The organism is Klebsiella ornithinolytica NBRC 105727 = ATCC 31898, from assembly GCF_001598295.1.
In the GTDB taxonomy this organism is placed as follows: domain Bacteria; phylum Pseudomonadota; class Gammaproteobacteria; order Enterobacterales; family Enterobacteriaceae; genus Klebsiella; species Klebsiella ornithinolytica.
The window spans coordinates 115,344-172,233 of record NZ_BCYR01000004.1 but is presented as its reverse complement, the minus strand read 5'-3'; the positions used below and the strand labels follow the sequence as shown (position 1 = coordinate 172,233).

At 55.7% G+C, this 56,890-nt stretch carries 53 protein-coding genes, 4 tRNA genes and 2 pseudogenes (1 of these 59 running past the window's edge); 31 read left to right on the top strand and 28 right to left on the bottom strand.

The window, feature by feature from the left end:
- Window positions 1-189: 189 nt before the first annotated feature.
- The 6 genes from hfq to nnr form a co-directional block, all read right to left on the bottom strand.
- Window positions 190-498, bottom strand: a complete 309-nt coding sequence (hfq, locus tag ROR01S_RS10670; RefSeq protein ID WP_004857035.1) for an RNA chaperone Hfq — start codon at window positions 496-498, stop codon at window positions 190-192.
- Window positions 499-590: 92 nt separating this feature from the next.
- Window positions 591-1,541: a tRNA (adenosine(37)-N6)-dimethylallyltransferase MiaA gene (miaA, locus tag ROR01S_RS10665; RefSeq protein ID WP_004857032.1), complete on the bottom strand. Its 951-nt coding sequence runs from the start codon at window positions 1,539-1,541 to the stop codon at window positions 591-593.
- Window positions 1,534-3,399, bottom strand: a complete 1,866-nt coding sequence (gene mutL, locus ROR01S_RS10660) for a DNA mismatch repair endonuclease MutL (RefSeq protein ID WP_015585327.1) — start codon at window positions 3,397-3,399, stop codon at window positions 1,534-1,536. The genes miaA and mutL overlap by 8 nt, the downstream gene beginning before the upstream one ends.
- A 10-nt stretch (window positions 3,400-3,409) precedes the next feature.
- The gene (gene amiB, locus ROR01S_RS10655; protein WP_004857023.1) at window positions 3,410-4,744 is read right to left on the bottom strand and encodes an N-acetylmuramoyl-L-alanine amidase AmiB; all 1,335 of its coding nucleotides are present in this window, start codon (window positions 4,742-4,744) and stop codon (window positions 3,410-3,412) included.
- 11 nt (window positions 4,745-4,755) lie between these two features.
- Complete coding sequence (gene tsaE, locus ROR01S_RS10650; RefSeq protein WP_004857020.1) at window positions 4,756-5,214, bottom strand: tRNA (adenosine(37)-N6)-threonylcarbamoyltransferase complex ATPase subunit type 1 TsaE; 459 nt, start codon at window positions 5,212-5,214, stop codon at window positions 4,756-4,758.
- Complete coding sequence (gene nnr, locus ROR01S_RS10645; protein ID WP_160873630.1) at window positions 5,183-6,718, bottom strand: bifunctional ADP-dependent NAD(P)H-hydrate dehydratase/NAD(P)H-hydrate epimerase; 1,536 nt, start codon at window positions 6,716-6,718, stop codon at window positions 5,183-5,185. The genes tsaE and nnr overlap by 32 nt, the downstream gene beginning before the upstream one ends.
- A 13-nt stretch (window positions 6,719-6,731) precedes the next feature.
- On the opposite strand from nnr, the gene queG reads away from it, so the two are divergent.
- Window positions 6,732-7,871 carry a tRNA epoxyqueuosine(34) reductase QueG gene (queG, locus tag ROR01S_RS10640; RefSeq protein ID WP_064359453.1) on the top strand — a complete coding sequence of 380 codons (1,140 nt, stop codon included), beginning with the start codon at window positions 6,732-6,734 and terminating at the stop codon, window positions 7,869-7,871.
- Between the two features lie 271 nt (window positions 7,872-8,142).
- On the opposite strand, the gene ROR01S_RS10635 is transcribed toward queG, so the two are convergent.
- The 3 genes from ROR01S_RS10635 to ROR01S_RS10625 all read right to left on the bottom strand — a co-directional run bounded on the left by ROR01S_RS10635 (window position 8,143) and on the right by ROR01S_RS10625 (window position 8,417).
- Window positions 8,143-8,218, bottom strand: a tRNA-Gly gene (locus ROR01S_RS10635).
- Window positions 8,219-8,242: 24 nt separating this feature from the next.
- Window positions 8,243-8,318 (bottom strand) — tRNA-Gly (locus tag ROR01S_RS10630).
- Between the two features lie 23 nt (window positions 8,319-8,341).
- Window positions 8,342-8,417 (bottom strand) — tRNA-Gly (locus ROR01S_RS10625).
- Between the two features lie 286 nt (window positions 8,418-8,703).
- Here ROR01S_RS10625 and ROR01S_RS10620 point away from each other — a divergent pair.
- Complete coding sequence (locus ROR01S_RS10620; protein WP_004857012.1) at window positions 8,704-9,438, top strand: arginine ABC transporter substrate-binding protein; 735 nt, start codon at window positions 8,704-8,706, stop codon at window positions 9,436-9,438.
- A gap of 38 nt (window positions 9,439-9,476) precedes the next feature.
- Here ROR01S_RS10620 and orn read toward each other — a convergent pair whose 3' ends face one another.
- Window positions 9,477-10,022, bottom strand: a complete 546-nt coding sequence (orn, locus tag ROR01S_RS10615) for an oligoribonuclease (protein WP_004857009.1) — start codon at window positions 10,020-10,022, stop codon at window positions 9,477-9,479.
- A gap of 160 nt (window positions 10,023-10,182) precedes the next feature.
- On the opposite strand from orn, the gene rsgA reads away from it, so the two are divergent.
- The 3 genes from rsgA (at window position 10,183) to mscM (ending at window position 15,616) form a co-directional block, all read left to right on the top strand.
- Window positions 10,183-11,244 (top strand): small ribosomal subunit biogenesis GTPase RsgA, encoded by a 1,062-nt coding sequence (gene rsgA, locus ROR01S_RS10610; RefSeq protein WP_004857004.1) that lies wholly within the window; start codon window positions 10,183-10,185, stop codon window positions 11,242-11,244.
- A 94-nt stretch (window positions 11,245-11,338) separates the two neighbouring features.
- On the top strand, window positions 11,339-12,265 hold the full coding sequence (asd, locus tag ROR01S_RS10605; RefSeq protein ID WP_015585331.1) for an archaetidylserine decarboxylase: 927 nt from the start codon (window positions 11,339-11,341) through the stop codon (window positions 12,263-12,265).
- Window positions 12,266-12,289: 24 nt separating this feature from the next.
- A complete protein-coding gene (gene mscM, locus ROR01S_RS10600) occupies window positions 12,290-15,616 on the top strand; it encodes a miniconductance mechanosensitive channel MscM (protein WP_015585332.1) in 3,327 nt (1,108 codons plus the stop codon).
- Window positions 15,617-15,703: 87 nt separating this feature from the next.
- Here mscM and epmA read toward each other — a convergent pair whose 3' ends face one another.
- The gene (epmA, locus tag ROR01S_RS10595; RefSeq protein WP_004856995.1) at window positions 15,704-16,681 is read right to left on the bottom strand and encodes an elongation factor P--(R)-beta-lysine ligase; all 978 of its coding nucleotides are present in this window, start codon (window positions 16,679-16,681) and stop codon (window positions 15,704-15,706) included.
- A 276-nt stretch (window positions 16,682-16,957) separates the two neighbouring features.
- Between epmA and frdA the strand changes: the two genes are divergently transcribed.
- The 5 genes from frdA (at window position 16,958) to ROR01S_RS10570 (ending at window position 20,894) form a co-directional block, all read left to right on the top strand.
- Window positions 16,958-18,748, top strand: a complete 1,791-nt coding sequence (frdA, locus tag ROR01S_RS10590) for a fumarate reductase (quinol) flavoprotein subunit (protein WP_004856991.1) — start codon at window positions 16,958-16,960, stop codon at window positions 18,746-18,748.
- Window positions 18,741-19,475 carry a fumarate reductase iron-sulfur protein gene (frdB, locus tag ROR01S_RS10585; protein ID WP_004856988.1) on the top strand — a complete coding sequence of 245 codons (735 nt, stop codon included), beginning with the start codon at window positions 18,741-18,743 and terminating at the stop codon, window positions 19,473-19,475. The genes frdA and frdB overlap by 8 nt, the downstream gene beginning before the upstream one ends.
- A 10-nt stretch (window positions 19,476-19,485) precedes the next feature.
- Window positions 19,486-19,881, top strand: a complete 396-nt coding sequence (gene frdC / locus ROR01S_RS10580; RefSeq protein WP_004856985.1) for a fumarate reductase subunit FrdC — start codon at window positions 19,486-19,488, stop codon at window positions 19,879-19,881.
- A gap of 10 nt (window positions 19,882-19,891) precedes the next feature.
- The gene (gene frdD, locus ROR01S_RS10575; RefSeq protein WP_004856982.1) at window positions 19,892-20,251 is read left to right on the top strand and encodes a fumarate reductase subunit FrdD; all 360 of its coding nucleotides are present in this window, start codon (window positions 19,892-19,894) and stop codon (window positions 20,249-20,251) included.
- A gap of 112 nt (window positions 20,252-20,363) precedes the next feature.
- The gene (locus ROR01S_RS10570) at window positions 20,364-20,894 is read left to right on the top strand and encodes a lipocalin family protein (RefSeq protein WP_004856979.1); all 531 of its coding nucleotides are present in this window, start codon (window positions 20,364-20,366) and stop codon (window positions 20,892-20,894) included.
- On the opposite strand, the gene sugE is transcribed toward ROR01S_RS10570, so the two are convergent.
- The 4 genes from sugE to efp all read right to left on the bottom strand — a co-directional run bounded on the left by sugE (window position 20,895) and on the right by efp (window position 22,474).
- Window positions 20,895-21,212 (bottom strand): quaternary ammonium compound efflux SMR transporter SugE, encoded by a 318-nt coding sequence (sugE, locus tag ROR01S_RS10565; RefSeq protein ID WP_004856976.1) that lies wholly within the window; start codon window positions 21,210-21,212, stop codon window positions 20,895-20,897. It abuts the gene before it with no gap.
- Between the two features lie 140 nt (window positions 21,213-21,352).
- Entirely contained in the window at window positions 21,353-21,499 is a 147-nt protein-coding gene (gene ecnB, locus ROR01S_RS10560) for a lipoprotein toxin entericidin B (RefSeq protein WP_004097935.1), read from the bottom strand.
- 173 nt (window positions 21,500-21,672) lie between these two features.
- Window positions 21,673-21,804, bottom strand: a complete 132-nt coding sequence (locus ROR01S_RS10555; RefSeq protein ID WP_004856972.1) for an entericidin A/B family lipoprotein — start codon at window positions 21,802-21,804, stop codon at window positions 21,673-21,675.
- Window positions 21,805-21,907: 103 nt separating this feature from the next.
- A complete protein-coding gene (gene efp, locus ROR01S_RS10550; RefSeq protein WP_004856970.1) occupies window positions 21,908-22,474 on the bottom strand; it encodes an elongation factor P in 567 nt (188 codons plus the stop codon).
- Window positions 22,475-22,514: 40 nt separating this feature from the next.
- Here efp and epmB point away from each other — a divergent pair, with 40 nt between their 5' ends.
- Window positions 22,515-23,546: an EF-P beta-lysylation protein EpmB gene (gene epmB / locus ROR01S_RS10545; RefSeq protein ID WP_064359452.1), complete on the top strand. Its 1,032-nt coding sequence runs from the start codon at window positions 22,515-22,517 to the stop codon at window positions 23,544-23,546.
- 108 nt (window positions 23,547-23,654) lie between these two features.
- Here the strand turns inward: epmB and ROR01S_RS10540 are convergent, their stop codons facing one another.
- The 3 genes from ROR01S_RS10540 to ROR01S_RS10530 all read right to left on the bottom strand — a co-directional run bounded on the left by ROR01S_RS10540 (window position 23,655) and on the right by ROR01S_RS10530 (window position 26,121).
- Entirely contained in the window at window positions 23,655-24,008 is a 354-nt protein-coding gene (locus ROR01S_RS10540) for a DUF4156 domain-containing protein (protein ID WP_004856962.1), read from the bottom strand.
- A 133-nt stretch (window positions 24,009-24,141) separates the two neighbouring features.
- Window positions 24,142-25,788 (bottom strand): chaperonin GroEL, encoded by a 1,647-nt coding sequence (gene groL / locus ROR01S_RS10535; protein ID WP_004856960.1) that lies wholly within the window; start codon window positions 25,786-25,788, stop codon window positions 24,142-24,144.
- A 39-nt stretch (window positions 25,789-25,827) separates the two neighbouring features.
- Entirely contained in the window at window positions 25,828-26,121 is a 294-nt protein-coding gene (locus ROR01S_RS10530; protein ID WP_003855929.1) for a co-chaperone GroES, read from the bottom strand.
- A 229-nt stretch (window positions 26,122-26,350) separates the two neighbouring features.
- On the opposite strand from ROR01S_RS10530, the gene yjeH reads away from it, so the two are divergent.
- Window positions 26,351-27,613: an L-methionine/branched-chain amino acid transporter gene (gene yjeH, locus ROR01S_RS10525; protein ID WP_004856950.1), complete on the top strand. Its 1,263-nt coding sequence runs from the start codon at window positions 26,351-26,353 to the stop codon at window positions 27,611-27,613.
- Between the two features lie 91 nt (window positions 27,614-27,704).
- On the opposite strand, the gene ROR01S_RS10520 is transcribed toward yjeH, so the two are convergent.
- A complete protein-coding gene (locus ROR01S_RS10520) occupies window positions 27,705-28,175 on the bottom strand; it encodes an FxsA family protein (protein ID WP_004856948.1) in 471 nt (156 codons plus the stop codon).
- 339 nt (window positions 28,176-28,514) lie between these two features.
- Between ROR01S_RS10520 and aspA the strand changes: the two genes are divergently transcribed.
- The 7 genes from aspA (at window position 28,515) to ROR01S_RS10485 (ending at window position 36,615) form a co-directional block, all read left to right on the top strand.
- Entirely contained in the window at window positions 28,515-29,951 is a 1,437-nt protein-coding gene (gene aspA / locus ROR01S_RS10515) for an aspartate ammonia-lyase (RefSeq protein ID WP_004856946.1), read from the top strand.
- A gap of 117 nt (window positions 29,952-30,068) precedes the next feature.
- Entirely contained in the window at window positions 30,069-31,352 is a 1,284-nt protein-coding gene (locus ROR01S_RS10510) for an anaerobic C4-dicarboxylate transporter (RefSeq protein ID WP_064359451.1), read from the top strand.
- 94 nt (window positions 31,353-31,446) lie between these two features.
- Window positions 31,447-31,770 carry a divalent cation tolerance protein CutA gene (gene cutA / locus ROR01S_RS10505; protein WP_004856939.1) on the top strand — a complete coding sequence of 108 codons (324 nt, stop codon included), beginning with the start codon at window positions 31,447-31,449 and terminating at the stop codon, window positions 31,768-31,770.
- The gene (locus ROR01S_RS10500; protein ID WP_064359450.1) at window positions 31,746-33,548 is read left to right on the top strand and encodes a protein-disulfide reductase DsbD; all 1,803 of its coding nucleotides are present in this window, start codon (window positions 31,746-31,748) and stop codon (window positions 33,546-33,548) included. Before cutA ends, ROR01S_RS10500 begins: the two co-directional genes overlap by 25 nt.
- A gap of 35 nt (window positions 33,549-33,583) precedes the next feature.
- A complete protein-coding gene (locus ROR01S_RS10495) occupies window positions 33,584-34,159 on the top strand; it encodes a transcriptional regulator (protein WP_015585335.1) in 576 nt (191 codons plus the stop codon).
- A gap of 177 nt (window positions 34,160-34,336) precedes the next feature.
- On the top strand, window positions 34,337-36,424 hold the full coding sequence (locus ROR01S_RS10490; RefSeq protein ID WP_064359449.1) for a DUF1176 domain-containing protein: 2,088 nt from the start codon (window positions 34,337-34,339) through the stop codon (window positions 36,422-36,424).
- Window positions 36,425-36,539: 115 nt separating this feature from the next.
- Window positions 36,540-36,615: transfer RNA gene (locus ROR01S_RS10485), tRNA-Phe, on the top strand.
- Window positions 36,616-37,330: 715 nt separating this feature from the next.
- Here the strand turns inward: ROR01S_RS10485 and ROR01S_RS27520 are convergent.
- Window positions 37,331-37,508, bottom strand: a pseudogene (locus ROR01S_RS27520) (IS1 family transposase); the annotation flags it as partial.
- A gap of 444 nt (window positions 37,509-37,952) precedes the next feature.
- On the opposite strand from ROR01S_RS27520, the gene ROR01S_RS10480 reads away from it, so the two are divergent.
- Window positions 37,953-39,263, top strand: coding sequence for an L-cysteine desulfidase family protein (locus ROR01S_RS10480; protein ID WP_064359448.1), 1,311 nt, complete (start codon window positions 37,953-37,955; stop codon window positions 39,261-39,263).
- Between the two features lie 168 nt (window positions 39,264-39,431).
- On the opposite strand, the gene ROR01S_RS10475 is transcribed toward ROR01S_RS10480, so the two are convergent.
- The 6 genes and pseudogenes from ROR01S_RS10475 to ROR01S_RS10450 form a co-directional block, all read right to left on the bottom strand.
- The gene (locus ROR01S_RS10475) at window positions 39,432-40,424 is read right to left on the bottom strand and encodes a D-cysteine desulfhydrase (RefSeq protein ID WP_015585338.1); all 993 of its coding nucleotides are present in this window, start codon (window positions 40,422-40,424) and stop codon (window positions 39,432-39,434) included.
- 63 nt (window positions 40,425-40,487) lie between these two features.
- On the bottom strand, window positions 40,488-40,874 hold the full coding sequence (locus ROR01S_RS10470) for a RidA family protein (protein WP_015585339.1): 387 nt from the start codon (window positions 40,872-40,874) through the stop codon (window positions 40,488-40,490).
- Window positions 40,875-40,899: 25 nt separating this feature from the next.
- Window positions 40,900-42,318 (bottom strand): Na+/H+ antiporter NhaC family protein, encoded by a 1,419-nt coding sequence (locus ROR01S_RS10465; RefSeq protein ID WP_015585340.1) that lies wholly within the window; start codon window positions 42,316-42,318, stop codon window positions 40,900-40,902.
- Entirely contained in the window at window positions 42,311-43,498 is a 1,188-nt protein-coding gene (locus tag ROR01S_RS10460) for a trans-sulfuration enzyme family protein (RefSeq protein WP_048025256.1), read from the bottom strand. Before ROR01S_RS10460 ends, ROR01S_RS10465 begins: the two co-directional genes overlap by 8 nt.
- Window positions 43,499-43,955: 457 nt before the next feature.
- Window positions 43,956-44,402: pseudogene (locus tag ROR01S_RS26050) on the bottom strand (transposase); the annotation flags it as partial.
- Between the two features lie 481 nt (window positions 44,403-44,883).
- Window positions 44,884-45,675, bottom strand: coding sequence for a DsbA family protein (locus ROR01S_RS10450; RefSeq protein WP_064359446.1), 792 nt, complete (start codon window positions 45,673-45,675; stop codon window positions 44,884-44,886).
- Window positions 45,676-45,909: 234 nt separating this feature from the next.
- Here ROR01S_RS10450 and ROR01S_RS10445 point away from each other — a divergent pair, with 234 nt between their 5' ends.
- From ROR01S_RS10445 to cbpM, 3 genes are all read left to right on the top strand, one after another.
- Window positions 45,910-46,593 (top strand): TerC family protein, encoded by a 684-nt coding sequence (locus tag ROR01S_RS10445; protein ID WP_004856611.1) that lies wholly within the window; start codon window positions 45,910-45,912, stop codon window positions 46,591-46,593.
- Window positions 46,594-46,729: 136 nt separating this feature from the next.
- Window positions 46,730-47,647 (top strand): curved DNA-binding protein, encoded by a 918-nt coding sequence (gene cbpA / locus ROR01S_RS10440; protein ID WP_004856609.1) that lies wholly within the window; start codon window positions 46,730-46,732, stop codon window positions 47,645-47,647.
- Entirely contained in the window at window positions 47,647-47,952 is a 306-nt protein-coding gene (gene cbpM / locus ROR01S_RS10435; protein WP_004856606.1) for a chaperone modulator CbpM, read from the top strand. The genes cbpA and cbpM overlap by 1 nt, the downstream gene beginning before the upstream one ends.
- A 159-nt stretch (window positions 47,953-48,111) precedes the next feature.
- Here the strand turns inward: cbpM and ROR01S_RS10430 are convergent, their stop codons facing one another.
- A complete protein-coding gene (locus ROR01S_RS10430; RefSeq protein WP_064359445.1) occupies window positions 48,112-49,458 on the bottom strand; it encodes an alpha-glucosidase/alpha-galactosidase in 1,347 nt (448 codons plus the stop codon).
- Between the two features lie 241 nt (window positions 49,459-49,699).
- Here ROR01S_RS10430 and melR point away from each other — a divergent pair, with 241 nt between their 5' ends.
- Entirely contained in the window at window positions 49,700-50,647 is a 948-nt protein-coding gene (melR, locus tag ROR01S_RS10425; protein WP_064359444.1) for a transcriptional regulator MelR, read from the top strand.
- Between the two features lie 17 nt (window positions 50,648-50,664).
- Here melR and proP read toward each other — a convergent pair whose 3' ends face one another.
- Window positions 50,665-52,167, bottom strand: coding sequence for a glycine betaine/L-proline transporter ProP (gene proP / locus ROR01S_RS10420; protein ID WP_004856599.1), 1,503 nt, complete (start codon window positions 52,165-52,167; stop codon window positions 50,665-50,667).
- Between the two features lie 540 nt (window positions 52,168-52,707).
- On the opposite strand from proP, the gene ROR01S_RS10415 reads away from it, so the two are divergent.
- The 7 genes from ROR01S_RS10415 to ROR01S_RS10385 all read left to right on the top strand — a co-directional run.
- Complete coding sequence (locus ROR01S_RS10415; protein WP_004856597.1) at window positions 52,708-53,043, top strand: zinc ribbon domain-containing protein YjdM; 336 nt, start codon at window positions 52,708-52,710, stop codon at window positions 53,041-53,043.
- Window positions 53,044-53,238: 195 nt separating this feature from the next.
- The gene (gene yjdN / locus ROR01S_RS10410) at window positions 53,239-53,673 is read left to right on the top strand and encodes a VOC family metalloprotein YjdN (protein ID WP_004856595.1); all 435 of its coding nucleotides are present in this window, start codon (window positions 53,239-53,241) and stop codon (window positions 53,671-53,673) included.
- A gap of 161 nt (window positions 53,674-53,834) precedes the next feature.
- Window positions 53,835-54,560: a phosphonate metabolism transcriptional regulator PhnF gene (gene phnF, locus ROR01S_RS10405; protein ID WP_032718558.1), complete on the top strand. Its 726-nt coding sequence runs from the start codon at window positions 53,835-53,837 to the stop codon at window positions 54,558-54,560.
- A complete protein-coding gene (gene phnG, locus ROR01S_RS10400; RefSeq protein WP_064359443.1) occupies window positions 54,561-55,013 on the top strand; it encodes a phosphonate C-P lyase system protein PhnG in 453 nt (150 codons plus the stop codon).
- Window positions 55,010-55,594 carry a phosphonate C-P lyase system protein PhnH gene (gene phnH / locus ROR01S_RS10395; RefSeq protein ID WP_004856589.1) on the top strand — a complete coding sequence of 195 codons (585 nt, stop codon included), beginning with the start codon at window positions 55,010-55,012 and terminating at the stop codon, window positions 55,592-55,594. The genes phnG and phnH overlap by 4 nt, the downstream gene beginning before the upstream one ends.
- Complete coding sequence (locus ROR01S_RS10390; protein WP_064357654.1) at window positions 55,594-56,658, top strand: carbon-phosphorus lyase complex subunit; 1,065 nt, start codon at window positions 55,594-55,596, stop codon at window positions 56,656-56,658. The genes phnH and ROR01S_RS10390 overlap by 1 nt, the downstream gene beginning before the upstream one ends.
- Window positions 56,651-56,890, top strand: the 5' portion of a protein-coding gene (locus ROR01S_RS10385) for an alpha-D-ribose 1-methylphosphonate 5-phosphate C-P-lyase PhnJ (RefSeq protein WP_004856584.1). Its footprint extends 609 nt past the window's final position; the window shows 240 of its 849 coding nt (coding positions 1-240); it begins with the start codon at window positions 56,651-56,653; its stop codon lies beyond the right edge, outside the window. The genes ROR01S_RS10390 and ROR01S_RS10385 overlap by 8 nt, the downstream gene beginning before the upstream one ends.

Genomic DNA, 56,890 nt, shown 5'->3' with positions numbered 1-56,890 from the left:
CGTTGGCTTTCTTGCCCGACTCTGGCCGGGCCGCCACACGCGTCGTTCAAATCTGCCCCTGGCAAATTTGTTATTCACCCCAGTCATCTACTTACGCAAATGGCTGGGGAGTCACTACGCGCCGCCTTTCTGCAACCTGAAACGCATCGAATAAACCTGGCTCCCCGGCATGGAAAAACAGCATCAACCTTATTCGGTGTCTTCGCTGTCTTGCTGCGGCGCAGATGAACCCTGCGCGCTACCACCGTGGTGATAGTTGCTTGTACCGCCGCCAGCATTATTGCTGTGGTGAGACACCGGGCGAGACGGGACAACAGTAGAAATTGCGTGCTTGTAGACCATCTGGCTGACCGTGTTTTTCAACAGGATCACGAACTGATCGAAAGACTCAATTTGCCCTTGCAGCTTAATACCATTCACCAAATAAATAGAAACCGGAACGCGTTCCCGACGCAAAGCGTTCAGGAACGGATCTTGTAAAGATTGCCCCTTAGCCATTCTCTCTTTTCCTTATATGTATGCTTGTTTTGTACTCAGAACCTTACGATTCTTAAAAAAAATTACGCACGATACCGTTTAATTGTACACGTTCAGTCCTGGCTCGCACCAACTACCTGTAATACTTTGTTGAGCGCCTGTTCAGGATGTTCACTATCTAACCAGTGAATATCTTCCCAGCCACGTAACCAGGTCATCTGACGTTTCGCTAACTGTCTCGTGGCGCAAACACCTCGATAAACCATTTCATCATACGGGATCTCGCCATCAAGATATGACCACATCTGGCGGTATCCGACACAACGAATGGAAGGCATATCCGTATGCAAATCTCCGCGGGCAAAAAGCGCCCGTACTTCTGCTTCAAAACCCGAAGCTAACATCTGATGAAAACGCTGCTCTATGCGTTGATGGAGCAGTTCACGGCTCGCCGGGGCGATGGCGAACTGATGCACCTGGTACGGCAGAGCGTCTCCTGACGTTTGCGTCAGTTCCGTTAAAGTTTTACCCGAAATGAAAAAAACTTCCAGTGCCCGGGAAAGTCTTTGCGGATCATTTGGATGAATACGCGCGGCGGCAACGGGATCGATCTCCTGTAGCTGCCGGTGCAACGCGTGCCACCCCTGCTCTGCTGCCTGCTGCTCAATTTTAGCCCTGACCTGTGGATCCGCCGACGGTAACGGCGACAATCCTTCCAGCAACGCTTTGAAATACAACATTGTTCCGCCAACCAGTAGCGGAATACGCCCGGCTGCGACGATCTCCGCCATTTCAGCCAGCGCATCGCGGCGAAAATCCGCCGCGGAATAAGCCTCTGCCGGATCGCGAATATCCAGCAGCCGATGCGGCGCAGCGCTCAGCTCCGCGGCATCTGGCTTGGCAGTGCCAATGTCCATTCCTCGATAGATAAGGGCGGAATCAACACTAATCAACTCTACCGGTAAAATTTTACGCAAAGCAATCGCTAAGGCGGTTTTACCGGAGGCCGTCGGGCCCATTAAAAATATTGCCTTAGGCAGGCTCGCCGTGGTGGTATCACTCATCTTTCAGGGCAGTCATCGCCGAATGTAAATCAACAGGTTGTAACAGACCACCCGGCGGCGCTTTTACCAGCTGCGGGCACAAACGTTCAACGTCGGCCAGCACGGTAATCGCCTGCGCCATATTCCACTGCGCATGTTCGCTCGCCAGATTACGCGCAATCCACTGCGCGATGTTGCCGACGTCGAATGCCTTTTGCTGCGCCAGGTAGCCTATCAGTTCAGGAATCAAGATTTGTAAATTTTGTTGTCTTAAGGGTAAAGGCACGGCGCGAACCGTCAAATGTTGCGCGTCAGACTGCAGATCGATACCCAGTAACGCCAGCGCCGACTGCGCTTTATCCAGCGCCGCTTTCTCCGCGGCGGACGCTTTCAGCCGCAGCGGGATCAGCAGCGGCTGAGCGCACACCGGCTCAACCTCCGGCGTCAGCTGCGCCTGCCGTAGCCAGCGTTCAGCAACCGGCAACGACAGCAGCGCCAGCTTGCCGTCTCGCTCCAGCAGGGCGCAATCACCAGCCACGATAGTCAGTACGCGGCCAAAGCTTTGGCTGTGCCCGGAGAGGCCGTCCGCTGCAGGCGCCGGCGCGCTGCTTTTGCGTTCCACCGCCGGTGTTTCCAGCAGCTGGCGATAGAGCGCCCCCTGCTGTTTCTGATAGCCGGGCTGCGCATGCGGCCAGCTGGCTGCGCCCGCAGCCGCGGCTCCCGGCGACGGGCGCGGCGCCTCGCTGCTATAGCGTGGTGCGGCGGGCTCACGAGCCGCCGCCGGCTGGGCAAAGTGGTTGCCGCCCGCCGCCACCCGGTTTTCCGGGACCGTCGGGCGCACCGGCTCAGCTTCGTGTTCTTCTGCCAGCGGGGCGTTAAGCTGCTGCTGGAGCACGCTCAATACGCCCTGATAGATAAAATCATGCACCAGACGCGACTGGTGGAAACGGACTTCATGCTTCGCCGGGTGGACGTTAACATCCACCTGGTGCGGATCGATCTCCAGGTAAAGCACAAATGCCGGCTGCTGGTCGGCCCCCAGCTTATCTTCGCAGGCCTGACGAATCGCATGATTGATTAAACGATCGCGCATCATGCGGCCATTGACGTAGCAATACTGAATTTCCGCCAGCGTCGGGTTGGTATGTAAAGGATCGGCCACCCAGCCGCGCAGAGTCAGATCGCCATGCTGCCACTCGATCGCCAGGGCATGTTCGAGAAACGGCATGCCGCAGATCGCGCCCAGCCGCCGTTCGCGCTGGCCGCCCTCAGGCACCGCACGATACTGGCGCACCGCTTTGCCGTTATGGCTGAGGTTAATGGTGACGTCAAAACGCGCCAGCGCAATGCGTCTGACAATTTCATCGATGTGACCAAACTCGGTCTTTTCGGTGCGCATAAACTTGCGTCGCGCCGGGGTATTGTAAAACAGATCCAGCACTTCCAGCGTGGTACCAACCGGATGCGCCGCCGGTTTGACGGTCACCTCCTGATCGCGCCCCTCGGCGTAGGCCTGCCAGGCCTCCTGCTGCTCCGCTGTGCGGGAAGTCAGCGTCAGTCGGGCAACCGAGCTGATGCTGGCCAGCGCCTCGCCGCGAAAACCGAGGCTGATAATCGCTTCCAGGTCATCGAGCGTGGCAATTTTACTGGTGGCATGACGGGCCAGCGCCAGCGCCAGCTCGTCCTTTTTGATCCCGCAGCCGTTATCGCGAATGCGGATAAGCTTTGCGCCACCGCGCTCAATATCAATATCAATGCGCGTCGCGCCAGCGTCGAGACTGTTTTCGACCAGCTCCTTCACCACCGACGCCGGACGTTCCACCACCTCACCTGCGGCAATCTGGTTGGCGAGCTGCGGCGGTAGAACCTGAATCGGCATGACTGACTCCTTAATTGATCAACGTCCTGCCAGGCGAAGTGGCGCTGGCGGTTTGGGCTGTCTCTCCGCGCGGTGCCGACTGAAGCGGATGTTGCATAAAGTAGTTACGCAGGCCGTTATAAATGGCTTCGGCAATCTGCTGCTGATAATTGTCGCTGCCCAACAGGCGCTCTTCCCCGGTGTTGCTGATAAAACCGGTTTCCACCAGGATCGACGGGATATCCGGCGAGCGCAATACGCCAAGGCTGGCATGCTCAGGACGGCGTTTATGCAGATCGCCTACCCGCTGCAGCTGGCTTAATACGTTGGTTGCCACATCATAGCCAACGCGCTGGGAATGGCCGAACTGTAAATCCAGTACCGCCTGGCTGAGGTAGGGATCGGACTGGCTGTTCGCCAGCACATCGCCCGCCCCGCCAAGCAGTTCAGACTGCTTCTCATGCTGCTCGAGCCAGCCGGCCATCTCGCTGTTCGCGCGACGGTTGGAGAGCACCCATACCGACGCGCCGGTAGCATCGCGATTCGGTGCCGCATCGGCATGAATGGATACCAGGAAGTTAGCGTTCTGCTTACGCGCCACGTCCGAACGCCCCATCACCGAAATAAAGTAATCCCCATCGCGGGTCAATACGGGCTTAAAGAGTGGATCGGCATTTAACAGCGCGCGCAGTTTGCGGGCAATAGCAATCGTGACATTCTTCTCTTTGGTGCCGTTCGGTCCAATCGCACCGGGATCCTGCCCACCGTGACCGGCATCAATGGCGATAATCACCTTATCATCCGACGCCACCGCACGGCTCACCGGGCGCGTCACGCTCTGGCTGCTGGTCATCGCCGTTTGTCGCTCGCTGCCCGACGATTTGAACGGATTCCGTGCGGGCTCGGCCGGGCGTACAGGCTGCAGCGGGGCTTCGACCCGTTTAGCTACTACCGGCGGCGGCGGAGGTGGCGGAGGCGGCGCATCGGCATTAATCGTGAAAACCACGGTGTAGTTTGAGCCATTCTGCTGCTTCACCGCGCGGGTTTTACCATCTTCCGTCAGGTCCACCAGCAGGCGCAGAGTCTGAGTATCCTGCGGCGTTCCCGCCCGAATGCTTTTCACCAGGTTGTTGCCGCTAAACTGCAGCGGTAGCCCCTGAAGCACACCGCTCTGCTTAATATCCAGCGCCACGGTACGCTTGCCCTGTGGACTGAACGAATATTCTGGATCGCCGATAAAGCTAATCGTAATACGGGCCTGCTGATCTCCATTTGCGACCTGGATATCGGATAAACTTGCCGCAGTGGCCTGAATGCTAAACAGCATCAGCGTCGCGGCCAGCCAACTGGTTATGCGATAGATCATCCCGTTATCCTTCAGGCTAAACGCGTCAATATAGACTCACCCAATGCAGAGACCGCCGTTACGCGCGCCTCACGCCCTTGTGCCTGATAGGCAAGATGGATTTCGACATCCGGCTCAGGCAATACACCCGCACCTTGTTGGGGCCACTCCACCAGGCAGATGGCATCGTTAGCAAAATAATCACGGATCCCCATAAATTCGAGTTCTTCAGGGTCCGCCAGACGATACAGGTCAAAGTGGTACACCATCAGATTGTCGAGCGTGTAGGGCTCCACCAGCGTATAGGTCGGGCTTTTGACATTCCCGCGATGGCCGAGCGCGTGTAAAAAGCCGCGGCTGAAGGTCGTTTTCCCCGCCCCTAAATCGCCATACAGATAGATAACCGTCGCGCCAGTACAGGCCTGCGCAATACGGTCACCAAGGTCTAAAGTTGCCTGCTCATCGGCTAAAGGAATCACTCGGTTCATCATGGTTCAGGTCAATCACATCCGGGTTAACAACACGCCTGAGCGTGGAAAAGAGATCGGTCGCCAGCATCCCGCGGCTGCCATAGCGGGCAGCCAGTCGGTCAGCGGCTTCGCCATGCGCCACGCAGCCGGCGCAGGCAGCATCATACGGCGTCAGCCGTTGTCCTGACAGTGCGGCGATAATACCGGTCAGTACATCGCCCATTCCGCCGCTGGCCATCCCGGCGTTGCCGGCATCGATAATAGCCATCTCGCCTGCTTCGCTGGCCACCACCGTGCCCGCGCCTTTCAGCACCACCACGCCTCCGTAACGTTTTACCAGACGTTGCGCAGAAAGTAAGCGATCGCTTTCAATTTCTGCTACGTTACAGTTCAGCATACGGGCGGCTTCACCGGGGTGCGGCGTCAACACACGATTGTGACGTTTATCGGGATTGATTGCCAGCAGGTTCAACGCATCCGCATCCCATACCATCGGCTTGCGGCAATCCCACACCTGGCGCAGGGCCTGGGCTCCCCATTCGTTTTGCCCAAGGCCGGGGCCAATCGCCACCACATCGGCCCATTGCAGGCTGTCATCAATACTTTGCGTGGTCAGCTCGTGGACCATTAATTCAGGCCTGGCGGCGACGACAGGGGCAATGTTTTCTTTGTGAGTGAGCACTCGCACCAAACCCGCCCCCGCCCGTAACGCCGCTTCACCGGCCATGCGGATAGCGCCAGCGGTACCGCGATCGCCACCGATAATCACCAGCTTCCCGTGATCGCCTTTATGCGACGTCGGACGTCTTGGCGGGAGCCAGTCGGCCAGCTGTGACGCATCGAATCGCCGCAGCGGCACCGTCTGCGCAGCCAACCAGCTTTCGAGTCCCAGCGCGTGGTAGTGCAGACGGCCAACCACATCCCGGGCTTTGCCCGTCAGCAGCCCGGGCTTGAGGCCAATAAAGGTGATCGTGCAGGCCGCATCTATCACCGCCCCGGGGGTGGTCCCGGTTTGCGCATTGAGTCCCGAGGGGATATCCAGCGCCACAACCGGCGCAGGATGCGCATTCGCTCGCTGGATTAAGGTCGCGATGTTCTCCCGCGGAGCGCTATGCAGCCCGGTGCCAAGAAGCCCGTCGATAATGAGAGAAATATCCTGTGGCCAGGGAATATCTGCGGCGTGGATGGTTCCACCGGCGTTCAGCCACGCATCACGGGCGGCGCTGGCTTCTTCCGGCAGCGGTTTCTCGCTCTCGAGGGCCAGCAGCGTGACCGCGATGCCGTCGGCCTGCGCCAGGCGCGCCACCACGTAGCCATCACCACCGTTATTGCCATGACCACAGAGGATCAGCCAGTGTTTGCTGGCAGGGTAGTCGGCTCGCGCCCGCTGAAAAGCCGCTTCCCCGGCCCGCATCATCAGCTCAAACAGCGTCAGCCCCAGACTGTCCGCCGCCGCTTTTTCCGCGCGCCGCAGCGCATCTGCAGGCCAGATGAAGTGTGGTATACTCACAGGGTTTTTCGTCATCGTATGGTCCATCATGTCTCAGCCCCTCGATCTCAATAAGTTAGCGCAGCAAATCAAGCAGTGGGGCACTGAACTGGGGTTCCAGCAGGTCGGGATTACCGATACCGATCTCAGCGCCAGCGAACCTAAACTGCAGGCATGGCTGGATAAACAATACCACGGCGAGATGGAATGGATGGCGCGTCACGGAATGATGCGCGCCCGTCCCCATGAGCTTCAGCCCGGTACGTTACGCGTGATCAGCGTGCGGATGAACTATCTTCCCGCCAACGCCGCTTTTGCCCGCACCCTGAAAGATCCCTCGCTGGGTTACGTCAGCCGCTACGCCCTCGGGCGTGATTATCATAAGCTATTGCGTAACCGCCTGAAAAAACTCGGAGAGATGATTCAGGAACAGTGTGCTTCGCTCAATTTTAGACCGTTTGTCGATTCTGCGCCCATTCTGGAGCGCCCTTTGGCGGAAAAAGCCGGGCTTGGCTGGACCGGCAAGCACTCGCTTATTCTCAACCGCGATGCCGGATCGTTCTTTTTTCTCGGCGAACTGCTCGTTGATATTCCGCTCCCTATCGACAGCCCGGTGACGGAAGAGTGCGGCCGTTGCGTGGCCTGCATGACTATCTGCCCCACCGGCGCGATCGTCGAACCCTATACCGTGGATGCCCGTCGCTGTATCTCTTATCTGACCATTGAGCTGGAAGGCGCCATTCCCGAGGCGTTTCGCCCGCTTATCGGCAACCGCATCTACGGCTGCGATGACTGCCAGCTGATTTGCCCGTGGAACCGCTTCTCGCAGTTAACGGACGAAACGGATTTCAGCCCTCGCAAAGCGCTGCATGCGCCGCCGCTGATAGAACTGTTTGCCTGGAGCGAAGCGCATTTTCTGAAGGTGACAGAGGGTTCTGCCATTCGCCGGATTGGCCATCTGCGCTGGCTACGGAATATTGCCGTTGCATTGGGCAATGCGCCCTGGGATGAAGCGCATCTGATGGCACTGGAAAGTCGCCGAGGTGAGCACCCACTACTCGATGAACACATTGAGTGGGCGGTCGCGCAACAAATTGAGAAACGTAATGCCAACGTCATTGAAGTGCAGTTGCCGAAGAAACAGCGTCTGGTCCGGGTGATTGAGAAAGGGTTACCGAGGGATGCCTGATTCATTCACAGGCTGTGAATAAAAACAAAAATACATTGCGTTTCAACACGCAGACGTTCGTCAAGTGATCGGATTAACACTTTGAAATGAAATTTATTTATTAAATATCAGATAGATAGAGAGATATCATTCAAGAAGTGAAGTTTTTCGACGTCAGGCGGCGAGCGTTTAACCTGTGGATAACTCTGTTTACAGTATTTTTCTTGCGACGGCGGAAAGCATCCCCGGTGCGATTTTGCACTGTGGATAAACCGGAGATGAGAAGAAATTTTGGAGCGGGAAACGAGACTCGAACTCGCGACCCCGACCTTGGCAAGGTCGTGCTCTACCAACTGAGCTATTCCCGCTTGGGTATGGTGACTTTCAAATTTTGGAGCGGGAAACGAGACTCGAACTCGCGACCCCGACCTTGGCAAGGTCGTGCTCTACCAACTGAGCTATTCCCGCTTGGGTATGGTGCTTTCAAATTTTGGAGCGGGAAACGAGACTCGAACTCGCGACCCCGACCTTGGCAAGGTCGTGCTCTACCAACTGAGCTATTCCCGCGTACTTCTTGCCATATTTCTATGGCGCCGTGATGTGCATTTCTGCTTCGTCACGGGAGGCGCATTATACGAGAATTCGATTTACCTGCAACCCCCCTGCGAACACTTTTTTGTGTTTTTTGTCTGAATGGACATTTTATCGCCAGGCACACCGCCAAATTGTACAAATAAGCATCGGACAAGGCAAAATAACTTTTTCCAACCGTGCTAAAGGCGCAAAATCGCTCAGATTTCCGGGTCGCGATACCCGCTAACGGTCAACAACCATGACAAACAGGGAAATTCAGATGACAAGAGCGCTTTCCGTCCTGCTGCTGACCACGCTGCTTGCTGCAGGGACAGCATCTGCGACGACGCTGCATTTCGGCACCACGACGGCCAATCCGCCCTTTGAAACCGTGAATGCGAAAAACCAGCCCTCGGGGTTTGATATCGATCTGGCCAAAGCGCTGTGCAAACAGATGCAGGCCGAATGCAAATTTACCCCTCAGGACTTCAATACGCTGATTCCCGCGCTGCGCTTTAAAAAATTCGATGCCATCATTGCCGGTATTGAAGTCATTCCCATGCGCGAAAAGCAGGTTGCCTTTACCCAGCCCTATCGTCAAACGCTCTCCGGCGTGGTGGTGACGACAAAAGGGGCCGCCCACCGCTTCGCCGATCTGAAGGGCAAGAAGCTCGGCGTCGTTAAAGGCACCGTCCACCAGCGTTATTTGCACGATAAACAAAAAGGGGTCAACGTCATCGAGTATGACAATGACGCCAGCGCTCTGGCCGCGCTGAAAGAGGGGAACGTGAATGCCGTGATGGGCGACCAGACAACCCTCGACCCGTGGCTGCAGGAGAATCCTGACTACGCCATGATGGATGAGCGAGCGACCGACCCGAAATATTACGGCAAGCAATATGCCATTGCGCTACGTAAAGACGATCCGGAGCTGCTCAATGCCATGAATGCCGCGCTGGAGGTGGTTAAGGCGTCGCCTGACTTCCAGGCGATGGAACAGAAGTGGTTTAAATAAGATAGCAACGCCGGGGCCAGCTGACCCCGGCGCCGGCATTACAGCTTGATAAAGTTCTCGCGATAGTAAGCCAGTTCCGCTACCGACTCGCGAATATCATCCATCGCCTGATGGGTACCCTGCTTTTTAAAACCATCAAGGATTTCCGGCTTCCAGCGGCGCGCCAGCTCTTTCAGCGTGCTGACGTCGAGGTAGCGGTAGTGGAAATAAGCTTCCAGCTCAGGCATATATTTGAACAGGAAACGGCGATCCTGACCAATGCTGTTGCCGCAGATCGGTGATTTGCCCGCCGGCACCCACTGTTTAAGAAATTCGAGGGTGGCCAGTTCCGCTTCGCGATCGCCCAGGGTGCTGGCCTTAACGCGTTCGACCAGCCCGCTCCCGGTATGGGTGCGCACGTTCCACTCATCCATCAGCGCCAGCTGCGCATCGGACTGGTGAACCGCAATCGTCGGCCCTTCCGCCAGAATATTCAGGTGCGCATCGGTCACCAGAGTGGCGATTTCAATAATGCGATCGCGCTCAGGATCCAGCCCGGTCATTTCGAGATCGATCCAAATCAGGTTGTTTTCATCTGCACTCATGCTATTTTCCACCCATAATTTTACAATTCTGGCCCGTAAAGCTTCAGGATGCAGGCAAAGCAACGTACCAGCATCTTGCAAGATGACGGGTCGATATTCATCTTAGATAGCGTGTATCATAGAGGTTTTGCCCACTTAGGGCGACCAGGAGCCAGTCCGATTGAGTAAAAATAAACTCTCCAAAGGCCAACAGCGCCGCGTGAAGGCCAACCACCAGCGCCGCCTGAAAACGACTTCGGAGAAGGCCGATTACGATGACAACCTGTTTGGTGAAACCTCTGAAGGGATCGTCATCAGCCGCTTTGGCATGCATGCCGATGTCGAATCCGCCGACGGTAGCGTTCACCGCTGCAACATTCGCCGCACAATCCGTTCGCTGGTTACCGGCGATCGCGTCGTCTGGAGACCAGGTAAAGATGCCGCCGACGGCGTCAATGTGAAAGGGATCGTCGAAGCGGTACATGACCGCACCTCCGTCCTGACCCGTCCAGACTTTTACGATGGCGTCAAACCCATCGCCGCCAATATCGATCAAATCGTCATTGTTTCCGCGATCCTGCCCGAACTGTCTCTGAACATTATCGACCGCTATCTGGTCGCCTGCGAGACGCTGGACGTTGAACCGCTGATTGTGCTCAATAAGACCGATCTGCTGGATGCCGACGGCATGGCCTTCGTGAACGAGCAGATGGATATCTACCGCGGCATCGGCTATCGCGTGCTGATGGTTTCCAGCCGTACTCAGGATGGCCTCAAGCCGCTTGAGGAAGCGCTCACTGACCGTATCAGTATCTTTGCCGGGCAGTCCGGGGTAGGGAAATCCAGCCTGCTGAATGCGCTGCTGGGTCTGCATGAGGATCAGATCCTGACCAATGACGTGTCTGACAACTCGGGACTTGGCCAGCACACCACCACCGCCGCGCGCCTCTATCACTTCCCGCACGGCGGCGATGTCATTGACTCCCCCGGCGTTCGCGAATTCGGTCTGTGGCACCTGGAGGCGGAACAAATTACCCACGGCTTTGTCGAATTCCATGATTATTTAGGCCGTTGTAAATATCGCGACTGCAAGCACGATACCGATCCGGGCTGCGCCATTCGTGAAGCGGTAGAAAATGGCCACATCGCCGAGAGCCGTTTTGCAAACTATCACCGCATTCTGGAAAGCATGACTCAGGTACAGGTAAAAACGCGTAAAAGCTTTTCATCATCCGATGACTGACATTTAAGCTGAGCATCGTTAGAATCGTCCCCTTTTTTCAGGACCCCGCACGTTGACGGGGTCAGGAACGACAAATCATGGCCTGGAGGCTACCTTGTTAAACGATCTTAAACTTTCACTGCAATACATTCTGCCTAAACTGTGGCTCACCCGCCTCGCAGGCTGGGGTGCGAGCAAACGAGCGGGTTGGCTGACAAAGCTGGTCATCGATCTGTTCGTGAAATGCTACAAGGTCGATATGAAAGAGGCGCAAAAGCCTGATACCGCCAGCTACCGCACCTTTAACGATTTCTTCGTGCGCCCGCTGCGCGAAGACGCCCGTCCGCTGAATACCGACCCTAACGTGCTGGTCATGCCTGCCGATGGCGTAATCAGCCAGCTGGGCGCCATCGAAGACGACAAAATTTTGCAGGCCAAAGGCCACAACTACACGCTGGAAGCGCTGCTGGCAGGGAACTACCAGATGGCCGATCTGTTCCGCAACGGCACCTTCGCCACCACCTACCTGTCGCCGCGTGACTATCACCGTGTACACATGCCGTGCAACGGTATCCTGCGTGAAATGATCTACGTCCCGGGGGATCTGTTCTCCGTTAACCACCTGACCGCACAGAACGTTCCGAATCTGTTTGCCCGTAACGAGCGCGTTATCTGCCTGTTTGATACTGAATTTGGCCCGATGGTGCAAATTCTGGTGGGGGCCACGATTGTTGGCAGCATTGAAACCGTCTGGTCCGGTACGGTGACCCCGCCACGGGAAGGCGTTATCAAACGCTGGACCTGGCCGGCGGGCGACAGCGAAGGTTCCGTCGCGCTGCTGAAGGGCCAGGAGATGGGCCGCTTTAAGCTCGGTTCTACGGTAATCAACCTGTTTGCTCCGGGTAAAGTAAAGCTGGTTGAACAGCTGCAAAGCCTCTCCGCCACCCGACTCGGCCAGCCGCTGGCGACTGCCGTAGAGACGATGTCCGCGACCGCAGATGGCGTCAGCCCACTGAGCGACGCGACGCAAGACGAAGGTTAATTCCTGACAAAAAAGGGTTATGCCGTGCGCCTGATATATATTTTCCTGCTGGCCTGGAGCCTCAGTCTGGGGGCGTACGCAGCGACAGCCCCCGATGCGAAACAGATCGCTCAGGAACTGGAACAGGCGAAGGCGGCAAAACCCGCTCAGCCTGGTACCGTTGAAGCCTTACAATCTGCACTGAACGCGCTCGAGGAACGCAGCGCCTCCCTTGAGCGCGCGCGCCAGTACCAGCAGGTTATCGATAATTTCCCCAAACTTTTCCAGACGCTGCGTTCGCAGATCGGCAATCTGCCCGATGAGCCGCGCCAGGTCGCAACCAACCTCTCCACGGATGCGCTGAACCAGGAAATCCTGCAGGTCAGCAGTCAGCTGCTCGAAGCCAGTCGCCAGGCCCAGCAGGAGCAGGAACGCGCCCGCGATATCGCCGACTCGCTTAACCAGCTTCCGCAGCAGCAGAGCGACGCGCGTCGCCAGCTCAATGAAGTTGAGCGCCGCGTCGGCACGCAAACCAGCAATACGCCGCTGGCGCAGGCACAGAATCTTGGTCTGCAGGCGGAATCTGCGCGCCTGAAAGCGCTGGTGAACGAACTGGATCTGGCCCAGCTCTCGGCGAACAATCGTCAGGAGCTGTCGCGGATGCGCGGCGATCTGGCGCAGAAACAGGGCAAGCTGCTCGACGGCTATCTGCAGGCGCTGCGTAATCAGCTCAACAGCCAGCGTCAACGTGAAGCGGAGAAAGCGCTGGAAAGCACCGAGCTGCTGGCAGAGAACAGTGAAAACCTGCCGCCGGAGCTCGTGGCCCAGTTTAAAGTCAACCGTGAGCTGTCACAGGCGCTGAACCAGCAGGCCCAGCGTATGGATCTGGTGGCCTCGCAGCAGCGTCAGGCGGCCAACCAGACGCTGCAGGTGCGCCAGGCGCTGAATACCCTGCGCGAACAGTCGCAATGGCTGGGATCCTCCAACCTGCTGGGCGAAGCCCTGCGTGCCCAGGTAGCCCGTCTGCCGGAAACGCCGAAGCCGCAGCAGCTGGATACCGAGATGGCGCAGCTACGGGTGCAGCGTCTGCATTATGAGGATCTGCTCAGCAGCCAGCCGCAGCTGCGTCTGATTCGCCAGGCGGACGGCGAGCCGCTCACCAGCGAACAAAGCCGCATTCTGGAAGCGCAGCTGCGCACGCAGACTGAGTTGCTTAATTCGCTGCTCCAGGGCGGCGATACGCTGATTCTGGAGCTGACCAAGCTGAAAGTCTCCAACGGTCAGCTGGAAGATGCGCTGAAAGAGATCAATGAAGCAACGCACCGCTATCTGTTCTGGACGTCAGACGTCAGCCCGATCGGTTTTTCGTGGCCGCTGGAAATCGTCCACGACCTGCGCCGCCTGGTCTCTCTCGATACCGTCAGCCAGCTTGGCAAAGCCAGCGCCATGATGTTAACCAGCAAGGAGACGCTGCTACCGCTGTTTGGCGCGCTGATCCTGGTGGGCTTCAGCATCAGCTCGCGCCGCCACTTTACCCGTTTCCTCGAACGCTCCAGCGCCCGCGTCGGCAAAGTCACGCAGGATCATTTCTGGCTCACGCTGCGCACGGTGTTCTGGTCGATTCTGGTGGCCTCTCCCCTCCCCGTACTGTGGATGACGCTGGGCTACGGTCTGCAATCGGCATGGCCCTTCCCGCTGGCGGTGGCGATCGGCGAAAGCGTCACTGCCACGGTACCGCTGCTGTGGGTGGTGATGGTTTGCGCCACCTTTGCACGTCCGAACGGCCTGTTTATCGCGCATTTCGGCTGGCCGCGCAGTCGCGTCAGCAAAGCCATGCGCTACTACCTGATGAGCATCGGCCTGATCGTGCCGCTGATTATCGCGCTGATCATGTTTGATAATCTTAACGACCGGGAGTTTTCCGCTTCGCTCGGCCGCCTCTGCTTCCTGCTGATTTGCGGGGCGCTGGCGCTGGTCACCCTGAGCCTGAAGCACGCCGGGATCCCGCTTTATCTCGATAAAGCCGGGAACGGCGATAATATGGTTAACCGCATGCTGTGGAACCTGCTGCTCGGCGCGCCGTTAATCGCCATGCTGGCGGCGGCGATCGGCTATCTGGCCACCGCCCAGGCGCTGCTGGCAAGGCTGGAAACCTCCGTTGCTATCTGGTTCCTGCTGCTGGTGGTCTACCACATCATTCGCCGCTGGATGCTGATCCAGCGCCGCCGGCTGGCCTTCGACCGCGCGAAACATCGACGGGCGGAAATTCTCGCTCAGCGTGCTCGCGGGGAAGATGACGTCGCCCACTCCAGCAGTCCTGAGGGTTCCGCAGAGAACGAAGTGAGTGAAATCGATCTCGATGCGATCAGTACGCAGTCCCTGCGCCTGGTCCGTTCGCTGCTGATGCTGATCGCGCTGGTCTCGGTCATCGTCCTGTGGTCAGAAATTCACTCTGCCTTCGGCTTCCTCGAAAATATCTCGTTGTGGGATGTCACCTCGACGGTGCAGGGCGTTGAAAGTCTGGAGCCGATTACCCTCGGCGCCGTGCTGATTGCCATTCTGGTGCTGATTATCACCACCCAGCTGGTGCGAAACTTACCGGCGCTGCTGGAGCTGGCGATTCTGCAGCACCTCGATCTCACCCCGGGGACGGGGTATGCCATCACCACCATCACCAAATATCTGCTGATGCTGATTGGCGGCCTGATGGGCTTCTCGATGATTGGGATTGAATGGGCCAAGCTGCAGTGGCTGGTCGCCGCCCTCGGCGTGGGGCTGGGCTTTGGTCTCCAGGAGATCTTCGCCAACTTTATCTCCGGCCTGATCATCCTGTTTGAAAAGCCGATACGTATTGGCGATACGGTCACGATCCGCGATCTGACCGGCAGCGTCACCCGCATCAATACCCGCGCAACCACCATCAGCGACTGGGACCGTAAAGAGATTATCGTGCCTAACAAGGCCTTCATCACCGAGCAGTTTATCAACTGGTCGCTCTCTGACTCGGTCACTCGCGTGGTGTTAACCATCCCGGCACCGGCGGATGCCAACACCGAAGAGGTCACGCAGATCCTGATCGCCGCCGCCCACCGCTGTTCGCTGGTAATCGATACGCCGGCACCGGAAGCGTTCCTCGTCGACCTGCAGCAGGGGATTCAGATTTTCGAGCTGCGTATCTACGCCGCCGAAATGGGGCATCGCATGCCGCTGCGTCACGAACTCCACCAGCTAATTCTGGCCGGCTACCGCGAACACGGTATCGATATGCCGTTCCCGCCGTTCCAGATGCGTCTGGAAAGCATTGATGGCAGAAAAAGCAGTCGGGCGCTGACGTCGGCCGGGAAATCCAGCCGCACGGCGGGGAGTCTGTAAGACCCATCGCGCCGGTACGGCGCGATATCCGTTCCCCCATCACCACGCTTCCCTTAGCCCGTTCGGTAAGGGAAGCGGCCGGGCAAATCAGGCGCGATCGACGGTAAAGGCAATCACTTCGCCGATGCTTTCGGCGCCCAGCGCCAGCATCACCACGCGATCGACCCCCAGCGCCACGCCGGAACAGTCCGGCAGTCCGGCGGCCAGCGCATCAAGCAGATTCCGATCGATAGGCTGCTGCGGCAGGCCGCGAGCCGCTCGTTTGCGGTTATCCTGCTCGAAACGCTGCTGCTGTTCACGCGCGTCGGTCAGCTCGTGGAAACCATTCGCCAGCTCAATACCCTTGTAATAGACCTCAAAGCGCTCCGCCACGCGGTGATCTTCGGTGCTGATTTGCGCCAGAGACGCCTGACTGGCCGGGAAGTGATAGACAAAGGTCGGGCGATCTTTACCAATATGCGGCTCGACGCCCATGGTAAACAGCAGCTGCAGCAAGGTATCCCGGTCTTCTTCCGTATCGGCAATGTTGCTCAGATCGAGCTTCGCCGCCGCTTCACGCAGCTGCGTCTTATCGGCCGACAGCGGATCAAGCTCAAGATGACGCAGGAACGCCTGCTGATACGAGAGGCTTTCCGCCGGCTGGCACTCCAGCACCTGCTGAAGCAAGTCATCGACTTCGTTAATCAGCCGATACATGTCATAGCACGGACGATACCACTCCAGCATCGTGAATTCCGGATTGTGGTGACGCCCCATCTCTTCATTGCGGAAGCTACGACACAGCTGGAACACCGGGCCACAGCCCGCGGCCAGCAGGCGCTTCATATGGTATTCCGGGCTGGTCATCAGATAGAGATCCATCCCCTGCGAATAGCCAGGGCCGACGAAACGGGTCTGGAACGGAAACATGTGAATATCCGTCACGGTTGCCTGACTCATGCAAGGCGTCTCCACCTCCAGCACGCCGCGATCGCTAAAGAAACGGCGAATTTCCGCCATTATCGCCGCGCGTTTCAACAGGTTTGGAATGGACGCGCTCGGCTGCCAGGTTGCCGTCTCGCTCATGTTACTTTCTCCGATTTCATACAAGGGCACGAAGTCTACTCGTAACCGTCGGGTGAAACAAATTTTGTGCGAACCGGCCCCCCTGTGACCGACGGGAAAGGTGTTGCCGAAGAGAATTCATCACCAGAACTGATAAACCGGCGCACATATTGACAAAAAAATCGAACACATCAATTTTCCCCATCAACCCTACGGCTATACTCCTTTACCTATAAAGGAGCAGTGATACTTTTTCGCCAGTCCGGCGGCGAAATATACAAAAACTGGAGGAATGTCGTGCAAACTTTTCAAGCCGATCTTGCTGTTATTGGCGCTGGCGGAGCTGGTCTTCGCGCCGCTATTGCCGCGGCGCAGGCAAATCCACATGCCAAAATCGCACTGATTTCAAAAGTCTATCCCATGCGCAGCCATACCGTTGCGGCCGAGGGAGGTTCTGCTGCCGTTGCACAGGATCATGACAGCTTTGAGTACCATTTTCACGACACCGTCGCCGGTGGCGACTGGCTCTGCGAGCAGGATGTCGTCGATTACTTTGTCCACCACTGCCCCACGGAAATGACCCAGCTTGAGCAGTGGGGATGTCCATGGAGCCGCCGTCCGGACGGTAGCGTCAACGTGCGCCGCTTCGGGGGGATGAAAATCGAACGTACGTGGTTTGCCGCCGATAAGACCGGCTTCCATATGCTGCATACCCTGTTCCAGACCTCCCTCCAGTTCCCCCAAATCCAACGCTTCGATGAACACTTCGTCCTCGACATTCTGGTCGACGATGGTCAGGCCCGTGGCCTGGTGGCGATGAATATGATGGAAGGTTCGCTGGTCCAAATCCGCGCAAATGCGGTGGTTATGGCGACCGGCGGCGCGGGACGTGTTTATCGCTACAACACCAACGGCGGCATCGTTACCGGCGACGGGATGGGCATGGCGCTGAGCCACGGCGTACCGCTGCGCGATATGGAGTTTGTTCAGTATCACCCAACCGGCCTGCCCGGCTCCGGTATTCTGATGACGGAAGGCTGTCGCGGTGAAGGCGGTATTCTGGTTAACAAAAATGGCTACCGCTATCTGCAGGATTACGGCATGGGTCCGGAAACGCCGCTGGGTGAGCCTAAAAACAAATATATGGAGCTCGGTCCGCGCGACAAAGTCTCCCAGGCCTTCTGGCACGAATGGCGTAAAGGTAACACCATCCCGACGCCGCGCGGCGACGTGGTCTATCTCGACCTGCGGCATCTCGGTGAGAAAAAGCTGCTTGAACGCCTGCCGTTTATCTGCGAGCTGGCCAAAGCCTATGTCGGCGTTGACCCGGTGAAAGAGCCGATTCCGGTCCGTCCGACCGCCCACTACACGATGGGCGGCATTGAAACCGACCAGCAGTGTGAAACGCGGATTAAAGGCCTGTTCGCGGTTGGCGAATGTTCTTCCGTCGGCCTGCATGGCGCCAACCGCCTCGGCTCCAACTCGCTGGCAGAGCTGGTGGTATTTGGCCGCCTCGCCGGTGAACAAGCGATGAAGCGCGCCGCACAAGCCGGTGAAATGAACGTTGCGGCGCTGGACGCGCAGGCCGCCGATGTAGAAAAACGGCTGAAAGATCTCGTTAATCAGGAAGGTAACGAGAACTGGGCGAAAATTCGCGATGAAATGGGGCTGTCGATGGAAGAAGGCTGCGGTATCTATCGCACGCCGGAACTGATGCAGAAAACCATCGATAAGCTGGCGGAGTTGCAGGAGCGCTTTAAGCGCGTGCGCATTACCGACAACTCCAGCGTCTTCAACACCGACCTGCTCTACACCATCGAACTGGGCCATGGCCTGAACGTTGCCGAATGTATGGCGCACTCCGCTATTGCACGTAAAGAGTCACGCGGCGCGCACCAGCGCCTGGATGAAGGCTGCACCGAACGTGATGATGTCAATTTCCTCAAACATACGCTGGCTTTCCGCGATGCAGATGGCACCACACGCCTGGAGTACGGCGAGGTGAAAATCACCACTCTGCCGCCGGCGAAACGCGTATATGGCGCAGAAGCGGAAGCAGCCGAGAAGAAGGAGACGGCAAATGGCTGAGATGAAGAACCTCAAAATTGAAGTGGTGCGCTACAACCCGGAAGTGGACGCCGCACCGCACAGCGCGTTCTATGAAGTGCCTTATGATGAGCAAACCTCGCTGCTCGACGCGCTGGGTTACATCAAAGATAACCTTGCGCCGGACCTCAGCTATCGCTGGTCCTGCCGCATGGCGATCTGCGGTTCCTGTGGGATGATGGTCAATAAAGTGCCGAAACTGGCCTGTAAAACTTTCCTGCGCGAATACACCAAGGGCATTAAGGTTGAGGCGCTGGCCAACTTCCCGATTGAGCGCGATCTGGTGGTCGATATGACCCACTTTATCGAGAGCCTGGAGGCCATTAAGCCCTATATTATTGGCAACCCGCGCACACCGGATCAGGGGCCAAACAAGCAAACTCCGGCGCAAATGGCCAAATACCATCAGTTCTCCGGCTGTATCAACTGCGGCCTGTGCTACGCCGCCTGCCCGCAGTTTGGTCTTAATCCGGAGTTTATCGGCCCGGCGGCCATCACCCTCGCCCATCGCTACAACGAAGACAGTCGCGACCACGGCAAGAAGGAGCGCATGGCGCAGCTTAACGGTCAGAACGGCGTCTGGACCTGTACCTTCGTGGGCTATTGCTCGGAAGTCTGTCCGAAGCATGTCGATCCGGCAGCCGCCATTCAGCAGGGCAAGGTAGAAAGCTCGAAAGACTTTCTTATCGCGACCCTGAAACCACGCTAAGGAGTGCATGATGACGACTAAACGCAAACCCTACGTGCGGCCGATGACGTCCACCTGGTGGAAAAAACTGCCGTTTTATCGCTTCTATATGGTGCGTGAAGGAACCGCAGTGCCAACGGTATGGTTCAGTATCGTGCTGATTTACGGTCTGTTTGCCCTGAAGCATGGCGCAGAAAGCTGGGCTGGCTATGTGGGCTTCCTGCAAAACCCGGTGGTGGTGGTCCTGAACCTTATCACCCTGTGTGCCGCCCTGCTGCACACAAAAACCTGGTTTGAGCTGGCGCCGAAAGCCGCCAATATCATTATTAAGGGTGAAAAAATGGGGCCAGAGCCGGTGATTAAAGGGCTTTGGGTGGTGACCGCGCTGGTGACCGTGGTGATCCTGTTTGTTGCCCTGTTCTGGTAAGGAGGCTGAAATGATCAATCCCAACCCGAAACGTTCCGATGAACCGGTATTCTGGGGGCTGTTTGGCGCAGGTGGCATGTGGGGCGCGATTGTCGCTCCGGTCATGGTGCTACTGGTCGGTATTCTGCTGCCGCTAGGCCTGGCGCCAGGCGATGCATTCAGCTACGAACGCGTGCTGGGCTTTGCCCAGAGCTTTGTGGGCCGCGCCTTTATCTTCCTGATGATCGTCCTGCCGCTGTGGTGCGGGCTACACCGCATCCATCACGCCATGCACGACCTGAAAATTCACGTTCCGAATGGTAAGTGGGTCTTCTACGGCCTGGCCGCGATCCTGACCGTTGTGACGCTGATTGGCGTGTTATTCATTTAACCTCCCTGAAGCCCGGTAGCATTCTGTTATCGGGCTCTCTTTTGCAGAAAATATCCCCACTTTTCTCCAGACAGAATCTACACTTAGCTAAAAAGCCAGCAAGGAAAATGCTATGCGTGTGCTGCCTGTTATTGCGGTTGTTGCCGCCTCGTTTCTGCTTGTTGCCTGTAGCACGCCAACGCCGCCACCAGGCGTAACGGTGGTCAGTCCATTTGATACCCAGCGCTATCTCGGCACCTGGTATGAAATAGCCCGCTTCGACCATCAGTTTGAAAGTGGTCTTGAAAAAGTGACCGCCACCTACAGCCTGCGCGATGATGGCGGACTAGATGTGGTAAACAAAGGCTATAACCCCGACCGGGGCATGTGGCAGAAAACCGATGGCGTGGCCTACTTCACCGGCCAGCCTACCCGAGCAGCGCTGAAAGTCTCCTTTTTCGGCCCTTTCTACGGCGGCTACAACGTGATCGCCCTGGATAAAGATTATCGCTACGCGCTGGTCTGCGGGCCAGACCGCGATTATCTCTGGCTACTGGCCCGCTCGCCGAAAGTCTCACCGGAAGTGAAACAGCAGATGCTGGACATCGCCACCCGACAGGGCTTCGACGTCAGCAAACTTATCTGGGTTAACCAGCGCTATTAGTCAGTGCGCGCTGATTTTCAGCCCGATAATACCGACAACGATACACGCCAGGCTGGCAATACGCATGGCGCTGGCGGACTCGCCCAGCAGGACGATCCCGGTGATCGCCGCGCCTACTGCGCCAATTCCCGTCCACACCGCATAGGCGGTGCCGACAGGCAGCGTTTTCATCGCCCATGACAGCAGCGCCATGCTAAGTACCATAGCCACAATCGTGATCACGCTTGGCACCAGGCGACTAAAACCGTGGGTGTATTTCAGACCAACCGCCCAGACCACTTCCAGCAGACCGGCGATAAACAAGATAAACCAGGACACAAAACCCCCTTGATGGGGCCGTCCCCGAATGCGATACGCTTACAGGTCGTCCCGTAAGGTGTGGATGAAAGCACGGAGATTATAACCAGCAGCAGGGACGATGGAAAGAACGGTACGGCCAGTCACCGTACCGTCAGGGTCTATTGCTGAGCTTTTGTCGCAGCCCCAGAAATGGCACTGCCGCCTTCTGAAATATCCTGACCCACACCACGTGTTGTATTACATGCGGTCAGCACAGAAGAGAGGGCCAAAACCGTAAAGAACGCTGCAATTGCTTTTTTCACCATAATGTCATCCTTATTACCAGTTTTAGTTATCGTGCCCTATAAGCATAGACAACCTGACCCAGGATGGCGGAATCTCAGCGTTTTTTAAGAGAAAAGGAGAGAATTAGCGGAAGGTGTAAGCGAAACGGTACAGCGAAGCGGTGATCAAAGCAAAAGATCGGCCAAAAAGGCGCTTAGCTGACCGCACGCGAAATCGCATGCCCCAGCCCCTGGATGTCTTCGCCAACGCCGCGGGCGGTATTGCATCCGGTAAGCAACGTTGCGCTCAGAGAGAGCACCAGCAGAAGTTTTATCGCGTTGTTCATCTTCCCTGCCTGCGGTTAATGACCTGCGGTTTCCCTAACGGCTATTTCCTTAACGGCTATAGCAGGCGCAGCACGCTGCTGCGCCAACCCTCTATGGCATGAATTACTTCACGCGGGATACGTATTCGCCAGAGCGGGTATCCACTTTGATGACTTCGCCAATCTGAACGAACAGCGGAACTTTAACCACTGCGCCAGTAGACAGCGTCGCCGGTTTACCGCCGGTACCTGCGGTATCGCCTTTCAGGCCTGGATCGGTTTCCACGATTTCCAGCTCAACGAAGTTCGGCGGGGTGACGGAGATAGGCTGGCCGTTCCACAGGGTCACGATGCACTCAGCCTGATCCAGCAGCCATTTTGCGTTATCGCCTACGGCTTTCGCATCGGCAGCCAGCTGCTCGAAAGTGGAGTTGTTCATGAAGTGATAGAACTCACCGTCGTTGTACAGGTAGGTCAGGTTCATATCAACAACGTCTGCGCCTTCGGCGGAATCGGTAGATTTGAAGGTTTTCTCTACGCGAGTCCCGGTCAGCAGACGGCGCAGCTTAACGCGGGCAAAAGCCTGGCCTTTGCCTGGTTTTACGAATTCACTGGCTTCAACGGCATAAGGTTCGCCGTCCATCATGATTTTAAGACCGGCACGAAAATCGTTGCTATAGTAAGTCGCCATAAGGCCCTCTAAATTTGTTAATTGGTAGCTAAGCCACAAAATGGCGCATATTGTAACCCTAAATACCCCATCCAGAGAAGATTGGTTAACGCAACTTGCAGATGTTGTGACCAGTCCCGATGAACTGCTGCATCTTTTAAATGTAGACGCTGACGCGAACTTGCTGGCGGGACGCGAGGCAAAACGCCTCTTCGCCCTGCGCGTGCCGCGGGCATTTATCGCCCGTATGGAGCAGGGGAATCCCAACGATCCCCTGCTTCGTCAGGTACTTACCTCGCAAGATGAGTTTATTTCAGCACCGGGTTTTTCCACCGATCCGCTGGAAGAACAGCACAGCGTGGTACCCGGTCTGCTGCATAAATACCGCAACCGGGCGCTGCTGCTGGTCAAGGGCGGCTGCGCGGTAAATTGCCGCTATTGCTTCCGCAGACACTTCCCTTATGCCGAAAATCAAGGCAATAAGCGTAACTGGCAGGCGGCGCTGGAGTACATTGCCGCGCATCCGCAGCTCGATGAAATTATTTTTTCCGGCGGCGACCCGCTGATGGCGAAAGATCATGAGCTGGACTGGCTGCTCACCCAGCTGGAAGCTATCCCGCATATTAAGCGTCTGCGCATTCACAGCCGCCTGCCTGTCGTCATCCCGGCGCGGATTACCGATGCGCTGGCCGCACGCTTTGCCAGCTCATCGCTGCAGGTGCTGCTGGTCAATCATATTAACCACGCCAATGAAATTGATGCCGATTTCCGCGCTGCGATGGCGCGCTTGCGTCAAGCCGGTGTCACGCTGTTGAATCAAAGCGTTCTGCTGCGCGGCGTCAACGACAATGCACACACGCTGGCCGCTCTGAGCAATGCCCTGTTCGATGCTGGCGTCATGCCTTATTACCTGCACGTGCTGGATAAAGTCCAGGGCGCGGCCCATTTTATGGTCGAAGATGAAGAGGCCCGGGCCATTATGCGCGAACTGCTGACGTTGGTTTCAGGTTATATGGTACCAAGACTGGCACGGGAAATCGGCGGTGAGCCAAGTAAGACGCCGCTGGATTTGGGCTTAAAACAACATTCGTGAAAAGGTCTGCCGGGGAAAAGCTGGCAGACCTCCGATTCACAGCCTGACTGAACGCGCGGAGATCGCCCGAGCCTCTCTTACCCTCGTCGGAAGAGGCCCGGAATCACATCAGTTCGGGCACTTATAGACCTGGCCGTTCATTTCGCTATCGGTTGGCACAAAGCTCGACAGCAGGTTCTGCGTCGGGCTGCTCACGCCATAAATCACGTTGCCGCCCATCGCCGCAGCCTGGTTGCGCAGCGCGTTAGCTGCACCACGCATGGAGCCGCCTTCATCACCGTTCTGCCCGGACAGCCAGTTGCTCTGCTTGCCCGTCGCGGTCCCCAACAGCTGGCAATCCGCACCCGGCTTATCTTCAACAAAGCGTACGCTCTGTCCGCCTGAGCTCAGTTCGTTGCTGGAACTGCAACCCGCTAACAATAATGCTGCGCCGACAATCCCTGCTAAATATCTTACCTGCATGTTATTCCCCATGATCAATGAGCTGGACGCGCTGGCCCGGATGTACACCTTATACTAAAAAGATGAGAAAAAGAAAAACCCCCGAGCATTTCTGCCCGGGGGTTTCTTTGTTTCTAAGGGGTATAGCGCACGATTACATCATGCCGCCCATACCGCCCATGCCACCCATGCCGCCAGCAGCGCCTAAATCGGCTGCGTCGCTTTTCGGCAGGTCGGTCACCATGCACTCGGTGGTGATCATCAGACCAGCAACGGATGCAGCGTACTGCAGAGCAGAACGAGTCACTTTAGTCGGGTCCAGGATACCGAAGTCGATCATGTTGCCGTATTCTTCAGTTGCCGCGTTATAACCGTAGTTGCCTTCACCCGCTTTCACGTTGTTAGCAACAACAGACGGCTCTTCGCCGGCGTTTGACACGATCTGACGCAGCGGAGCTTCCATTGCGCGCAGCGCAACTTTGATACCGACGTTCTGATCTTCGTTCTGAGCGGTCAGGCCAGCCAGTTTAGCGGCAACGCGAACCAGCGCAACACCACCACCAGCAACAACACCTTCTTCTACCGCAGCACGGGTTGCGTGCAGAGCATCGTCAACGCGCGCTTTTTTCTCTTTCATTTCAACTTCGGTAGCTGCACCGACTTTGATTACCGCAACGCCGCCAGCCAGTTTCGCTACGCGCTCCTGCAGTTTTTCACGGTCGTAGTCGGAAGTCGCTTCTTCGATCTGCTTACGGATCTGAGCAACGCGGCCCTGAATTGCGCCTTCTTCACCCACGCCATCGATGATGGTGGTGGTGTCTTTGTTGATCACAACGCGTTTTGCCTGACCCAGGTCTTCCAGAGTCGCTTTTTCCAGCTCCATACCGATCTCTTCTGAGATAACGGTACCGCCAGTCAGGGTAGCGATGTCCTGCAGCATAGCTTTACGACGGTCGCCGAAGCCCGGTGCTTTAACAGCAGCGACTTTCACGATACCGCGCATGGTGTTGACCACCAGAGTTGCCAGCGCTTCGCCTTCAACATCTTCAGCGATGATAACCAGCGGCTTGCCTGCTTTCGCAACGGCTTCCAGAACCGGCAGCATTTCGCGGATGTTGGAGACTTTTTTGTCAGCCAGCAGGATGAACGGGCTTTCCAGTTCAACAGCGCCAGTTTCCGGCTTGTTGATGAAATACGGGGAGAGGTAGCCGCGGTCGAACTGCATACCTTCAACGACGTCCAGTTCGTCTTCCAGACCGGTACCGTCTTCAACGGTGATAACGCCTTCTTTACCGACTTTGTCCATCGCTTCCGCGATCAGTTTACCTACGGTTTCATCGGAGTTAGCGGAGATGGTACCAACCTGAGCAATAGCTTTAGAGTCGGAGCACGGTACGGAGAGCGTTTTCAGTTCTTCAACGGCAGCCACGACAGCTTTGTCGATACCGCGTTTCAGATCCATCGGGTTCATGCCAGCAGCAACGGCTTTCAGGCCTTCTGCGATGATAGCCTGAGCCAGTACGGTTGCGGTGGTGGTACCGTCGCCTGCAGCGTCGTTCGCTTTAGAGGCAACTTCTTTCACCATCTGCGCACCCATGTTTTCGAACTTGTCTTCCAGCTCGATTTCACGCGCTACGGAAACACCATCTTTGGTGATGGTCGGTGCACCGAAAGATTTATCCAGAACCACGTTACGGCCTTTCGGGCCCAGGGTCACTTTCACTGCATCTGCCAGTACGTTCACGCCGCGCAGCATTTTTACACGAGCGTCGTTACCGAATTTTACGTCTTTAGCTGCCATTTTTTCTATTCCTCAAATTCGTTCAGTTTCGCGCGCGAATTACGCTTCAACAATTGCCAGAATGTCGCTTTCAGACATGATCAGCACTTCTTCATTGTCGATTTTTTCAGATTTCACACCGTAGCCGTCGTTGAAAATAACGATGTCGCCAACTTTAACGTCCAGCGGCTGCACAGTTCCGTTTTCCAGGATGCGGCCCTTACCGACAGCGATGATTTCGCCACGAGTTGATTTGGCTGCCGCAGAACCGGTCAGAACGATGCCGCCTGCAGATTTGGTTTCAACTTCTTTACGTTTGACGATCACACGATCATGTAACGGACGAATACTCATTGATAGCTCTCCTTTGAGAAAGTCATTATCAGTTATGGGTGACACCGGCCCGTATACGGTTTTCCGGCTAGTGCCTGAGAGATGGGGGTGGGTTTTCGCGCTTCAAGGGGGGAAGTTAAAAAAAAATTTTCCGCGTGCGCTAACGCACAGAAACAGATGCAGGTCTGCCACCGTCATAAGCAAAAACGATTGTGATACCATCGATCTTTTGTCACGGCAGGATGGCATCATGAGTGGTTTAAAACAGGAGTTAGGTCTGGCTCAGGGAGTGGGGCTGCTTTCTACGTCGCTACTTGGCACCGGCGTTTTCGCCGTTCCCGCTCTTGCCGCGCTGGTTGCGGGAGATAACAGCCTGTGGGCGTGGCCCGCGCTTATTCTGCTGGTCTTCCCGATCGCGATCGTCTTTGCCGTTCTTGGTCGCCACTTCCCCAGCGCGGGCGGCGTGGCGCACTTCGTCAATATGGCGTTTGGTGGCCATATGGAACGCGTCACCGGCTGGCTGTTCCTGTCGGTCATTCCGGTTGGGCTACCGGCGGCGCTGCATATCGCCACCGGCTTCGGTCAGGCGTTGTTTGGCTGGCACGACAGCCAGCTGCTGCTCGCGGAGCTGGGTACGCTGGCCATCGTCTGGTGGGTCGGGTCGCGGGGCGCAAGCTCCAGCGCGAATCTACAAACGCTGGTAGCGGTTCTGATCGTCGCGCTGATCGCCGCTATCTGGTGGCGCGGCGGGATTAGCCCGGCGCAAATTCCCTTTCCGGCGCCGGAAGATATCGATCGCTCCCGGCTTTTTGCCGCCCTGTCGGTGATGTTCTGGTGTTTCGTCGGCCTTGAAGCCTTCGCCCACCTGGCATCGGAATTTAAACGCCCGGAGCGCGATTTCCCCCGTGCGCTAATGATCGGTCTGCTGCTGGCGGGCTCCGTTTACTGGGCCTGTACCGTACTGGTCCTGCATTTTCACGCCTTCGGCAGCGATATGGCCGCCGCCGCATCGCTGCCCAATATCGTGGTGCGTCTGTTTGGCGTGCAGGCGCTGTGGATCGCCTGCGTCATTGGCTATCTTGCCTGCTTCGCCAGCCTCAATATCTATATTCAGAGCTTTGCCCGTCTGGTCTGGTCGCAGGCGCAATACAAGCCAGAAAGCTACCTCGCCCGCCTCTCGCCGCAGCAAATCCCACGCAATGCGCTCAACGTGGTGCTGGGCTGCTGTGTCATCAGCACGCTAGGCATCTACTGGCTGGATATCGACCTTGATGCGCTGATCGTCTATGCCAACGGCATCTTTATTATGATTTATCTGCTGTGCATGCTGGCGGGCTGCCGGTTGCTGCGGGGGCGCTATCGGGTTCTGGCGTTCATCGGGAGCCTGCTCTGCCTGTTGTTACTGGCGATGGTCGGCTGGAAAAGCCTGTACGCCCTGCTGGTTATGGCCGCGCTGTGGCTGTGGCTGCCAAAGCGCCGTGCGGCAGCACTGCCCTCCCCTCATCGGAAATGAAACATCGCATAAAAAAAGCCGGATAGCGCAACGCATATCCGGCTCATCATCTTTATTACCGTATCAGACCGGCCATGCCGGGGCTGATGGCTTAGCGGTCGTCTTTGTGATCCAGACGGTCGCGCTCTTCATCTTTGCGCTGGTACTCCCCGTCAAAGGTCTCACCGCCTCCGGTTCCGGCGCTAAAACCACCGCCGGGCATCCGGCTAAAGCGCAGGTGCGGCATCAGCTTCAGGGTCAGGTGTTTTTGCACCGGCGGCAGCAGGAGCAGCAGGCCGAGGAAATCGGTAAAGAACCCCGGCAGCAAGAGCAGCAGACCGGCAATAATCAGCGATACGCTTTTAATCATTTCTGCAGCCGGGCTTTCACCAGCCGCCATTTTCTGCTGCATCAGCATAAAGTTTTTAAAGCCCTGGTTGCGCACCAGCGACATACCGACCACCGAGCTAAAGATCACCAGAATCAGCGTCAACAGAACGCCAAGCACGTGAGCCACCTGGATAAAGATCGATATCTCAATGTAAACGTATAAAAAAATGGCAATAAACGGAATCCAACGCACTGGCGTCTCCTTCATTAGCGGGGTTCACTATCGGCCCCCGCAGTCATCGGTGTGCTTTTCGCATTACATCAATATTGGGCTAAAACAGCGCATTTCAATCGGCAGAAGCGCTTATTTTTTTTCAAGAACGGCAAAGCGGTGACTCATTTCACAGATTAATAATTCTTATACCCTTCTCGACATAATAAGTGATCAAGGTTGCTGACATTCGCTATCATCAGCATATGATCGTGGGCACCGGGCCGATTAAGGAAATAATCTTCGGCAAGAAAATGCGCAAAATCCCATAAATTCTGCGTATTTGGTGAATTCATTGGCAGCTTGAAAAAGAAGGTTCACATGTTAAACAACATTCGTATCGAAGAAGACCTGTTGGGTACCAGGGAAGTTCCAGCTGACGCCTACTATGGTGTTCATACTCTGAGAGCGATTGAAAACTTCTACATCAGCAATAGCAAAATCAGCGATATCCCTGAGTTCGTGCGCGGCATGGTGATGGTCAAAAAGGCCGCCGCGATGGCCAACAAGGAACTGCAAACCATTCCTAAAAGCGTCGCGAACACCATTATTGCCGCATGCGATGAAGTTCTGAATAACGGTAAATGCATGGACCAGTTCCCGGTTGATGTGTTCCAGGGCGGTGCAGGCACTTCCGTCAACATGAACACCAACGAAGTGCTGGCCAACATTGGCCTTGAGCTGATGGGTCATCAGAAAGGTGAATACCAGTACCTGAACCCGAACGACCACGTTAACAAATGCCAGTCCACCAACGATGCCTACCCGACCGGTTTCCGTATCGCGGTTTATGCGTCCCTGCTGAAATTAACCGACGCCATCAACCAGCTGGGTGACGGTTTCCAGAATAAAGCCGTCGAATTCCAGGATGTCCTGAAAATGGGGCGTACCCAGCTGCAGGACGCCGTGCCGATGACGCTCGGCCAGGAGTTCCACGCGTTTAATGTGCTGCTGAATGAAGAAATCAAAAGCATTCTGCGTACCGGAGAACTGCTGCTCGAAGTTAACCTCGGCGCCACCGCCATCGGTACGCGCCTGAATACACCGGATGGCTACCAGCAGCTGGCGGTACAAAAACTGGCGGAAGTCAGCGGCCTGCCGGTGGTTCCGGCGGAAGATCTGATTGAAGCCACCTCCGACTGCGGCGCCTACGTGATGGTACACAGCTCGCTGAAGCGTCTGGCGGTGAAACTGTCCAAAATCTGTAACGACCTGCGCCTGCTCTCTTCCGGCCCGCGCGCGGGTCTGAACGAAATCAACCTGCCAGAGCTGCAGGCGGGTTCATCGATCATGCCGGCGAAAGTTAACCCGGTCGTCCCGGAAGTGGTCAACCAGGTCTGCTTCAAGGTCATTGGCAACGACACCACGGTGACCATGGCCTCGGAAGCCGGTCAGCTGCAGCTGAACGTCATGGAGCCGGTTATTGGCCAGGCGATGTTTGAATCTATCCACATCCTGACTAACGCCTGCTATAACCTGCTGGAAAAATGCATTAACGGCATTACCGCCAACAAAGCGGTGTGCGAAGGCTATGTGTATAACTCCATCGGTATCGTCACCTATCTCAACCCGTTTATCGGCCACCACAATGGCGATATTGTCGGCAAGATTTGCGCCGAAACCGGCAAGAGCGTAAGGGAAGTGGTTCTGGAGCGTGGATTACTGACCGAAGCGGAACTGGACGATATTTTCTCGCCACAAAACCTGATGCATCCGGCCTATAAAGCGAAGCGTTATACCGATGAAAGCGAACAGTAAGCTTTCAGGTTAAACTACCCAGAGGCATGTCAGCAATGACATGCCTTTTTTGCATTTTTAGGTTTACTAAATCACAACAATTCAATATCAACTTGTTAAAAAACAAGGAAGGCGTATATGTTTGGTGCAGAACTCGTGATTGTCCTGCTGGCGATTTACCTGGGAGCCAGGCTCGGCGGTATCGGCATCGGCTTTGCCGGTGGTCTGGGCGTCCTCGTCCTGACGCTCCTCTTTCAAATCAAACCTGGCGCGATTCCCTTCGACGTCATTGAAATCATCATGGCGGTTATCGCCGCTATTGCCGCAATGCAGGTGGCCGGAGGCATGGATTATCTGGTCAGCCTTGCCGAGCGTATGCTCAGACGCCATCCGAAATACATTACCTTCCTTGCTCCGCTGGTCACCTGGTTTATGACCGTGCTGGCGGGAACCGGTCATACCGCGTTCTCTACCCTGCCGGTCATTACCGAGGTCGCCAAAGAACAGGGCATTCGCCCGTCCCGTCCGCTTTCTATCGCCGTCGTCGCCTCGCAGATTGCCATTACCGCCTCGCCGATTTCCGCTGCGGTGGTCTTTTTTGCCGGGATCCTCGAGCCGCTGGGCGTGAGCTATCTGACGCTGCTGGCCATCTGTATTCCGGTGACGCTGATTGCGGTAATGATCACCGCGGTGGTCTGTAACTTCCTCGGCTGCGAACTGAAAGACGATCCGATTTATCAGGAACGTCTGGCAAAAGGTGAAGTGAAGCTGCGCGGGAGCCAGGTTTTCGAGCTGAAACCTCATGCAAAGCGTTCGGTGCTGCTGTTTCTGATCGGCATCGTGGCGGTCATGTTCTACGCGACCGCCATCAGCGATACCGTCGGGCTGATTCAGAACCCGGTGCTGCCGCGTAACGAAGCGATCGTGGTGTTCATGCTGACCATCGCCACGTTGATTAGCGTCACCTGCAAAATCGACACCAGCGAAGTGCTCAACGCCAGCACCTTTAAATCCGGGATGAGCGCCTGCGTCTGCGTCCTGGGCGTCGCCTGGCTGGGCGATACCTTCGTCAAAGCGCATATCACCGACATCCAGACCGTAGCCGGCGACCTGCTGCACAACTATCCGTGGCTGCTGGCGGTAGTGCTGTTCTTCGCCGCGACCCTGCTCTACAAAGCGCTGATGCCGGCTGCGCTGCTGCTTGGCGTCACCCCGCTGACCGCCATCGCCTCGTTTGCTGCCGTCTCCGCGCTGTTCGTGCTGCCAACCTATCCTACGCTGCTGGCGGCGGTCGAAATGGACGACACCGGGTCAACGCGTATCGGCAAGTATGTCTTTAACCATGCGTTCCTGATCCCAGGGGTGATTGCCATCACCCTGTGCGTCATTCTGGGTTTCATTATCGGCGGCATCATGCTGTAAATCTGCTTAAATTCGGGCCAGTTTCCTGGCCCGTTTCATTATTCCCCTCATCGTGCGTGCTATAGTGCCTCTTTTCGCTGATACGAGGTTCACGATGACTACGCCTGATGCTGTTGTTGTTCTCTGTACCGCGCCGGATGAAGCCACCGCCCAGGATCTGGCGGCCAAAGTGCTGGCCGAAAAGCTCGCCGCCTGTGCCACACTTCTGCCTGGAGCGACATCGCTCTACTACTGGGAAGGCAAGCTGGAGCAGGAGTATGAAGTGCAAATGCTGCTGAAAACCGACCGGGCTCACCAGCAGGCGTTACTGGATTGCCTGAAGTCCCATCACCCGTATCAAACCCCCGAATTACTGGTTTTACCCGTCACTCACGGAGACACTGATTACCTCTCATGGCTCAACGCATCATTACGCTGATTCTGCTGCTCTGCAGCACATCCGCTTTCGCCGGCTTATTTGACGCCCCCGGGCGCTCTGACTTTGTTCCCGCAGACCAGGCTTTTGCCTTTGATTTCCAGCAGAGCCAGCGGGACGTCAACCTGACCTGGCAAATCAAAGAGGGTTACTACCTCTACCGCCAGCAGATAAAACTGACGCCGGCGAATGCCACCCTCGCCGCATCGGCGCTACCGCCCGGCACGTGGCATGAGGATGAGTTTTACGGCAAGAGTGAGATTTACCGCCAGCGGCTCACCATCCCGGTCACGCTGAGCGAGGCGGAACAAGGCGCGACGCTCACCGTGACATATCAGGGCTGCGCCGATGCGGGTTTCTGCTATCCGCCGGAGACAAAAGTGGTGCCGCTTCGCACGGTACTGGCCGTATCCAACGGCGAGTCGGTCCCCGCCCATCCGGCGCTCCCCTCGTCCGGGCAACCCAAATTTAATCCGCCGCTGCCGGTTGAAAAGCGTCCTGAGCTGGCGACCAAACCCGAGCAGCCTGCCCGGCAGGAGAAGAGCGACGCCGGCGAGAATGCGCCAGCCAGCCTGCCCTTCTCCGCGCTATGGGCGCTGCTGATAGGTATCGGTATCGCCTTCACGCCGTGCGTGCTGCCGATGTATCCGCTGATCTCGGGTATTGTCCTCGGCGGAAAACAGCGACTCTCTACCGGGCGAGCGCTGCTGCTGGCCTTTATCTACGTGCAGGGGATGGCGCTCACCTATACCGCGCTGGGACTGGTGGTCGCCGCCGCCGGTTTGCAGTTTCAGGCGGCGTTGCAGCATCCGTACGTACTGATTGGCCTGTCTGCGGTCTTTATCCTGCTGGCGCTGTCGATGTTTGGTCTGTTCACGCTGCAGCTGCCCTCATCGCTGCAAACCCGCCTGACGCTGATGAGCAACAAACGCCAGGGCGGTTCACCCGGCGGCGTCTTTGCGATGGGAGCCATTGCCGGACTGATCTGTTCGCCCTGCACCACCGCGCCGCTGAGCGCCATCCTGCTGTATATTGCCCAGAGCGGCAACCTGTGGCTCGGCGGCGGCACGCTGTATTTGTATGCGCTGGGCATGGGGCTGCCGCTGATCCTGGTCACCGTATTTGGCAACCGTCTGTTGCCGAAGAGCGGCCCGTGGATGAGCCATGTGAAGACCGCATTCGGTTTTGTGATCCTGGCGCTTCCGGTCTTTTTGCTGGAGCGTATCGTCGGCGAACCCTGGGGCCTGCGCCTGTGGTCGCTGCTGGGCGTGGCCTTCTTTAGCTGGGCTTTTATTACCGCGCTCGGCGCATCCCGCCCCTGGCTGCGCCTCGTGCAAATCATCATGCTCGGTGCGGCGCTGGTCAGCGCACGTCCGCTGCAGGACTGGGCTTTTGGCGAGCCGGTAGCCCGGCAGCAGTCACCGCTGTCCTTTACGCGGATCGGTAACGTCGCGGAGCTCGACCAGGCGCTGGCGCTGGCAAAGGGTAAACCGGTTATGCTCGACCTGTACGCCGACTGGTGCGTCGCCTGCAAAGAGTTCGAAAAATACACCTTTAGCACGACCGAAGTACAACAGGCCCTGAAAGAGACCGTTCTGTTGCAGATAGACGTGACGAAGAACAGCGCCGAGGATGTGGCTCTGCTGAAACACCTGAAGGTGCTCGGCTTGCCGACCATTCTGTTCTTTAACAGGCAGGGCGAAGAGCAGCCCGCGCAGCGCGTCACCGGGTTTATGGATGCGGCGACATTCAGCGCCCATTTGCACGATTGGCAACCGTGAACGACACTTTAGGAGGAAAAATGGAGGAGAAGACCGTGCAACGTGAAGATGTCCTGGGTGAAGCCATACAAATTCTCGAAATTGAAGGTATTGCCAACACCACGCTGGAAATGGTCGCCGAACGCGTCTCTTACCCGCTCGCTGACCTCAAGCGTTTCTGGCCCGATCGTGAAGCGCTGCTGTACGATGCGCTGCGTTACCTCAGTCATCAGGTTGATGCCTGGCGTCGTCAGCTGCTGCTCGACGACACGCTCACGCCGGAGCAAAAGCTGCTGGCGCGCTACGGCGCATTAACCCAATGCGTGAGCAACCATCGCTATCCCGGTTGCCTGTTTATCGCCGCCTGCACCTTTTATCCGGATGCCCAGCACCCTATCCATCAGCTGGCGGAGCAACAAAAGCAGGCTTCTCTGGCCAATACCCACGAACTGCTGACCCAGCTGGAAGTGGACGACCCGGCAATGGTGGCCAAACAGATGGAGCTGATTGTTGAAGGCTGCCTGAGCCGTCTGCTGATAAAACGCAGTCAGGCCGATGTCGATACCGCCCAACGCCTGGCAGAAGATATTCTGCGCTTTGCCCAATGTCGGGCGGGTGGCGCCTTAACCTGATTGCGCTTTTACCGACGTTAAGCCGCCCATCTCTCCCCGGAAGAGGACGCGTCAGGGCAGCCGTGTCCTCATGACCTACGGCAGGTCATGAGGTACCGCACCCGTTGTCAACAAAGATGCAACTTGAAGTGCGAAGGGTATAATTCCCCCTACATCGATATGTCTACAGGGATTTATATGCGTCCTCTCCTATGGGCTGCCATCATGGGGCTATGCCCTGCATCGCTCCTGGCCGCGCCTGTTCAGGGTTTTTCTTTCGCGCATAAAGACTGGGAAGTCGCCTGCGATAATACCGGCACCTGTCGGGCCGCAGGTTATGGCGTCAACATGGGGGAAATCAGCGTCCTGTTGACCCGTAATGCGGGCGCCGGACAGCGCGTAAGCGCTCAGGTGACCTTCGCCCAGACCGATCATGATATTCCCCAGGACGCCACGGTTAACCTGCTGATCGACAACCAGGATCGCGGTACGCTGGAGGCCAAAGACGACAGCCATTTTCGCTTCGACAGCAGCCAAACCGCCGCCCTGATTCAGGCGCTGGAGCATGATAATCGTATCGAAATTGCCCTTAACGGCCAGCGTAAACCGCTCTCCAGCGCGGGCAGCAGCGCGGTGTTTCTGAAGATTGATGAGTTTCAGCAGCGTCTGGGCAGCGCAGATGCGCTGGTGCGAAAAGGCGATGCCGACGATGACAACACGCTCAGCGCCGTTCCGGCTCCGGAAATTATCGCCGCCCCGACGCTCCGCAACGCCCAGAGCGAACCGCTGACGGCAAAACAGCGACAGAAGCTGCTGCCAGAACTGACCCCGTTGCTGAACAGCCGCTGTGATGACTGGCAAAATAAAGATATTCCGCCTCAGGAACGGCAGATAACCACAACCCCTCTCGATAAAACCCATTCACTCATCGAGGCCCTGTGCTGGCGCGCCGCATATAACGACGGGTACGCAATGTGGGTGGTGGAAAATACCCCTCTCGCTAAACCACAGCCGATCACCACCGATGCATCCAGCTATGCCGATGGCGTGATCACCTTTTTCACCAAAGGGCGCGGCATCGCCGACTGCGTCAACGGTGAGGAGCGGGTGTGGGACGGCAGAACCTTCGTGCAGAGTCTGAAATACACGACCGGCATGTGTCGTGAAATCACGCCTGGCGGCACCTGGATGCTGCCCACGTTCGTCAGTCAGGTGCGGCCAAAACAGCAGAAGGATGCCGATAATCTGGCGCTCAAGGCGCTGTATAACGCGGTGCTGAAAGAGCAAAAGAGCAACCCGGAACTGGCGTTGAAAAAAGTTGCCGGGCAGTTCCCGCTCACCGGGCACGTCACGAATTTTACGCTGACCTACGCGGATGACTCTCTGGTATCGACCAACAAACCCGCGGTCGATATCAGCGACGATGAGTGGCAGGCTTTTCTTCACTCCGATATCAGCGCCGACTCAGAAAACGGTAAGGTCAGCTTCACGCTGGTCGATCTTGATAATGACGGTAAGCGCGATTTAATCATCGACAGCTATATCGGCGGGACCGCGCTCTTCAGCTACACCGGCGTGCTGAGGCGGGGGGATAATACGTTTGATACCGTAGATCATAGCGATACCGATGACGACGATGATTTCGATGCTGGCGTACCCGGGGCGCTGTTTTCCCTCAACGGCCGCGGCGCCAATCAGTGGAACCAGTGGGTCAGAATCAACGGCCAGGTGTATGCACTGTGGTACAACGGCCAGTTCGGCGAAGACAACCTGTATCTGCTGCGCCCCTTCAGCCCGACGGACAGGAGTCCTGCCGTGACGATTCGCTATCGCTACAGGCTGGAGACGCTAAGTTCACCGGAAAAAGATCGGCCGCTGACTCCGGCGCTCACGGCACAGGAGCGGGACGATTTACTCAAATCGCTGGAACTGATGCAAAGCAACCTGCTGAAAGATAAAAAAGGTCACGCGGAAGACGGGCCCATCTGCCCTATCCCGCCCGGTACATCATCAGATGAAGCGGATAACTACTACAGCGGCGTCGCCTCTTACTACGTCTATGAAACGGTGGCCTATATCCCCGTCTGGCTCGGTGGGAAATGCTTTATTGGTACCGTCATCAGCCATCATGGCGCCTACCGCCACGGCGTCGATGCGGAAATTATGATCGGCTCGCCGCGGGAAGACGAAGACCTCATCGGCGGTTACTCCGTATCCGGATTGCGCCGCGTTATCTCTGCCGTCAGCGGCTGGAAAATCCGCGAAGGTGACAACGGGATGATGTGATGAACCAGCAAAATGCCCCTTTCGCGGCAAAACTGCCGCAAAGTTAAGCAATCAGCAGGGAAATCAAGAAATTTGGTTGACGCACAGGATGGATTACGGTTTAATGCGCCCCGTTGCCCGGATAGCTCAGTCGGTAGAGCAGGGGATTGAAAATCCCCGTGTCCTTGGTTCGATTCCGAGTCCGGGCACCACTTATTTAAAGAAACCAGCCTGAGTGCTGGTTTTTTGCTTTCTGCAATACGGACTCTCCATCGAACTCCGTTCGATTATTCGCGGCATGCCGCTCACCCCTTCGGGGCCAGCGCGACAAGCGCGCTGTTCAACGCCTGCGGCGTGAGTCCGAGTCCGGGCACCACTTATTTAAAGAAACCAGCCTGAGGGCTGGTTTTTTGCTTTCTGCAATACGGACTCTCCATCGAACTCCGTTCGATTATTCGCGGCATGCCGCTCACCCCTTCGGGGCCAACGCGACAAGCGCGCTGTTCAACGCCTGCGGCGTTAGTCCGGGTCCGGGCACCACTATTTAGATGAACCCGCCTTTGGCGGTTTTTTTGCTTTCTGGGGTTCCGGTAGATTTCTGGTCGCCTTAGCACTGTAACCACCACTCGCCGCCTGAGCCTTTACCTTTAGCACCTCCCTGCCCTTCTGGTCGCTGTGCCAACGTCTGCTGGTCTTCACGCTGCCAATCAACACTATTTCCAACTTATAGCCTATCTCGTGGATTCATCACAGCAAGGCAGAATCCGGTCTTTGTCTGGTCTGGGGTAGGAAAGTATCATCGCTTCGATTCTGATATGTGCAAAACATTACCGTGCCGACAGGCTTGTTCAACCCCTCACAACCCTGGGAAGGATTCCCAACCTTGTTCACGGTTCTCAATACAATCAGTTACCAGCCCTCCTTCAATCAACTTACTCCCTTCTCCAGTAAGTGATGCGGGTTACAGGGATGCTTACACTCACCAATGATCTTATTGTGCATTGCCTCTGACTTCGAAAAGCAGATGGTCTTGCGCGCAGGCCGCAGCCAGCAGGTTAAGATTATGTCGTTCTATTCTCTGGGTGTATTTTTTGCTGATAGCATGGCTGGTTGAGGCCTGCGACACAGACCCGGCTTCGGTCATATAGAAGGTAAAGTTAGCGCCGTCAGGTCTCAGGCATTAATTACAGCGATAAAGCTGCCTGAACTGGAATGACCGCTTCGGATTACACCATGAGTTTCAGAACAACGGGGAGGAACTACATCAATGCCTGCCATCAATCACCCAGAAGACAAAAAACACAACAACATTAAATTTGCGTCACGACTCTAAAAAGCCATAAAAAAGAATTTTTTTCTCTCTCGAAGCACGTTCACAAACTAAAGATGCAACTTTTTTCTCTGGCGGGTGCGGTAATATTCTTACTATCGTTTCTGTCGTTCGGAGCTACGTCGTTCTGACAAACTCGGGCTGCAGACGCAAATCAAGGTCGAGAACACACTCAATAACTCGACGGACATTTTTCTGTACCGACCCAGAGGCTCAGTCATGTCACACCGGGAAAACCGTGTTGAATGGAACGCGTTTATTAATGCTCTGAAACAGGAAGTCAAACCCGCTTTAGGCTGTACCGAACCCGTATCGGTTGCCCTCGCCTGCGCCGTAGCGGCGCAGCAGCTGCCAGGCGCAATTGTGCGTATCGAAGTAGCAGTCTCGCCAAACTTAATGAAAAACGGTATGGGTGTGACAATCCCGGGCACGGGAATGACCGGTCTGCCCATAGCAGCCGCCTTAGGCGCTATTGCAGGCGATCCGCAGGCTAAACTCGAAGTGCTCAAAAAAGCAACTAAGCGTGAGATTAACGCCGCCAGAGCTCTGCTGGAGGTCGGTGCTGTGCGCGTGTCGTTGCAGGAACCCTGTGATGAAATCATCTTCGTTCGTGCCAAAGTTTACGCCGGGGATCAGCACGCCACGGTAACTATCGTTGGCGACCATACCAACGTGGTGGCAATTGAAAAAATGGGGCAGTCTCTGTTTATCAAGCCAGAGAACAATACCTGCGAAGATACTATTAACCCGCTGGACAGGGTCGCCAGCAGCTCGCTGCGTGATATCTACAATTTCATTTGTGATATTCCCCCGGAAGAGCTCGATTTTATTCTCGACGCAGGATCGATGAACAACGCCCTTTCAAAAAAAGGTCTCGCAAAGGAGTGGGGGTTGCATATCGGCCCGACGCTGAAGCGCCAGGTCGACAAGGGGCTGGTTTCCGATGATATGTTTACCGAGATCCTCTACCGGACCAGCGCCGCGTCTGATGCCCGAATGGGCGGTGCAACGCTACCGGCAATGACCAACTCTGGTTCAGGCAATCAGGGTATAACGGCAACCATGCCGGTAGTGGTGGCCGCTGAACGTCTTAACGCCAGCCAGCAGCAACTGGCCCGTGCGCTGGCGCTCTCGCATCTGGTGGCTATCTATATCCACTGTAAACTTCCGCGGCTGTCGGCTTTGTGCGCCACTACAACCGCCGGTATGGGCGCTGCAGCGGGGATTATCTGGTTAATGGACGGCAGTTATGAAAACATAGCTATGGCGGTCAATAACATGATTGGCGACGTCAGCGGCATAATTTGCGATGGTGCTTCTGGCAGTTGTTCAATGAAAGTATCCACCAGTATCTCTTCTGCCTGGAAAGCAATTCTGCTGGCGCTGGATAATACTGTCGTTTCCGGAAACGACGGGATTGTCGAGCGTGATGTGGAAAACTCCATTTGTAATCTTTGTGCTATCGCCGGACAGGCCATGCAGCACACCGACCGACAAATTATCGAAATCATGGCGCACAAGCGTTATTAGACTGTTTGCGCGACACTAAATATTTCAGGTCGGGCAAGGTTGCCCGTCGTCGCCCGGCAGAAATCCCCTCAGACTCCCCCGTTTTATATTCCCTGACCATGACACGTAAAAAAACCACTCCGGCCCGCTGGCACTGGAGTGGTTTGAATTCTCGTTTAAAGCAGTAAATCAGACGTGAGGATAGTAAGCAAAGAGCGCTGGTGCGCCGCCGGTATGGATAAACATCACTGGCCCACTACCGTTGAAGCGCGATTTTTTCACGCCATCAATCAGACCTGCCATCGCCTTACCGGTGTATACCGGGTCTAACATGATGCCTTCCAGACGCGCCAGCAGTTCCACCGCATGCATCCCTTCGGTATTCGGCATGCCGTAGCGCGGTGCAAAGTAGTCATCCCACAGCGTCAGAGGCAACAATGACGCCACGTCCAGCATCGCGGATAATTCGCGCTGTAGCTTCTCCACTTTGGGCTGCTGATCACCAACAAGGCGAGAAACGGTCACGCCCACGACCTCCACATCAGGCTGGAAATGGGCAAAACCAACGGCTAACCCGGCATGCGTTCCTGCACTCCCGGAAGGTACCACCACGGACTGCACATTGAGATTCATCCGATCGCACTGTTCCGCTATCTCCAGCGCACATTCAACGTAGCCCAGTGAACCGAGAGCGTTTGAACCGCCGACAGGAACAATATAGGGCTTCGCTCCATTTGCCGAAAGCCTGGCACTAAACTGCTGCAACTGCGCGTCTGGATCGTTAAGTTCATCAACCATTTCAACCTTGCAGCCCATCAGGCTATATAGCAGATGATTGCCGTTCCAGAGATAGTTAGATTCTGCGGTTTGAATCGGGTTGTCCAGCAACGCCACGCATTTTAACCCAAGATGTGCGGCGACTGCCGCAGTCTGGCGTACGTGGTTGGATTGAATTGCCCCGGCGGTCACCAGCGTATCGCAACCTTTATTGAGGGCATCTGCCGCCAGAAACTCCAGCTTTCTGAGCTTATTGCCGCCCATACCAAGATGCGAAACATCGTCGCGTTTGATATAAATATCTCGCTGTAAATATTCCGACAGTCGCTTCAGATGCTGAACGGGCGTGACGCCCCCCACCAGCGAGACGCGCGGTAAGCTATGCAAATAGTTTTTTACAGACATAAACTTTCCCTTCAAATAAAAACGGCAGCTGATGAGCCGCCGTAGAGTCGTATTTACATTGAATTAGCTTTGCCAGGCCACTGCTTCAATTTCTACTTTCACATCTTTCGGTAGCCGGGCGACTTCTACACAAGAACGCGCAGGGAAAGAAGCATTATGCAGGGTGAAAAACTCAGCATAAGCATTATTGATTGCGGCAAACTCATTCAGATCTTTCACAAAAATATTAATTTTACAAATATTGTCGACCGTCAGTCCTCCGGCCTCAATAATAGCCTGAATATTTTCCAGGCTCTGCCGGGTTTGGCCTTCGGCGCACTCAGGAATGCTTCCCGTCTGCGGATTAATGGGCAACTGGCCAGAAGTAAAAATAAAATTACCGGTTCGCGCCCCCTGGATGTAGGGGCCAATTGCTTGTGGAGCATGTTCTGTCGTAATAACCTCAGTCATAGCCAATCCTTAAATAATGTTTGGGTTAAAGAGTAAAACCGACAATTAAATAGACAATGAGAGCAAGTCCTCCGGTCACCAGCGCATAAGGCATCTGAGTACGAATATGTTCAATATGGTCACAATTAGTCGCCATTGAGGCGACGATAGCATCGCTGGAGATGGGGGAAGTCATATCGCCAAAAATTGATCCTGAAATAGCTGCACCAATCATAAAATGCGGGTCAATGCCTAATGACACACCCAGTTGAACACCAATCGGGATCATAATGGCAAAGGTTCCCCATGAGGTACCTGTTGCCAGAGACATCACCGCCGCAATCAGGAAGATAAAACCGATGGAGAAGCCGGATGGAATCACACCGGAGGTTATAGAAGCAATATACTGCCCGGTATTCAGCTCCGCAGAAATATGTCCCATCAGGAAGGCCAGAATCATGATTGAGCTAATTTTAACCATGCTGGCATAGCCGATATACAGCTCTTTGAAAAAGTTCTCAACGTTGAGAATGCCGCGAACTTTGAACCAGATGAATGAGACCACGGTACCGAACATTACGCCGGAATAGACCGACATAGAGCCGCTGCCTTTGGAGAACTGCCCATCACCGGTGATATACAGAACAACAGGAACCATTAATACCGTGGAAAGAATCGGGATAAAGAAGTTCAGCAATGAATTACATGCCGGGTGGTCAATCACCGGATCTGCATCTTCTTCACCATGTTCTTGTTCTATTTCCGTCAGCGCAGTTTCAAACTTCACTTCAGCCTTTTTCATCGGGCCCCAGGTGCAGCCAGAGAGGATGTAAAAGAGAACGGAACCTAATGAGAACCAGGCCATGACATTCCAGACCATCGAACTGGCCAGCACCTCAAAAGGTTCGCCAGTAAGATAACCCTGCGCAATCTGTACGCCGATAACCCCCATCATCGCCGCCCCCCAGCCGTTGATCATCACTGATGAGCAGACGGAAACACAGGAGGTCTGGATAATGTAGGACATCTTTTCTGGCGAAACTTTGTAGCGTCGGGCAAGATTTTTAGTGGATGCACCAGCGATCAGCTGATTTATTGAACTCTCGATAAATATTAACGATGTCACCACCATTGCCAGCAACTGTACTGACTTTTTATTAGTGACAAAATCATTTTTCTCCGAGAGAAACTGCACCAGTTTACGCACACCGCCAGTCACCACAATCAGCCGCATAATGCCGCCGATCATCACCATAAACACAATCGTTCGCGTATTACCGGCGGAAGCAAATGTTTCTATGATCCCGTTCAGGGTACCGCCAACCCCCTGAATAATACTGTGGTTAATCACCGTGTAGCCGACGAAAATGCCGGTGAGCAGCGAGAGGATCACCTGGCGGGTAAGGATCGCCAGAATAATGGTGACCAGCGGGGTAATAATCGTCCAGATTCCATAATCATGCATGATAGTTACCCTGTGTGATGTCCATAGAAGCGAAGGCTATGTCCAGGTCCTGTAGCAGATCATCGATATGTTCAATGCCAACGGAAAAACGCAGCGTAGTGTCATAAACCCCGATGGCTTCCCGCTCTTCTTTTGACATCGAACCATGGGACATAGAAGCCGAATGGTTAATCATGCTTTCCACCCCACCCAGCGACTCCGCCAGCACAAAATAGTGCAGCCCACCGATAAAACGTTTAAGACTCTGGATATCACCCTTCAACGTCGCAGTTACCACCGCACCACCTGAGCGCATTTGAGCCTTGCACAACTGATGCTGAGGATGCGATGGCAGGCCAGGATAATAGACGCTGGCAATCGCCGGATGGTTTTCCAGATATTCCGCAACACGATGAGCGTTGCTGCACTGGCGTTCCATGCGCAGATCAAGCGTTTTCATACCGCGCAAGGCAAGATAGGCATCAAAAGGTGAGGCAATAGAACCGATAGTCGTTTTAATAAAGTCGAGTCGGGACGCTAAAGCTTCATTATTGGTAATTACCGCACCGCCAATTAAATCTGAATGCCCGCCGATATATTTACTGGTAGAGAGCATCACTATATCCGCTCCCATTTCGAGTGGTTTATGGTTCCAGGCGCTGGCAAAAGTATTATCGACACAGGTGGTGATAGCATGTTCTTTAGCAATACAGCAAACCTTCGCGATATCGACTAGTTCCAGCAACGGATTAGTTGGCGTTTCAATCCAGATTAAGGCCGTATTTTCCTGAATACTGTTAACCAGGCTTTGCTCATCATTAAGATCAATATAGGAAATAGTTGCGCCGGTGGTGTGAGTTTTTAGCTTCTCAAACAACCGCCAGGTTCCGCCATAGACACCTTTCATTGCAATAATATGGGCATCTTTAGGCAATAATTCCATCACGATATTCGTAGCAGCCATTCCCGAAGCCGTGGCTGTAGCATAAATTCCTCCTTCCAGTTCTGCCAGAGCAGATTCATAGGCTTTTCTCGTTGGATTAGAAACACGGGAATAACAAAAATCACCGCCTTCGTGAAGATTAGGTTGTATAAATGAGCTGGCTGTGACAATTGGGGTAAATATAGCGTTATTTACCGAATCGGACTGATTTCCGGCGTGAACGGCCAGAGTTGCAATATCTTTAGTTCTGGTTTTCATAGGGTACACTCAAACTATTATTAGTCATAAAATATCGTGAGCTTATATTTATGTGGTCAGCGAAGCTGGCGAATAAAACAACAACCAAAACCTCGTTTAATAGCCAGAGAATAGATGGCCATTTCATCATCAACATAGTGATTTGCGTCCTTCAACCACAGTTAAAATGTATATTAGGCAGGGAAGAAAATCTTACCTATTTTCCCTCTAATCAGGCAAAAATGGAGAAAAATATTCTCCTTACAAAAACAAAGGATATCATTAACATGCTGATATATATAAAAATTATTAAAAATGGTGATGTTAATCACAAAAAAATAGGGAAAAATATACTCTTTCCCTGAAACTTAACGCATCAACGGTATCAACACACTGAGCTTGTGTGTCTGGACTGCCCCCACCCCAGTAGACGATCCTGCCCTATAGTTTGAGCATAGCAACTGTCTTTCGAGCGCGACTACGAAGCATGCTGGTGATACATCGGATCCCATGCTTCATTCTTTTTCAGCATTGCGTTCAGGATGGTCAGCAATTTTCTGATGCAGGCCGTCAGTGCAACTTTTTTGGGCTTTCCTGCGGCAACCAGGCGTGTATAGAACTCTTTTATTACCGGGTTGTGCCTCGTCCCAACCAGAGCTGACATACAGAGAGCTGTACGGACGGAAGCTCGCCCTCCGAATACTGTTCAGCGACCGCGCATCGTGCCGGAATCCCTGTTTACTGGAGCAACCCCAATAAGAGCGCTAATTTCACGTCGAGAGAGCGAACCAGGCTCAGGAACTTCAGCCAGCAATACAGCAACAGTCGCAGCCCCAACACCTTTAACTGCACTCAGTAGATCAGATAACTCACTGAAATGGTCCTTGATGTGAATCGCCATTTCACCTTCAATGCGAGCCAGCTCACCCAATTATTTTCCAAGGACCTTCATTTTCTCAGAGAAAAAGTCCTCGAAAGGAATATATCGAAATTCTGTCTTGTCAGGATTTCATGTCGAATGCTATCAGTAACGAAGCTAGTTTTGATTTTGAGTTCTCGACAATGTTGAAAACCCAGATGAAAAACTGAAAATTTCCAGCTCATCAGGGGATGCTTCAACGCTTAAATCTCTAACATTTTCTCTCTAAATCTGACACGGACTTTGAAAATCCCCGTGTCCTTGGTTCGATTATTCGCGGCATGCCGCTCACCCCTTCGGGGCCAGCGCGACAAGCGCGCTGTTCAACGCCTGCGGCGCTAGTCCGGGTCCGGGCACCACTTATTTAAAGAAACCAGCCTGAGGGCTGGTTTTTTGCTTTCTGCAATACGGACTCTTCGTGACGCCTTACAGCGAAAGCGTGATGTGAAGAACTCACCGCCAGGTGGGCTCTTGCGGCTCTGAATCCTCAGTTACCGCCGGCCTTCTTAATCGCCGCATCCAGCGAATCTTTATCAGCCAGTCCCGGGAAGACGGTGATCGTGGCTTCGGTCGCGCCGGTGGTCGGCATCACGATCACGCCCGGCGTTCCGCTTAAGCCAATCTCCTGCGCCAGCTGGTTGGTGCTCTCGAGGACAGCTTCAACATCCGGCGCTTTCTTCGCGTCGAAATTCACCTTCTTCGCCTGCTGCTGTACATCCGCGGCCGTCAGCTTCCCTTCGTTATGCCCGGTGGCATAAATCCCGTTATGGTAGGTCAGGTAAGCTTCTGCGCCCTTCTGCTGGTAAATTTGCAGGCCGGTCTTCGCCGCCGTCAGCGAGCTTTCCCAACGGCTGCCGAAAATAGGCCACTCTTTAAATGCAAACCGGGTCTGCGGATTTTCTTTAATCACCTGCTCCATCACCGGTGCCAGACGGCTACAGTAAATGCACTGATAATCAAAGAATTCGATCACGGTTACCTTGCCATTCGCCGGTCCGTAGGTCGGGGTATTTTTATCCTGGGTCAGCGCAGCCTGGTTTTTAATCACGGCCTGAGTTGCCGCGCTCGCCTGCTGTTCCTGCTGAATCTGCTGAAGCTTCTGGCTCGCCTGCAGCAGCACCTCCGGATGCGCGACTAAGTAATCCGCGGCAATCTTGCCAATGCGGGCTTCCTGCTCCGGGGTAAAGGTTGCTGCGGGCGCCGGCGCGGCAATGGCCAAAGCCGGAAGAAGCGTGGTGCCCAGCAACGCGCCAGTCAATATTTTTTTCATACCAGCCATGAGGATAATCCTTGCGATGAGTAAACGGCAGGTGGATCTGACAAAACAAAGTACCATCCTTTTGCGGTGAATCATCCCGACACGATGCATTGATTCGTAACTATATTTTTCAATATCGCGCACGGGCAACTCCCGCGCTCTTTTTCCGGGCGGTGGTCAATGCGCCAGAACAGAGGTACGCTTGCTGCGGTTTTTCCCTTGGGGATACATTTTTTAAAATGATATGAGTCAGGCATGAACGCGCTATTTAATCAGTGGGATGTTGTTGTTATTTTGCTACAAATCATCGCAATCGATCTGCTGCTGGGCGGCGATAATGCGGTGGTGATCGCCATGGCGTGCCGCAAGCTGCCGCCCGAACAGCGTACAAAAGCGATTGTTATTGGCACCTTCGGCGCCATTCTGGCCCGCGTTCTGCTGCTGGCCATTGCCGTCTACCTGCTCTCTCTGCCGTGGCTAAAAATTGTCGGGGCGCTCCTGCTGCTGTGGATCGGTATCAAGCTGGTTGCCCATCAGGATGAAGATGAAGAGATCGGCAGCTCAGGCAGCCTGTGGCGGACCGCCGTCACCATCACGGTGGCCGATGTTATTATGTCGATGGATAACGTGCTGGCGGTCGCCGCCGCCGGGAAAGGTCACCTGCTGCTGGTCGCGCTGGGCGTATTGATCAGCATTCCGATTATCGTGGCAGGCAGTAAACTGGTGCTGGCTATCCTTAACCGCTTCCCGGTTGTTATCCTGCTGGGAGGTGCCCTTATCGGCTGGATAGCCGGCTCGATGTGGGTTACGGACCCCACCATCGTACGCCTGTTTCCCCAGGCACCCGATGCGCTACCGCTTATCGCCGGCGCTCTCGGCGCGGCGCTGGTGCTGCTGGAAGGACTTCGTCGCAACGGCCGGGCACGCCCGGCCAGCTGAACGCCCGCCGCTGACAGACGCCGTCAATCCCGACGGCGTCAAGTTTCCGCCAGATTCCTTCCCCACCTGCACTCATTTGCCCTAAGCTTATGACTGAAAGTCGTGACCACTGCAGTAAGTCAAATGAGATAACGCCATGGAATTAAAGGATTATTATGCCATTCTAGGGGTTAAGCCAACAGACGATCTAAAAACAATTAAGACCGCCTACCGCCGCCTGGCTCGTAAATATCACCCCGATGTCAGCAAAGAAACTGATGCCGAAGCGCAATTTAAAGATCTCGCCGAAGCCTGGGAAGTCCTGAAAGATGAACAGCGCCGCGCAGAGTATGACCAGCTCTGGCAGCACCGCAACGACCCGCAATTTGGCCGTCAACAGCACTCCCGTGAACAAAGCTACAGCCAGCAGGATTTTGACGACATCTTCTCGTCGATGTTTGGCCAGCAGGCGCACCAGTCCCGCCGCCAGCATGCCGCACGCGGCCATGATTTAGAAATTGAAGTCGCGGTGTTCCTTGAGGAGACGCTGGCCGAGCAGACGCGCACCATCAGCTACAAACTGCCGGTCTATAACGTCTTCGGAATGGTCGAAAGCGAAACGCCGAAGACCCTGAATGTGAAAATCCCCGCCGGCGTCAGCGACGGGCAGCGTATTCGCCTGAAAGGCCAGGGAACGCCGGGAGAAAACGGCGGGCCGAATGGCGACCTGTGGCTGGTTATCCACATCGCTCCGCATCCGCTGTTCGATATTGTGGGCCATAACCTGGAAATCGTTCTGCCGCTCGCACCGTGGGAAGCGGCGCTTGGCGCCAAAGTGACCATCCCGACGCTCAAAGAGAGCATCCTGCTGACCATCCCGCCGGGTAGCCAGGCGGGACAGCGTTTACGAATTAAAGGGAAAGGGCTGGCCAGCAAAACGGCCACCGGCGATTTATATGCCGTGATTAAAATCGTCATGCCGCCCAAACCGAATGAGAAAGCCAGCGCGCTCTGGCAACAGCTGGCCGATGCAGAGGCCGGCTTCGAGCCGCGTCAAGCATGGGGGAAAGCATAATGGCTAAAATGGCAGTGACTTTTACGATAACGGAGTTTTGTCTGCATACCGGCGTTTCTGAAGAAGATCTGCGGGAGATCGTCGGCCTGGGCGTGATTGAGCCACGTCAGCCGCAGACGGAGGTCTGGTTGTTCGATGATAGCGCGGTAATGATTGTCCACCGTGCGATGCGTCTGCGTCGGGAGCTGGAGCTGGACTGGCCGGGTATCGCGGTGGCATTAACGCTGCTGGATGAGAATGCGCGGCTGACCCGCGAAAACCGGCTGCTGCAGCAGCAGCTCGCCCGCTTTCTGGCGCACAGTTAAGCCTGTAGCACAGCAGGCTCTTCTGCCATGGCCCGCCTGCGCGGGCCGGCAAGGTCGATACAAGACGCGACATTCTTTGATGACATAGAGCCTGTCGGCCGGGCAAGGCGCTAGCCGCTGCCCGGCTGAAATGCAGCACCCTGCCGCATACAGAACCGACTAACGATGTACCCACTCCGGTAGCCAGTCGCCATGGCTGGCAATCAAATCGTCCACCAGCGCATAAATCTCTTCGATGCCCAGCGCCGCGGACGTATGCGGATCCATCATCGTGGCATAATAGATGTAGTCCCGGTTCTCGGTAAGAATGGCCTCGGTCAGCAGAGTCTGGACGTTAATGTTGGTCTGCATCAGCGCCGCCAGGTGCGCAGGCAGCTTCCCGACTTTGGTGGGCTGAATACCGTTCGCATCCACCAGACAGGCCACTTCCACGCAGCACCCTTGCGGCAGGTTGTCGATGAGCCCTTCGTTGCGCACGTTACCGTACACGACGCTCGGCTCACCGGTCCAGATGGCGTTCATAATAGTGCTGGCATACTCGCGGGAGGGTTTAATCTCAATCCGCTCGCGGGTTTTATACTGTTCCAGCTCTTTGTGCCAGTTGGCCACCTGCTCCACGCAGCGTTTGGGATATTCATCCAGCGGCACCTGATAGCGTTCAATCAGATCTTCGCGCCCCGGCTTGATAAACCACGGCGTATATTCCGCGAAGTGCTCTGACGACTCCGTCACGAAGTAACCCAGCTTTTTGAACATCTCATAGCGAACAATATTCTGGCAGCGCGAGTTCTCCCGATGCTTCGGCGCCCGTCCCTCGGCAAAGGCCTGCAGCATATCCGGATAAATGTTGACGTAGCTGCCGTCTGCGCGTTTTTTCTCCAGCGACAGATAGAACGCCATATGGTTGATGCCCGCGCAGCGATAGCGTAAATCCGCCGGGTCGAGATCGAGATCGTGCGCCAGCTCTTCCGCCGTTCCCTGCACCGAATGGCACAACCCAACCTGTTTAATATGCGGATAGCGCGCATACATCGCCCAGGTATTCATCGCCATCGGATTAACATAGTTCAGCATGGTCGCCTGCGGGCACACCTCCATCATGTCCTCGCAAATGCGCCACAGGTGCGGAATGGTGCGTAATGCGCGCATGATTCCGCCCGGGCCGAGCGTATCGGCAATGGTTTGTTCCAGGCCATGCAGCTTACAGACTTCAAAATCGGTGACGGTACAGGGCTGATAGCCGCCAATCTGAAAAGCCACCACCACAAAATCCGCATCCTTCAGCGCAGTTCTCTGCTCGCGATGGCAGCTAATTTCACCGTCGGCGCCGACGGAATCCATCAGCTTACGCACCACAATATGCGACTCTTCCAGGCGGGTCGCATCGATATCCATCAGCGCAACGTGCGCCGATTTCAACGCCGGGCGCTGAAAAACGTCACCGAGAATATTTTTGACGAAAACCGTTGAGCCAGCGCCGATAAACGTAATTTTTGGGGCAGACATAGTGCTCTCTCCATCAGGTCATTGAACCCCTGCAGAGTGGCATGTCCGCGCCGCCTCCCGCTGCCCTCTTCCCGACAGAGCCTTCCCGGAAACTCAGATCGACGGCGGGATAACACGAAATCTGAGTTTATGGGAACGAATCGGCGAAAAAGTAGAGAAAACGGGCCGTTTATTCCGCTAAGATAACGGCATACCGGTGCAAAAAACCAGCACGTGTGATGATTCAGGAACCCACGCCGTCATGGAACCAAACCGCCCGCCTTCACGCCACGACCCGCATATGAGCAGCAGCGATGAGAAACAGCCCCGCAGCCCGCTGGCGCTCTATTCCGAATATCAGCGGATGGATATTGAGCTGCGCCCGCCCCACGCGATGGCCACCAGCCACTGGCACGGCCAGGTGGAGGTCAACGTGCCGTTCGACGGCGATGTGGAGTATCTGATTAACAATGAAACGGTGCTCATTAAACAGGGCTATATCAGCCTGTTCTGGGCCTGTACGCCGCACCAGCTGACTCGCCCCGGCAATTGCCGGCAAATGGCTATCTTTAATCTGCCGATGCATCTGTTTTTATCCTGGCCGCTGGATCGCGAACTGATCAATAACGTTACCCACGGGATGGTGATTAAATCGCTCTCCGCCCAGCAGCTCAGCGTCTTTGAAGTCCAGCGCTGGCAGCAGGAGCTCAACCACGACAACGAACAGATTCGCCAGCTGGCGATCGATGAAATCGCGCTGATGCTTAAGCGCTTTAGCCTTTCCGGCTGGCAGCCGATCCTGGTGAATAAAACCTCACGCACCCACAAACACAGCGTCTCACGGCATGCGCAGTTTTACGTCAGCCAGATGCTTGAATTTATCGCCGCCCACTACGATCGGGCGCTGACCGTCGATGCTGTCGCCGAGCATGTCAAACTGAACCCCAACTATGCCATGGGCATTTTCCAGCGGGTGATGCAGCAAACCATGAAGCAGTACATTACCGCGATGCGCATCAACCACGTGCGCGCCCTGCTCAGCGACACCGATAAGACGATCCTCGACATTGCCCTGACCGCCGGTTTTCGCTCCAGTAGCCGCTTCTACAGTACCTTTAGCAAGTACGTTGGTATGCCGCCGCAGCAGTATCGTAAGCTCAGCCAGCAGCGCCGGCAGGGCCTGCCGCCGGGGAAGCCCACGGCGGCATGATTTAACGCAAGAACCGATTATTCGTTAATACGCGGGTGCTGCTGCACCAGTCGGGAGCGTTTTTCCTGCAAATCGGCAATCTCCTGATCGAGATCTTCGATTTTGTGTTCGATGTTATCGTAGTGCTCGCCGAGAATTTCTTTCGCTTCCTGGATATCCGAAGCCGCAGGCGTCGCCCCTTTCAGCGGGCGGTTTGCCGTCTCTTTCATCGTCAGACCGGTCATCAGCCCGATAACCGCAATCACCATCAGATAGTAAGCCGGCATCATCAGGTTCTGCGAGGTTTCCACCAGCCAGGCCGCCAGAGTCGGCGTCAGACCGGCAATCAGCACCGAAATATTAAAGGCGCTGGCCAGGGCGCTAAAACGAATATGGGTCGGGAACATCGCCGGCAGGGAGGACGCCATCACCCCGATGAAGCAGTTGAGCACCACCGCCAGCAGCAGCAGACCCGCGAAAATCAGGCCAATAATGTTGCTGTTAATCATGATAAAGGCCGGAATCGACAGGGTAAACAGCGCCACGCTACCGATCAGAATAAACGGACGACGGCCGAAGCGGTCGCTGAGCATGCCGATAATCGGCTGGACGAACAGCATACCAACCATGATCGCAATAATAATCAGCACCCCGTGATCTTCCGAGTAGTGCAGGTTATGCGACAGGTAGCTCGGCATGTAGGTGAGCAGCATGTAGTAGGTCACGTTGGTAGAAATCACCAGACCGATACAGGTCAGCAGGCTGCGCCAGTGTTTGGTCGCAATCTCTCTGAACGATACCTTCGGCCCTTCCTGCAGCCCTTCGCGATCGCCCTGCTCAAGGGTATCAACGTGCTGCTGGAACGCCGGAGTCTCTTCCAGCGCATGACGAAGATAGAGACCAATCAGCCCTAACGGCAGAGCCAGGAAGAACGGTAAACGCCATCCCCAGCTGAGGAAGTTCTCTTCACCCACCACGCTAGAAATAAGCACCACCACGCCGGCGCCCAGGACAAAGCCGGCTATCGAACCAAAGTCCAGCCAGCTGCCCATAAAGCCGCGCTTGCGGTCGGGAGAGTATTCAGCGACAAAGATGGATGCACCGGTATACTCGCCGCCCACCGAGAAGCCCTGCGCCATTTTACACAGCAGCAGCAGAATCGGCGCCCAGATACCAATCGAGGCGTAAGACGGAATCAGACCGATACAGAAGGTACTGATCGACATGATGACAATCGTGATGGCCAGTATCTTTTGCCGACCATATTTATCGCCCAGCATGCCGAAGAACAGGCCGCCTAGCGGACGGATTAAGAACGGAACGGAGAAGGTCCCTAACGCGGCAATCATCTGCACGCTGGGATCGGCATCGGGGAAGAAGACTTTACCTAAGGCATACGCCACAAAACCATACACACCAAAATCGAACCACTCCATCGCATTACCCAGCGATGCTGCGGTAATCGCTTTCTTCAGTTTGCTATCATCAATGATGGTCACATCCCGAAGCGTGATGGGTTTTACTTTTTTCCTTTTAAGCATAATTATCCTCTTTTGCTCTCGCCTTGAGCGCACGAATCTCCGCCGAATGACAAAGTCATTCGCGTCATGCGTTGGGAGCGGCGAATTGCTGTGCTCCACATTTCAAGCGTAGCAGGTTTGCCTGCACTGTCTGCTGACAGTCCGTACAACCGAACCTGTTGACGCCTGCTCTGGCCATAATGAATATGCGGTGCCGCTAAATAAGTGTAGTGAATTTGCGATCTCGCCTTTTTACCCTAACAGCGTTTAAATTTGGGATCAACTTCACAAAAATTTACCTACCCTTAAACAGAGTCGGCTAAAACCAATAAGTTCAATGAATATTGGAACTTAGCAATACATTTCCGGAAATATCTGGCGGTTTTGATGGAAATAACCCCGTCGCTCTTCACGTGATATATTCATTTTCTTCCCGGCGGTAACTCATAAAAAAGGCCCGACAAAAGTGCGGGATTGCGCTATAATCACTTACACTTTCGGCTATCAGCCACCATTTAATGGACCAACGTCCTGTTTTACCCTGTAATCACGAGGAACGTCATGCAACTCCCACACTGCCCGAAATGCCAGTCTGAGTACACCTATGAAGATAATGGCATGTTTATCTGCCCGGAATGCGCCCATGAATGGAACAATGCCGAGCCCGCTGACGATAATGACGCCCTGGTGGTAAAAGATGCTAACGGCAATTTACTCGCCGATGGCGACAGCGTGACCGTCATTAAAGATCTGAAGGTAAAAGGCAGCTCTTCAATGCTGAAAATCGGCACCAAAGTGAAGAATATCCGACTGGTGGAAGGCGATCATAACATCGACTGTAAAATTGATGGTTTTGGTCCGATGAAGTTGAAATCTGAGTTCGTCAAAAAGAACTAATTCTATTTCCTCAGCAGCGGAGATTTATTTTCCCGCGCCTGAAACGGCCGCCGGGATAAATGAACGGATATATTTCCGCCGCGCCGCCTGATTATTTCCCGCGTGCCGCAGCATCCAGACCCGGCTCTACCGCCTGGTCTGGATGACTCATCACCTTCTACACTTAATGGGTCTTCGTTACCTGAGGTAATGGTTATGCCCTTAAGTCCTTACATCACCTTTAGCGGCAACTGCGCAGCGGCGATAGCGTTCTATCGACAAACGCTGGGCGCCGAACTTGTCCACCAAATCACCTACGGCGAAATGCCGCAGAATGCCCAGGATGCCCAGGATGGCTGCCCTTCCGGCCAGCATTTATCCGCCGACTGTATTGCTCACGCCAGTCTGCGCGTCGCGGGCAGCGAGCTCATGCTCGGCGACAGCCCGGGCGGCGAGAGCGATCGCTACGCCGGCTTTACGCTGGTACTCGATACGCAGGACCTGGCCGAGGGCAAGCGCTGGTTCGATAGCCTCGCCGACGGCGGGAACATCGAGATGGACTGGCAGGAAACCTTCTGGGCCCACGGCTTTGGCAAAACCATCGACCGCTTTGGCGTCCCGTGGATGGTGAACGTCGTCAAACAAGCTTAACACTTCCCCCTTCGGGCGGGTTCTCCCGCCCTGTCACTCAGCTGGCACCAACTCTTCATCCTCCGGTCATTGTGTGTTAACCGGAATGTAACAAAAACGCGTCAGGATCGGGCCACTCTCAGAGGGAAATCCCTTCTTCTGCTTAGTGAGGCTTGACTGACATGTACTTATCCAGACATCCGACCAGTTATCCGACCCGGTATCAGGAAATTGCCGCCAGACTTGAGCAGGAACTACGCCATCACTATCGCTGCGGCGACTACCTTCCGGCTGAACAACAGCTGGCCACGCGCTTTGAAGTCAACCGCCATACCCTGCGCCGGGCGATCGATCAGCTGGTTGAACGCGGCTGGGTCCAACGCCGTCAGGGGGTTGGCGTGCTGGTGCTGATGCGCCCAATCGACTATCCGCTCAATGCCCAGGCGCGCTTCAGCCAGAATCTGCTCGATCAGGGCAGCCACCCGACCAGCGAAAAGCTGCTGTCGGTACTGCGCCCGGCCAGCAGCCACGTCGCCGAAGCCTTTGGCATTGAGGAAGGCGACAACGTCATTCATCTCCGGACCCTGCGCCGCGTCAACGGCGTCGCGCTGTGCCTGATAGACCACTACTTCACCGACCTGCGCTTCTGGCCGACGCTGCAAACCTTCACCCAGGGGTCACTGCACGATTTCCTGCGCCAACGGCTGGATGTCGAACTGACCCGCGCACGCACCAAAATCAGCGCCCGTCGCGCCCAGGCCAAAGAGAGCAATATTCTTGGGATCCCCAACATGGCGCCGCTGCTGTGCGTGAGAACCCTGAACCACCGCGCGGGCGAACCGCAGGCTACGGAGTACTCCGTCAGCCTGACCCGGGCGGACATGATTGAATTCACCATGGAGCACTGAATGCACTTTGATACCGCAACCCGCCAGCGCTGGATGTCCGTGCTGGCCCACAGTGACCCCGAGGAGCTGCTGGCACGGATGCAGACCCTGCAGCTGGCGCCGGACTATGAACTGATTCGCGCGCCGGAAACCGGCCTGGTACAGATCCAGGCGCGGATGGGCGGGATTGGCGATCGTTTCTTCGCCGGAGACGCGACGTTGACCCGCGCCGCCATTCGCCTGACCGACGGCACCCTCGGCTACAGCTGGATACTGGGCCGCGATCGGCCGCACGCAGAACGCTGCGCAACCATCGACGCGCTGATGCAATCGCCCCACCATTTTCACACCTTAATGGAAGCCCTGATTACCCCGCTGGAAGCACAACGAAGCGCACGCATTGAAGCCCGACGCGCCGAAGTCAACGCCAGCCGGGTGGACTTCTTTACTCTGGTTCGCGGAGATAACGCATGACCTTACAAACCGCTTTTACCCTACCGGTGCAGGATGCCCAGCACAGTTTTCGTCGCCTGCTCAAAGCCATGAGCGAGCCGGGCGTCATTGTCGCACTGCAGCAGCTCCAGCACGGCTGGCAGCCGTTGAATATCGCCTCCACCAGCCTGCTGCTGACCCTGGCGGACCACGAAACGCCGGTCTGGCTCTCATCGGCGCTGCATAACGATCTCGTCGGCCAGAACTTACGTTTTCATACCGGCGCACCGCTGGTGGAACTGCCGCAGCAGGCGGTCTTCGCCGTCACCGATGAACGTATCAGCAGCGAACAGCTTAACGTCCTGTCCGCCGGTACCGTCGCCGCGCCGGAAACCGGCGTCACGCTGATTGTCCAGCTCGCCAGCCTCAGCGGCGGGCGCATGCTGCGCCTGACCGGGGCCGGTATCGCCGAAGAGCGCATGATCGCCCCGCAGCTGCCGGACTGCATCATTGATGAGCTGACCGAACGCCCGCACCCGTTCCCGCTGGGTATTGACCTGATTCTCACCTGCGGCGAGCGCCTGCTGGCTATCCCGCGCACCACCCACGTGGAGGTTTGCTGATGTACGTTGCCGTCAAAGGCGGAGAGCGGGCGATCGAAGCCGCTCACGCCTTACAGGAACATAAACGACGAGGCGATGGACGGCTTCCCGAACTGAGCATTGAACAGATTACCCAACAGCTACACCTGGCGGTCGATCGGGTGATGACCGAAGGCGGCATCGCCGATCGTGAACTGGCGGCGCTGGCGCTCAAACAGGCCAGCGGCGACAACGTCGAAGCCATTTTTCTACTGCGCGCCTACCGCACCACCCTGCAGCGGCTGGCGGTGAGCGAACCTGTCGATACCGCCAGCATGCGCCTGGAGCGCCGTATTTCGGCGGTGTATAAGGATATTCCCGGCGGCCAGATGCTCGGCCCGACCTACGATTACACCCACCGCCTGCTTGATTTCACTCTGCTGGCCAACGGCGAAACGCCGACGCTGAATACCGCCGAACGGCCGCCGGAAGCCACACCGCACGTTTTCAATCTGCTGGTACAGCAGGGGCTGGCGAAAGCGGAACAGGAGTCCCACGCCCGGCCCGACGACATCACCCGCAATCCGCCGGTCTATCCCTGTTCACGCTCGTCACGCCTGCAACAGCTGGTGCGCAGCGATGAAGGCTATCTGCTGGCGCTGGCCTACTCCACGCAGCGCGGCTATGGCCGCAACCACCCTTTTGCCGGCGAGATTCGCAGCGGCTACGTCGCCATTGAGATCGTCCCCGAAGAGCTGGGTTTTGCGGTCAATATCGGCGAACTGCTGATGACTGAATGCGAGATGGTCAACGGTTTCGTGGCGCCGGAAAGCGAACCGCCGCACTTTACGCGCGGCTACGGCCTGGTATTCGGCATGAGCGAGCGCAAAGCGATGGCGATGGCGCTGGTAGACCGTGCGCTCCAGGCGCCGGACTACGGCGAGGAGATAGCCGGGCCGGCGCAGGATGAAGAGTTTGTCCTCGCCCACGCCGATAACGTCGAGGCGGCCGGTTTCGTCTCGCATCTCAAGCTGCCCCACTATGTCGATTTCCAGGCCGAACTGGCGCTGCTGAAACGCCTGCAACGGGAGAACGAACGTGGCTAACCCACTCACTGGCTACAACTTTGCTTATCTTGATGAGCAGACCAAGCGCATGATCCGCCGGGCAATTCTCAAAGCGGTGGCGATTCCCGGCTACCAGGTACCGTTCGGCGGCCGCGAGATGCCGATGCCCTACGGCTGGGGAACCGGCGGTATTCAGCTGACCGCCAGTATCATCGGTGAGCATGATGTGCTGAAGGTGATTGACCAGGGTGCCGATGACACTACCAATGCG

Coding starts and splice junctions, on each gene's coding strand:
- cbpA (WP_004856609.1), top strand. CDS start 46,730: ATGGAATTAAAGGATTATTATGCCATTCTAGGGGTTAAGCCAACAGAC.
- ROR01S_RS10430 (WP_064359445.1), bottom strand. CDS start 49,458: ATGTCTGCCCCAAAAATTACGTTTATCGGCGCTGGCTCAACGGTTTTC.
- amiB (WP_004857023.1), bottom strand. CDS start 4,744: ATGATCTATCGCATAACCAGTTGGCTGGCCGCGACGCTGATGCTGTTT.
- mutL (WP_015585327.1), bottom strand. CDS start 3,399: ATGCCGATTCAGGTTCTACCGCCGCAGCTCGCCAACCAGATTGCCGCA.
- ROR01S_RS10470 (WP_015585339.1), bottom strand. CDS start 40,874: ATGACTGAGGTTATTACGACAGAACATGCTCCACAAGCAATTGGCCCC.
- frdD (WP_004856982.1), top strand. CDS start 19,892: ATGATCAATCCCAACCCGAAACGTTCCGATGAACCGGTATTCTGGGGG.
- groL (WP_004856960.1), bottom strand. CDS start 25,788: ATGGCAGCTAAAGACGTAAAATTCGGTAACGACGCTCGTGTAAAAATG.
- yjeH (WP_004856950.1), top strand. CDS start 26,351: ATGAGTGGTTTAAAACAGGAGTTAGGTCTGGCTCAGGGAGTGGGGCTG.
- ROR01S_RS10480 (WP_064359448.1), top strand. CDS start 37,953: ATGTCACACCGGGAAAACCGTGTTGAATGGAACGCGTTTATTAATGCT.
- miaA (WP_004857032.1), bottom strand. CDS start 1,541: ATGAGTGATACCACCACGGCGAGCCTGCCTAAGGCAATATTTTTAATG.
- ROR01S_RS10540 (WP_004856962.1), bottom strand. CDS start 24,008: ATGCAGGTAAGATATTTAGCAGGGATTGTCGGCGCAGCATTATTGTTA.
- ROR01S_RS10510 (WP_064359451.1), top strand. CDS start 30,069: ATGTTTGGTGCAGAACTCGTGATTGTCCTGCTGGCGATTTACCTGGGA.
- orn (WP_004857009.1), bottom strand. CDS start 10,022: ATGAGTGCAGATGAAAACAACCTGATTTGGATCGATCTCGAAATGACC.
- epmB (WP_064359452.1), top strand. CDS start 22,515: ATGGCGCATATTGTAACCCTAAATACCCCATCCAGAGAAGATTGGTTA.
- epmA (WP_004856995.1), bottom strand. CDS start 16,681: ATGAGCGAGACGGCAACCTGGCAGCCGAGCGCGTCCATTCCAAACCTG.
- aspA (WP_004856946.1), top strand. CDS start 28,515: ATGTTAAACAACATTCGTATCGAAGAAGACCTGTTGGGTACCAGGGAA.
- frdB (WP_004856988.1), top strand. CDS start 18,741: ATGGCTGAGATGAAGAACCTCAAAATTGAAGTGGTGCGCTACAACCCG.
- efp (WP_004856970.1), bottom strand. CDS start 22,474: ATGGCGACTTACTATAGCAACGATTTTCGTGCCGGTCTTAAAATCATG.
- ecnB (WP_004097935.1), bottom strand. CDS start 21,499: ATGGTGAAAAAAGCAATTGCAGCGTTCTTTACGGTTTTGGCCCTCTCT.
- ROR01S_RS10415 (WP_004856597.1), top strand. CDS start 52,708: ATGCAACTCCCACACTGCCCGAAATGCCAGTCTGAGTACACCTATGAA.
- nnr (WP_160873630.1), bottom strand. CDS start 6,718: ATGACGAAAAACCCTGTGAGTATACCACACTTCATCTGGCCTGCAGAT.
- ROR01S_RS10570 (WP_004856979.1), top strand. CDS start 20,364: ATGCGTGTGCTGCCTGTTATTGCGGTTGTTGCCGCCTCGTTTCTGCTT.
- yjdN (WP_004856595.1), top strand. CDS start 53,239: ATGCCCTTAAGTCCTTACATCACCTTTAGCGGCAACTGCGCAGCGGCG.
- phnF (WP_032718558.1), top strand. CDS start 53,835: ATGTACTTATCCAGACATCCGACCAGTTATCCGACCCGGTATCAGGAA.
- ROR01S_RS10490 (WP_064359449.1), top strand. CDS start 34,337: ATGCGTCCTCTCCTATGGGCTGCCATCATGGGGCTATGCCCTGCATCG.
- cbpM (WP_004856606.1), top strand. CDS start 47,647: ATGGCTAAAATGGCAGTGACTTTTACGATAACGGAGTTTTGTCTGCAT.
- ROR01S_RS10555 (WP_004856972.1), bottom strand. CDS start 21,804: ATGAACAACGCGATAAAACTTCTGCTGGTGCTCTCTCTGAGCGCAACG.
- proP (WP_004856599.1), bottom strand. CDS start 52,167: ATGCTTAAAAGGAAAAAAGTAAAACCCATCACGCTTCGGGATGTGACC.
- ROR01S_RS10620 (WP_004857012.1), top strand. CDS start 8,704: ATGACAAGAGCGCTTTCCGTCCTGCTGCTGACCACGCTGCTTGCTGCA.
- ROR01S_RS10530 (WP_003855929.1), bottom strand. CDS start 26,121: ATGAGTATTCGTCCGTTACATGATCGTGTGATCGTCAAACGTAAAGAA.
- frdC (WP_004856985.1), top strand. CDS start 19,486: ATGACGACTAAACGCAAACCCTACGTGCGGCCGATGACGTCCACCTGG.
- ROR01S_RS10450 (WP_064359446.1), bottom strand. CDS start 45,675: ATGGCTGGTATGAAAAAAATATTGACTGGCGCGTTGCTGGGCACCACG.
- hfq (WP_004857035.1), bottom strand. CDS start 498: ATGGCTAAGGGGCAATCTTTACAAGATCCGTTCCTGAACGCTTTGCGT.
- queG (WP_064359453.1), top strand. CDS start 6,732: ATGTCTCAGCCCCTCGATCTCAATAAGTTAGCGCAGCAAATCAAGCAG.
- phnG (WP_064359443.1), top strand. CDS start 54,561: ATGCACTTTGATACCGCAACCCGCCAGCGCTGGATGTCCGTGCTGGCC.
- ROR01S_RS10475 (WP_015585338.1), bottom strand. CDS start 40,424: ATGTCTGTAAAAAACTATTTGCATAGCTTACCGCGCGTCTCGCTGGTG.
- ROR01S_RS10500 (WP_064359450.1), top strand. CDS start 31,746: ATGGCTCAACGCATCATTACGCTGATTCTGCTGCTCTGCAGCACATCC.
- ROR01S_RS10445 (WP_004856611.1), top strand. CDS start 45,910: ATGAACGCGCTATTTAATCAGTGGGATGTTGTTGTTATTTTGCTACAA.
- phnH (WP_004856589.1), top strand. CDS start 55,010: ATGACCTTACAAACCGCTTTTACCCTACCGGTGCAGGATGCCCAGCAC.
- ROR01S_RS10465 (WP_015585340.1), bottom strand. CDS start 42,318: ATGCATGATTATGGAATCTGGACGATTATTACCCCGCTGGTCACCATT.
- ROR01S_RS10390 (WP_064357654.1), top strand. CDS start 55,594: ATGTACGTTGCCGTCAAAGGCGGAGAGCGGGCGATCGAAGCCGCTCAC.
- ROR01S_RS10460 (WP_048025256.1), bottom strand. CDS start 43,498: ATGAAAACCAGAACTAAAGATATTGCAACTCTGGCCGTTCACGCCGGA.
- cutA (WP_004856939.1), top strand. CDS start 31,447: ATGACTACGCCTGATGCTGTTGTTGTTCTCTGTACCGCGCCGGATGAA.
- tsaE (WP_004857020.1), bottom strand. CDS start 5,214: ATGATGAACCGAGTGATTCCTTTAGCCGATGAGCAGGCAACTTTAGAC.
- melR (WP_064359444.1), top strand. CDS start 49,700: ATGGAACCAAACCGCCCGCCTTCACGCCACGACCCGCATATGAGCAGC.